General features: G+C 67.1%; 39 protein-coding genes. 22 read left to right on the forward strand and 17 right to left on the reverse strand.

Annotated elements, in window-relative coordinates:
* Positions 1 to 2,121, reverse strand: a 2,121-nt coding sequence (gene pbpC / locus IG178_RS16030; RefSeq protein ID WP_193213582.1) for a penicillin-binding protein 1C, incomplete at its 3' end; no start/stop codon positions are given.
* 73 nt (positions 2,122 to 2,194) lie between these two features.
* Positions 2,195 to 7,936 carry an alpha-2-macroglobulin family protein gene (locus tag IG178_RS16035; RefSeq protein ID WP_193213583.1) on the reverse strand — a complete coding sequence of 1,914 codons (5,742 nt, stop codon included), beginning with the start codon at positions 7,934 to 7,936 and terminating at the stop codon, positions 2,195 to 2,197.
* 12 nt (positions 7,937 to 7,948) lie between these two features.
* Between IG178_RS16035 and IG178_RS16040 the strand changes: the two genes are divergently transcribed.
* Positions 7,949 to 8,095, forward strand: coding sequence for a hypothetical protein (locus IG178_RS16040; protein ID WP_193213584.1), 147 nt, complete (start codon positions 7,949 to 7,951; stop codon positions 8,093 to 8,095).
* Positions 8,092 to 8,487, forward strand: a complete 396-nt coding sequence (locus IG178_RS16045) for a BUD32 family EKC/KEOPS complex subunit (protein ID WP_193213585.1) — start codon at positions 8,092 to 8,094, stop codon at positions 8,485 to 8,487. The genes IG178_RS16040 and IG178_RS16045 overlap by 4 nt, the downstream gene beginning before the upstream one ends.
* A gap of 71 nt (positions 8,488 to 8,558) precedes the next feature.
* On the opposite strand, the gene IG178_RS16050 is transcribed toward IG178_RS16045, so the two are convergent.
* Positions 8,559 to 9,128: a hypothetical protein gene (locus tag IG178_RS16050; RefSeq protein ID WP_193213586.1), complete on the reverse strand. Its 570-nt coding sequence runs from the start codon at positions 9,126 to 9,128 to the stop codon at positions 8,559 to 8,561.
* 197 nt (positions 9,129 to 9,325) lie between these two features.
* Between IG178_RS16050 and IG178_RS16055 the strand changes: the two genes are divergently transcribed.
* The 4 genes from IG178_RS16055 (at position 9,326) to IG178_RS16070 (ending at position 17,501) form a co-directional block, all read left to right on the forward strand.
* Positions 9,326 to 9,838: a P-loop NTPase family protein gene (locus tag IG178_RS16055; protein WP_193213587.1), complete on the forward strand. Its 513-nt coding sequence runs from the start codon at positions 9,326 to 9,328 to the stop codon at positions 9,836 to 9,838.
* A gap of 40 nt (positions 9,839 to 9,878) precedes the next feature.
* On the forward strand, positions 9,879 to 11,987 hold the full coding sequence (locus IG178_RS16060; protein WP_193213588.1) for an outer membrane protein assembly factor BamB family protein: 2,109 nt from the start codon (positions 9,879 to 9,881) through the stop codon (positions 11,985 to 11,987).
* A gap of 156 nt (positions 11,988 to 12,143) precedes the next feature.
* A complete protein-coding gene (locus IG178_RS16065; protein ID WP_226895501.1) occupies positions 12,144 to 14,252 on the forward strand; it encodes a discoidin domain-containing protein in 2,109 nt (702 codons plus the stop codon).
* Positions 14,253 to 14,462: 210 nt separating this feature from the next.
* Positions 14,463 to 17,501, forward strand: a complete 3,039-nt coding sequence (locus tag IG178_RS16070; RefSeq protein ID WP_193213589.1) for an FG-GAP-like repeat-containing protein — start codon at positions 14,463 to 14,465, stop codon at positions 17,499 to 17,501.
* Positions 17,502 to 17,623: 122 nt separating this feature from the next.
* Here IG178_RS16070 and IG178_RS16075 read toward each other — a convergent pair whose 3' ends face one another.
* Positions 17,624 to 18,517, reverse strand: coding sequence for a LysR substrate-binding domain-containing protein (locus tag IG178_RS16075; RefSeq protein WP_193213590.1), 894 nt, complete (start codon positions 18,515 to 18,517; stop codon positions 17,624 to 17,626).
* Positions 18,518 to 18,706: 189 nt separating this feature from the next.
* Between IG178_RS16075 and IG178_RS16080 the strand changes: the two genes are divergently transcribed.
* Together IG178_RS16080 and IG178_RS16085 are read left to right on the forward strand one after the other, a co-directional pair.
* Entirely contained in the window at positions 18,707 to 19,303 is a 597-nt protein-coding gene (locus IG178_RS16080) for a biliverdin-producing heme oxygenase (RefSeq protein ID WP_193213591.1), read from the forward strand.
* Positions 19,300 to 21,516, forward strand: coding sequence for an ATP-binding protein (locus IG178_RS16085; protein ID WP_193213592.1), 2,217 nt, complete (start codon positions 19,300 to 19,302; stop codon positions 21,514 to 21,516). The genes IG178_RS16080 and IG178_RS16085 overlap by 4 nt, the downstream gene beginning before the upstream one ends.
* A gap of 19 nt (positions 21,517 to 21,535) precedes the next feature.
* On the opposite strand, the gene IG178_RS16090 is transcribed toward IG178_RS16085, so the two are convergent.
* The gene (locus IG178_RS16090) at positions 21,536 to 22,426 is read right to left on the reverse strand and encodes a helix-turn-helix domain-containing protein (protein WP_193213593.1); all 891 of its coding nucleotides are present in this window, start codon (positions 22,424 to 22,426) and stop codon (positions 21,536 to 21,538) included.
* Positions 22,427 to 22,526: 100 nt separating this feature from the next.
* Between IG178_RS16090 and IG178_RS26040 the strand changes: the two genes are divergently transcribed.
* From IG178_RS26040 to IG178_RS16105, 3 genes are all read left to right on the forward strand, one after another.
* Positions 22,527 to 23,927 carry a DUF58 domain-containing protein gene (locus IG178_RS26040; RefSeq protein WP_193213594.1) on the forward strand — a complete coding sequence of 467 codons (1,401 nt, stop codon included), beginning with the start codon at positions 22,527 to 22,529 and terminating at the stop codon, positions 23,925 to 23,927.
* Between the two features lie 103 nt (positions 23,928 to 24,030).
* Positions 24,031 to 26,160, forward strand: coding sequence for a transglutaminase-like domain-containing protein (locus tag IG178_RS16100; RefSeq protein WP_193213595.1), 2,130 nt, complete (start codon positions 24,031 to 24,033; stop codon positions 26,158 to 26,160).
* 366 nt (positions 26,161 to 26,526) lie between these two features.
* Positions 26,527 to 30,618 (forward strand): LamG-like jellyroll fold domain-containing protein, encoded by a 4,092-nt coding sequence (locus IG178_RS16105; protein WP_193213596.1) that lies wholly within the window; start codon positions 26,527 to 26,529, stop codon positions 30,616 to 30,618.
* Between the two features lie 36 nt (positions 30,619 to 30,654).
* Here IG178_RS16105 and IG178_RS16110 read toward each other — a convergent pair whose 3' ends face one another.
* Positions 30,655 to 31,356 (reverse strand): hypothetical protein, encoded by a 702-nt coding sequence (locus IG178_RS16110; protein WP_193213597.1) that lies wholly within the window; start codon positions 31,354 to 31,356, stop codon positions 30,655 to 30,657.
* 227 nt (positions 31,357 to 31,583) lie between these two features.
* Between IG178_RS16110 and IG178_RS16115 the strand changes: the two genes are divergently transcribed.
* On the forward strand, positions 31,584 to 35,921 hold the full coding sequence (locus IG178_RS16115; protein WP_193213598.1) for a DUF7133 domain-containing protein: 4,338 nt from the start codon (positions 31,584 to 31,586) through the stop codon (positions 35,919 to 35,921).
* Between the two features lie 54 nt (positions 35,922 to 35,975).
* Here the strand turns inward: IG178_RS16115 and IG178_RS16120 are convergent, their stop codons facing one another.
* From IG178_RS16120 to IG178_RS16145, 6 genes are all read right to left on the reverse strand, one after another.
* Positions 35,976 to 36,785 (reverse strand): protein-disulfide reductase DsbD domain-containing protein, encoded by an 810-nt coding sequence (locus IG178_RS16120; RefSeq protein WP_193213599.1) that lies wholly within the window; start codon positions 36,783 to 36,785, stop codon positions 35,976 to 35,978.
* Between the two features lie 148 nt (positions 36,786 to 36,933).
* The gene (locus IG178_RS16125; protein ID WP_193213600.1) at positions 36,934 to 37,860 is read right to left on the reverse strand and encodes a PEP-CTERM sorting domain-containing protein; all 927 of its coding nucleotides are present in this window, start codon (positions 37,858 to 37,860) and stop codon (positions 36,934 to 36,936) included.
* 118 nt (positions 37,861 to 37,978) lie between these two features.
* Positions 37,979 to 39,337: a FecR domain-containing protein gene (locus IG178_RS16130; protein WP_193213601.1), complete on the reverse strand. Its 1,359-nt coding sequence runs from the start codon at positions 39,335 to 39,337 to the stop codon at positions 37,979 to 37,981.
* Complete coding sequence (locus tag IG178_RS16135; RefSeq protein WP_193213602.1) at positions 39,334 to 39,864, reverse strand: sigma-70 family RNA polymerase sigma factor; 531 nt, start codon at positions 39,862 to 39,864, stop codon at positions 39,334 to 39,336. The genes IG178_RS16130 and IG178_RS16135 overlap by 4 nt, the downstream gene beginning before the upstream one ends.
* A gap of 65 nt (positions 39,865 to 39,929) precedes the next feature.
* On the reverse strand, positions 39,930 to 40,295 hold the full coding sequence (locus IG178_RS16140) for a YkvA family protein (protein ID WP_193213603.1): 366 nt from the start codon (positions 40,293 to 40,295) through the stop codon (positions 39,930 to 39,932).
* Between the two features lie 31 nt (positions 40,296 to 40,326).
* Positions 40,327 to 41,076 (reverse strand): PspA/IM30 family protein, encoded by a 750-nt coding sequence (locus tag IG178_RS16145; protein ID WP_193213604.1) that lies wholly within the window; start codon positions 41,074 to 41,076, stop codon positions 40,327 to 40,329.
* A 145-nt stretch (positions 41,077 to 41,221) separates the two neighbouring features.
* On the opposite strand from IG178_RS16145, the gene IG178_RS25960 reads away from it, so the two are divergent.
* Together IG178_RS25960 and IG178_RS16155 are read left to right on the forward strand one after the other, a co-directional pair.
* The gene (locus IG178_RS25960; protein ID WP_193213605.1) at positions 41,222 to 42,091 is read left to right on the forward strand and encodes a uracil-DNA glycosylase family protein; all 870 of its coding nucleotides are present in this window, start codon (positions 41,222 to 41,224) and stop codon (positions 42,089 to 42,091) included.
* A 3-nt stretch (positions 42,092 to 42,094) separates the two neighbouring features.
* On the forward strand, positions 42,095 to 42,574 hold the full coding sequence (locus tag IG178_RS16155; protein WP_193213606.1) for an asparaginase domain-containing protein: 480 nt from the start codon (positions 42,095 to 42,097) through the stop codon (positions 42,572 to 42,574).
* Between the two features lie 23 nt (positions 42,575 to 42,597).
* On the opposite strand, the gene IG178_RS16160 is transcribed toward IG178_RS16155, so the two are convergent.
* The 3 genes from IG178_RS16160 to IG178_RS16170 form a co-directional block, all read right to left on the reverse strand.
* Complete coding sequence (locus tag IG178_RS16160; RefSeq protein WP_193213607.1) at positions 42,598 to 43,479, reverse strand: thioredoxin fold domain-containing protein; 882 nt, start codon at positions 43,477 to 43,479, stop codon at positions 42,598 to 42,600.
* The gene (locus tag IG178_RS16165) at positions 43,476 to 45,560 is read right to left on the reverse strand and encodes a hypothetical protein (RefSeq protein WP_193213608.1); all 2,085 of its coding nucleotides are present in this window, start codon (positions 45,558 to 45,560) and stop codon (positions 43,476 to 43,478) included. The genes IG178_RS16160 and IG178_RS16165 overlap by 4 nt, the downstream gene beginning before the upstream one ends.
* Positions 45,561 to 45,675: 115 nt before the next feature.
* Positions 45,676 to 46,554, reverse strand: coding sequence for a phosphotransferase (locus IG178_RS16170; RefSeq protein WP_193213609.1), 879 nt, complete (start codon positions 46,552 to 46,554; stop codon positions 45,676 to 45,678).
* Positions 46,555 to 46,651: 97 nt separating this feature from the next.
* Here IG178_RS16170 and IG178_RS16175 point away from each other — a divergent pair, with 97 nt between their 5' ends.
* The 5 genes from IG178_RS16175 (at position 46,652) to IG178_RS16195 (ending at position 51,934) form a co-directional block, all read left to right on the forward strand.
* The gene (locus IG178_RS16175) at positions 46,652 to 48,307 is read left to right on the forward strand and encodes an O-linked N-acetylglucosamine transferase family protein (RefSeq protein WP_193213610.1); all 1,656 of its coding nucleotides are present in this window, start codon (positions 46,652 to 46,654) and stop codon (positions 48,305 to 48,307) included.
* 81 nt (positions 48,308 to 48,388) lie between these two features.
* Entirely contained in the window at positions 48,389 to 48,934 is a 546-nt protein-coding gene (locus IG178_RS16180; RefSeq protein WP_193213611.1) for an Hcp family type VI secretion system effector, read from the forward strand.
* A gap of 41 nt (positions 48,935 to 48,975) precedes the next feature.
* Positions 48,976 to 49,995 carry a type VI secretion system tube protein Hcp gene (locus IG178_RS16185; protein ID WP_193213612.1) on the forward strand — a complete coding sequence of 340 codons (1,020 nt, stop codon included), beginning with the start codon at positions 48,976 to 48,978 and terminating at the stop codon, positions 49,993 to 49,995.
* Between the two features lie 50 nt (positions 49,996 to 50,045).
* Positions 50,046 to 50,921, forward strand: coding sequence for a hypothetical protein (locus IG178_RS16190; RefSeq protein ID WP_193213613.1), 876 nt, complete (start codon positions 50,046 to 50,048; stop codon positions 50,919 to 50,921).
* A 212-nt stretch (positions 50,922 to 51,133) separates the two neighbouring features.
* A complete protein-coding gene (locus IG178_RS16195; RefSeq protein WP_193213614.1) occupies positions 51,134 to 51,934 on the forward strand; it encodes a PEP-CTERM sorting domain-containing protein in 801 nt (266 codons plus the stop codon).
* 78 nt (positions 51,935 to 52,012) lie between these two features.
* On the opposite strand, the gene rnr is transcribed toward IG178_RS16195, so the two are convergent.
* On the reverse strand, positions 52,013 to 54,502 hold the full coding sequence (gene rnr / locus IG178_RS16200; protein ID WP_343225994.1) for a ribonuclease R: 2,490 nt from the start codon (positions 54,500 to 54,502) through the stop codon (positions 52,013 to 52,015).
* A gap of 134 nt (positions 54,503 to 54,636) precedes the next feature.
* On the opposite strand from rnr, the gene IG178_RS16205 reads away from it, so the two are divergent.
* The 3 genes from IG178_RS16205 (at position 54,637) to IG178_RS16215 (ending at position 56,597) form a co-directional block, all read left to right on the forward strand.
* Entirely contained in the window at positions 54,637 to 55,218 is a 582-nt protein-coding gene (locus IG178_RS16205) for a prepilin-type N-terminal cleavage/methylation domain-containing protein (RefSeq protein WP_193213616.1), read from the forward strand.
* 194 nt (positions 55,219 to 55,412) lie between these two features.
* Positions 55,413 to 55,991, forward strand: a complete 579-nt coding sequence (locus tag IG178_RS16210) for a prepilin-type N-terminal cleavage/methylation domain-containing protein (protein ID WP_193213617.1) — start codon at positions 55,413 to 55,415, stop codon at positions 55,989 to 55,991.
* Positions 55,992 to 56,090: 99 nt separating this feature from the next.
* Entirely contained in the window at positions 56,091 to 56,597 is a 507-nt protein-coding gene (locus tag IG178_RS16215) for a pyridoxamine 5'-phosphate oxidase family protein (RefSeq protein WP_193213618.1), read from the forward strand.
* A gap of 6 nt (positions 56,598 to 56,603) precedes the next feature.
* On the opposite strand, the gene IG178_RS16220 is transcribed toward IG178_RS16215, so the two are convergent.
* Entirely contained in the window at positions 56,604 to 57,359 is a 756-nt protein-coding gene (locus tag IG178_RS16220; protein WP_193213619.1) for an NYN domain-containing protein, read from the reverse strand.
* Positions 57,360 to 57,423 lie beyond the last annotated feature (64 nt).

Below are 57,423 nucleotides of genomic sequence, written 5' to 3' on the forward strand. Positions count from 1 at the left end.
GTCGAGGGTGTCGCAGGACCATTCGGCGGCACCGGGGAGATTGGTCGCCAGGTGCAGCACCCCGCCGTTGGGCAGTTCGGGATCGAGCAGATAGGTCATGCCGTCGCGCGGGGCGAGGATCCGCAGCGGAGTCTCGGCCGGCCGGCCGGTGGCGAGCACGAAGCGGGAGCGGCTGCGGTTGTGCTCCGAGCCGAGCCACTCGGTGTAGGAAGCGTCCAACACGACGCGGCCGGATTCATCGCGGTCGGCCGCGGACGAGAAAAAGGGCAGGCGGTCGGACGGGACGAGCTCGCGGTGGCCGCCGGCGGCGCGCTTGCCCGTCAGCGGGTCGAGGGCGACCTCGACCAGTCCCTCCGGCCGCGCCGGCCAGGCCGGGGGATGGTTCCGGTGGAGGCGTTCCATGGTGCGATGGAAGATGGGACCCGCGCCTGCGACGCCGGACAGGCCTTTCATCGGCGAGTTGTCGAAGTTTCCCGCCCACACCCCGACGGTGAAGTCCGCGGTGAAGCCGAGGCACCAGTTGTCGCGGAAGTCCGACGAGGTGCCGGTCTTGGCGGCACAGCGGAACGGCAGTTCCAGCGGGCCGCGGCGGCCGAACGACGGCGCACGCGCGTCCGGGTCGGCCAGGATGTCGGCGACGAGGTAGGCGAAGCGGGCGTCGAAGAGGCGGTGTCCGGGATCGGCGGTGGCAGGGAGGAACAGGCGCGGGCTGCGATGGAGGCCGCCCTGGGCGAGGGTCGCGTAGGCGTTGGTCAAGTCGAGCAAGCGCACCGGGGCGTTGCCGATGGTGAGGCCCAGGCCGTAGGGCGTGAAATCCGCGCCGATGGTGTCGAGCCCGAGGTCGAGCAGCAGCCGGTGCAAGGGCCGCGGGCCGCCGATGTCGTTGAGTGCCCGCATTGCCGGGACGTTCAGCGAGCAGGCGAGAGCCCGGCGGACGGTGACCGGACCGAGGAAGCTGCGGTCGTAGTTTTCCGGGGCGTCGAGGCCTTCCTTGGTGCGGAAGCGGGTGGGGATGTCGGCGACGATCGATCCGGGATGGAGGCCGCCCTTTTCAAAGGCCAGCAGCCAGGTGAAGGGCTTTAGCGCGGAGCCGGGTGAACGCGGAACCAGGGTGCCGTTGATCTGGCCCCCGTTCGGGTCGTTCCAGTCGCCGGACGTGACCAGGGCCAGCACCTCGCGCGTGGCATTGTTGAGGACGACCACCGCGGCGTGCTGGAGGTTGGACCCCTCGAGGGCCGCGAGCTCCTCGTGGACGATGGCCTCGACGTCGCTCTGGAGGCTGGCGTCGAGGGTGCTGCGGGTGTCGTCCGCCAGGTCATCGATGCCGGCGAGCCAGGGAGCGACGGTGTCCCCGGGCAGCGGATGGAGGCGAAGGGGTTCGGCACGGGCGGCGGCCAGGCGCGCGGGATCCTGTGATTCCGCGGCCGCGAGGCGGTCGAGCACGATCGTGCGCCGGGCGAGGGCACGATCGGGATGGCGGACGGGGTTCAGCCGGCTGGGTGCCTGCGGAAGCCCGGCGAGCAGGGCGCACTCGGCGAGCGAAAGGTCCGCGGGCGGCTTCTGGAAATAGAAGCGGGCGGCTTCCACCGGACCGGTGCGGTGATTGCCGTAGGGCAGCCGGTTGAGGTAGGCGGCGAGGATCTCGTCCTTGGTCCACGACATCTCGAGGCGCCGTGCGAGGAGCGCTTCGCGGCACTTGGTGCGCAGGTCGCGGCGGGCCGGAGGGGAGGAGAGCTTGATCAGTTGCTGGGTGATGGTCGAGGCGCCGGAGACCGTGCGGCGGTGGAGGACCGCGTCCTTGGCCGCGCGGGCGGTCGCGAGCAAGTCGACGCCGCCATGGGAGCGGAAGCGCTTGTCCTCGGCTGCCAGCGTGCAGGCGACGAGGTCGGCGGGGATTTCGTCCAGCGAAGCCGGAGCGCTGCGGGTGAAGTCGGGGAGGACGAGGTGATGGAGCGGCTGGCCGTGGCGGTCGAGCAGGACCGGCGAGGCCGCCGGGGACTTGGTGAGGCCATCGGGCAGGGCGAGGAAAAAGGGCGCGACGAACCACCCGAACAGGGCGCAGCCCAGCAGGGCAGCCGGAACGAGGAGGCGCTTGCGGCGCAGCTGGCGCGGGACTTTCACGGACGGGCGGGGGCGCCAGCTTCAGCCGGCAAGGAGGGACCGGCCGGTTTTCACCGGCGCGGTCCGGATCGAATCAGAATTCCCGCGAGGCGGAGAGCGCGGTGTTGTCCGGGTCGTACATCGATTCCACCTTGGCCGGCGGGGCGACGGCCTTGCCTGACATCGTGCAGCGGGCCAGGTAGCTGATCTCCTTGGTCCCGCGGTGCCACACGCGGTCGAAGAAGAACACCGCGCGGTCGCCGCGGATCTCGCTGTGGGAGACGGTCCAGTCGTTCTCGCTGGTCGGCCCGGCGTTGCCATGGGCCGCCTGGCTTTCGAAGTCGTTGTTGACCGCCTCGAAGATCGCCGGCAGCCGGTCCTCGACGACGAGGTAGCGGGTGTCATCGTCGGGCAACTCGAGCCGGAGGGTGACGCGGACGAGGTCGCCGACATGGGCGGCGGCCAGGGGCTCGGTGGTGCCGTCCGGCTTCAACCGGGCGTAGAAGCGGGTGATCTCCAGGCCGTTCTTCGCGACCGGTTTCTGCGGCACGAGATCGGGCTTCGAGGCCAGCTTCACACGCACATAGGCGGGCTTGTCGCTGGTGGCGCTCAGGGCGAGCGAGGGGCCCAACGGGTAGTCGAAGGTGGCCGGCGGCTGGTCCGGGGCGAGGGTGACCGGTTGGCTGCCGTCGGCGCTGGTCAGGGTGACCGCGGCGGGACCGGAGTCGTCGTGGTTTTCGGCGTAGGAAGCGAGCGCGAGCAACGACCAGCCGTTGGCCCAGGTGGTGTTCCAGTGGCCGTAGGGATTGCGCTCGCGGATCAGCTTTTCGAGGGCGGCGGTGGTCTCCGCACCCTCGGGGGCGACGGCCGACCAGGCCAGCAGGTCGAGCGACTGGCCGGCCCGCCAGCGCATCCAGCTGTCGTCGTTCAGCCGGAACTTCGTCTTGTCGCGGAGGATGGCCGCCGGGTCGCCGTTGCCGCTGGCCTTGGCGGCTAGCGCGAGCAGGCAACGGGCTCGGGGGTTGAGATCGGCCATGCGGTCCTTCAGCGTGTTGAGGTAGGCGTCCGGCTTGCGGTCGGCAAGGGCGAGGATCCACACCGCGCGGCAGGCGTTCTCGATGGCATAGGCGGAGTTGGTGGAAGAAATGCCGCGCAATCCGGCCTCCAGGTTGTTGCCGAGGGCCGCGATCGCCGCCGGCGGGACCGAGGCACCGGCCTTGTCGGCGAGGATCAGGCCGAGGCCGGCATAGGAGGTCGCCCAATCGACGGTCTCCTCACCGCCGGGCCAGTAGCTGAAGCCGCCGTCCCGGGTCTGCATGCTGAGCAAGCGGTCGACGCCCGCCTGCAGCGCGTCCTGCACCTTCTCCGGCGTGTATTTCGCGAAGGAAGGCACCACGTCGCGGAGCTGATCGACGGCGAACCAGGGCATCATCGACGATGTGGTCTGCTCGACGCAGCCGTACGGGTAGTGGAGCAGGTAGTCGACCGAACCGGCGGCTTCCATCAGCAGCGAGCGGGAGAATTCCAGCTCGAGCTGGCCGCGGCCGGCCAGCAGGTCGGGATCGAGGTTTTCGAGCAGGTTGGCCTGGCGATTGTCGAGCCGCACCAGCTTCGACTGGCGCAGCAACGGCACCGGGTAGGTGACGGGGAAGCGCGCCTCGACCTGGTCGCGCAGCTTGCCGGCGAGCACCGGCGTCAGCTCCTGATCGGCGAGCGAGACCGGCTCGGCCTTCCACGAGAAGACGGCCTCGCCGGTGTTGTGGAACTTCACCGGGAAGAGCACCGTGGCGGATGCGCCGGAATCGAGGGTCACCAACTGCTCCGTCCCGCTGCCGGTGAGCGCCGCCACGGGATCGGAGGCCGGCGGGTTGGCGGAGAAGGTGACTTTCCAGGTGCCGTTGAAGCCGGAGGCATTCTGGACCAGGGCGCGGATGCCGAGCTCGTCGCCTTCGCTGGCGAAGCGCGGGGCCTGCGGCTCGACCATCAGCGGCTTCTTCACCACCAGGTCGGCCTGGCCGCGGCCGAATTTCGCCACGTCGTGATGGGCGACCGCGATCACGCGGTAGCGGGTCAGCGTGTCGGGCATGGTGAAGGTCGCGGTGAACCGACCGTCGGCGCCGGTGGTCAGCGCGGGCTGCCAGCCGGCACAGGGATTGAAGTCGCGGCGCTCGCGGTCGCGCAGCGCGCCGAGCTCGCTGTCGCCACCACCGACGAAGAAGCCCTTGTTGAAGAACGACTGCTCGTCGGGCGACTCGGCGATGAAATGGTCGAGGGTGGTCCCACAGTTCACCCGCAGTTCGCGGGGGTCGTAAAACCAGGACATCGGGTCGGGCGTTTCGTAGCCCATCACCGCGAGCGTGCCCTCGTCCTCCGCGTAAAGGGTCACCTCGGCATTCGCCGCGGGGCTGCCGTCGGCCAGCAGCACGGTCCCCGCGATGTCGACCTGCTGTCCGGGCAGCACGCTGTCGGCCGGCACCTCGAGCTTCACCGCGAGGGTGTCGCGGACGTTTTCCACGGTCAGCTCGCAGTAGCCGAGCCGGAGCTGTGGCTCCTTGAAAACCCGGGCGCTTTCCTGCGCGCCCTTGATCACCAGCACGGAGACGAAGGCGTTCGGCGCGTCGTCGTCGCCAACCGGGATTTCGATCACCGGCTTGTCGGCCTTCAGCTCGACCTGGAAGCTGCGCAGGACCTTCTCGCGCTCGACGGTGACCAGCGCGGTGCCTTCGATGGGTGACAGCACCAGCACCCGGGCGGTTTCACCCGGCTTGTAGTGTTTTTTCTCCGCCACCAGCTTGATCCGGATGCCGTCCTCATAGGCCCATGGATACTGGTCGCCGCCGTAGACGTGAATCGACATCGCGGTGGCAAAGGCCCGGCCTTCGGGATCGGTGCCGCGCAGCTCGATCTGGTGCAGCCCGGCTTCGCGGGGCGAGAACAGGAGCTCGGTGCCCTGGCCGCCGGAGAGCTGGAGCGGGGTGGTCGAGAGCTCCTCGCGGCGGGCCTCGTTGCGCACGGCGGTGCCGCCGTGACCGTCCGATAGCCGGACCTGCTCGTTGATCTCGCGCGACATCCTCGCCTCGATGGAGAGCTCGCCTTGATACGGCTTGCCGTCCGGGGTGACGGCGACGATCGCCAGCGGCAGGTGGTCGCCGGCGCGGACCAGGCGGTCGAGCCGGGCGATGCCGACATAGACCGACGCCGGATGCACGGTGACTTCGCTGGTCTTGCTCAAGGTCTGGCGGTTGGCGTCGGTGACCTCGGTCGAGATCGAGACCTCGCGGGCCACCGGGAATTCCGCATCCGGCAGGCTGGCGGTGATCCTGACCGTGCCGTCATCGGCGAGCTCGGCCTCGGTGGACTCGTTGTCGGCGCGGCGCGACCCGTGGTCGTCGTCCCAGCGGTAGCCGAAGTAGTGGTACCAGTAGCCGAAGTCCGGGGTGCGGTGGTCGCCGAACAGGTAGTCGCGGTAGCGCTCGGGGTAGAAGTTGGTCTCCTCGATGTGGGTGAATTGCCCCACGGATCCCTTGGCGACCGGCTGGCCCTGGTAGTAGGCGGCCTTCAGCAGCAGCGACACCTCCTTGGCGCCCGGCGCCGGGTTTTCCACCGTGTGGGTGAGCTCGAAGGCGTTGCGCCGGAACTCCTCGACGCGCAGGCCGATGCTGAAGCTGGCATTCGACAGGATGCGGTTCCGCTCCGACCAGCTGTCCTCGCCTTCCAGCCCGGCGAGCTCGGCGGGGTATTCGAGCTTGGCGCGGTGATAGCCGGTCGTCCCGTCGGGCAGCTTGAAGGTCAGGTCGAAGCCGCCCGTCGGCGAGATCTCGGCGTCGCGGCGGAGAATCTCCTTGTTGCGGGGATCGGTCACCACCAGCTGGGCCGCCGCGGCCGGGGCGGCGGTGATGGCGTTGCCTTCCTGGCGGCGGACGATGCCCTTGAGGTGGACCGTTTCACCCGGCCGGTAGAGCGAGCGGTCGGTGAAGAGGAACACCTTGCGGAACTCCAGCGGCGTTTCGTTCCAAGAATAGCGAACCGGGAAGCGCCACAGGCCGACGGTCGGCAGGGTGGTGTCGTAGGCGATGCTGTATCGGTCCTCGCCGAGGGTCGCCTGAAGATGGCGGGCGGCGTCCTCGCGGGGCAGGACCGCCATGCCGTCCGGGCCGGTCTTCGACTGCTGCAGCGGCTTCGCATCCTCGCCGAAGGTGGCCAGGTCGACGTCCGGCAAGGGCTGGCCGGTCAGGCAGGAGAAGGCCAGTACGCGGGCCTCGCCATCGATGATCTTCCAGGCCAGGCCGATGTCGGTGAGCTGGACCAGCGCCTGGGCGACCGGGGACTTCTTCGCATTGGACTGTGCCTTCGGCGTGCCCGCGACCTCGACGAAGAAGGCCGCCGATGGATGAACCGCCGGCGTCGGGGCGGCCGGGTCTTTCGGGAAGCCGAGTTCCCAGGGCCGGGGATCCCCGGCCAGCACCTTGTCCCAATCGAGCAGGATCGGCTGGGTGGTATCGAGCGGGTTGGGCAGCTCGATTTCCAGGTCGGCGACGGTTTCGCCGTTCATCAGCTCGTAGGGGATCAGGTGGGTCGGCGAGAAGCTGTCGCCGTCCGGACCGACGCCGGTGTAGTGGCGGTAGCCCTGCTGCGCGCGGATCAGCTGCGGGCCGTCGAGGCGCTTCACCCGCAGGTGGACCTTTTCCAGGTTCACGGTCTGGATCCGGTACTGCCGGATCCCCGAGGCGAGCTGGCTTTCATCCTGGCTGGGCAGGGCGAGTTCCGGATCGACCGGCTTGAAGACGAGCTTTTTGGCAAAATCCCGCCCGAGGGCCCGGCCGTCCGCCGAGGCGAGGGCGGCGGACAGGGTGACATGCCATGCCGATTCGGTGGAAAAGTCGCCCATCAGGTGGAGCTCGTCATTGTGGACCTCGAGGCGGTAGCCGGCGGGCTGGGGCTCGATCTTCACCAGGCTGGCGGGCAGGTCCGAGGGCAGGCGGACGTTGAAGTCGGCGACGATCCGGCGCGGGCCGTCGGCGACCGAGCGGGCGTAGAGCTTCTGCACCGCGAGCGGATCGATGTCGCCGATGTGGCGGGTGCCGTCGGCGGTGAAGCTGGCCTTGCCGCTGGCGTCCGGCAGCCCGCTGAGCAGGGAAAGCCGCCAGTTCTTGCCTTCCGGCAGCGGCTGCAGCGGTGACACGACCAGTCCGTTCGGCAGTTCCAGCTCCGGCGTGAGCACGGGTTCGGCGGGTTCCTCGGCGCCGCGGCGGGCGAATCGCTCGCTCCACGAGGCGCCGAGGTAGCCGGGGCTCTTGAGACGGCCGAAGGTGGCGCGCTCGGTACGGGCGGCGACGCGTTTGCCACCGTCCGCTTCGAAGATCAGGAAGGGCGCCGCCTTTTCCGGGGTCACGTCGCCGTTGAAGCGCAGGAAGTAGGTCGCGGTCCGTGGCGACCAGTTGCGGTCGTAGCGTTCCAGCAAAGTGGCGTAGTCGACCTGGAAGCCGGCGCTGGCGACCTTGGCGACCTCGCCGGCGTCGATCTTGGAGCCATCGAGGTGGCGGTGACCGGGCTTCAGGGAGAAGACATAGGTGGTGCCGAGCGCGGGCGGCGCGGCCGGGCGGAATTCCGCGACGTTGGCCTCCTTCCAGAACAGGCGGCCTTGCCAGCTCGGCTTGATGGCCAGCCAGTCGTTGTCGGTTTCACGACCGATGAGGTCCTCGCCGGCGACCGCACGGTCGAGGACGAGGTCGATGTTGCTCTCCGGCGTCAGCGACGGCGTCGAGACATGGAGGCGGGGTGCGGCGGAGACCCCTTGGAGAAACAGGCCCGCCAGGAGAAAGGCAATGGGGCGCATGGGAGTTGAGGCTTGGTTGCAATCGAGAGATACGATGTCAGCATTGCCCAAGATGTCATCGTCTTCGATGAATTTTTGAATCCGCTGGCCGAAACGGGCATTCTCGCCGAGAATCGCGGCGGCCCCGCCGGCAAAGTGGCGGCCCGATTGCTGGCATGAAGGAACTGAAAGACGGCATCCGCGCCCACGTGCGGCTCGATTGGACGGGGCGGGTTCACAAACGTTTCCGCGGGACCGATGCGGACAAGCGCTACGCCACCGAGGTGGAGGTCCTGAAAGTGCTGGAGGAACGCGGCTGTCCCTATGTGCCGCGCTTGCTCGAGGAGTATCCGGAAGAGCTGTATTTCGTTTCGTCGAATTGCGGCCAACCGGCGAACACGATCAGCAAGGATCGGGCGGACGGCTTGTTCGCCGACCTGGAGCGGGACTACGGCATCCGCCACCTGGATCCCGAGGCGCGGAACATCACCTACGACGCCCACGCCGGGCGCTTCTGCATCATCGACTTCGAGCTGGCGGAGATCCTGCCCCGGCCGGCGCAGAACGCCTGACCACGGCCGCATCCCGCCGTCGGAACCGCCGCCGGGGGGAAGCCGCGGTTCCGGACGGTGCCGGGAATGAATCAGCCGACCGCGTGGAGCAACCCGGTTTCCGCCAGATGCGGTGGCTTGCCGTTGGAGCGGTCCTCGCACCAGCGCAGGAAGCGCTTGCCGATCACCGCGGCGAGCCCGCCATTGCTGAAGCCGTCGGGATCGAGTTTCAGCGAGGATTCCGGGCAGCAGTGGTCGCAATGCGAGAGGGCCACGCGGAACACGTTGTCGAGGTCCTTGGTCGAGTCGAGTGCCCACTGTCCGGGCAGCACCGCACCACCCAGGGCGGCCACGCTGCGGATCATGGTTTCAAAGTCACAGTGCGACTTCGCTTCCAGCCCCTTCTCGGCAACCGCCGCGATCACCGCGTGGCGCAGGCCGGGGTCGCCCGCGAGGTGGCGGAGTTCCGCCGTGTCGAAAGTCCGGCAATGGCCGCCGAAGGGCGACTCCGCACGGTTGAGGTAACGGCAGATGTCATCCCCGAGGCGGGAAATGTCACAGCCGCAGGTCGCTCCCAGGGCCAGGGAGTATCGGGGAGCGGAATGCTTGAGCCAATCGACCAGCCCGACCGCCCCCACGGTTCGGATGTTTGTCGTTTTCATGGCATGGTCCTTCTACGCCCAAGTCGACCGGCATGCCACCGAACTGATGCCATGTTAGTGCGCATATCCTCTGATTCGGTGCGTCTGCCGCGTCCGGTGGAGCCGGATCTGCCGCCGCAATGCGTCGCGGGGTTGCGGGAGCAGATCGATTTCGCCACGCTCGCCGCCATGCCTGCGGATCGTCCGGGGTTCCCGCCATGAAGCGCATCCTCGTCACTGGCAATGCGGGCTCCGGGAAATCGACGGCAGCGAGCCGGATCGCCGGGATGCTGGGGCTCCCGTGCCATGGCCTGGACCGGATCGTGTGGCAGTCCGGGTGGCGGAAGACGCCGGTGGAAGAACGCGAACGCCGGATCGGCGGCTTGGTGCGGCAAGAGGCGTGGGTGATCGACGGGGTGTCCGCCCAGTTGCAGTCGGTCGCCGACGTGGTCGTTTTTCTCGATCTGGGCCGGCGGGACTGCTTCCTCCGCGCATGGCGCCGCAACCGGCACTACTTGTTCCGCTCGCGTCCGAAACTGCCACCCGGTTGTCCCGAATGGCGGATCATCCCGACGCTGTGCCGGATCATCTGGAATTTCCCCGCCAAGGTCCGGCCGCGGATCCTCGCTCAGGCGGGATCGTCCCGGCGGTTCTTCCACGTCAAAAACGATGCCGAGCTGGAATCGTGCCTCGCGGAGCTCGGTGCCACCGCGGCGGCAGGGGAAAGATAAACCGGCGCTTCAACGACCGTTCCATGGGGGCTTGCAACCCATGATCCGAACCCTCGCCCTGTTCAGTTTACTCGCCGTGGCCCGCGCGGCGGATGTCGATTGGCCCGCCTACCTCGGCGACAAGGCGAGCAGCCAGTATTCGTCGCTTGGCCAGATCACCCCGGACAACGTCGCGCGGCTGGAGGTGGCCTGGACCTTCCGCGCCGGCGGTGCCGACGGCGAAAACCGGTCGCAGATCCAGTGCAACCCGCTGGTGGTGGACGGGGTGCTCTACGGAACTTCGCCGGACTTCCAGCTGTTCGCCCTGGATGCCGCGAGCGGGGAAGAGAAGTGGCGCTTCGACCCGGCCGGGGAGGGTCTGCCAAAGGGCGGGGTCAACCGCGGGCTGGTGCACTGGGGGCACGGCGACGAGGCGCGGATCTTTTATGCCAACGACCATTTCCTCCACGCCATCGATGCCCGGACCGGCAAGCGGATCGCGGGATTCGGCCAGGCAGGCAGCGTCGACCTGAAGGACGGCCTCGGCCGGGACGCGGGCAACCTCTACCTCGCGGCCAACACCCCCGGGGTGATTTTCCGCGACCTGCTGATCATGGGCATGCGCCTCGGCGAAGGCCCGGCACCCGCCGCCCCCGGCCATGTCCGCGCCTATGACGTGCGCACCGGCCAGCTCAGGTGGCGCTTCAACACCATCCCGCTGCCCGGCGAGGAGGGTCATGAAAGCTGGCCGCCCGAGGCCCACCGTTCGGTTGGCGGCGCGAACGTGTGGAGCGGTTTCGCCCTCGACGAGGCCCGCGGGCTGGTTTTTTGCCCGACCGGGTCCGCGGCCTTCGATTTCTGGGGCGGCGACCGGATCGGTGAGAACCTGTTCGCGAACTGCCTGATCGCCCTCGATGCGAACACCGGCAAACGGAAGTGGCACTTCCAGTTCGTCCATCACGACCTGTGGGACCGTGACCTGCCGGCACCGCCGAACCTGGTCACCGTGAAGCGGGACGGGAAAAGGATCGATGCGGTCGCGCAGGTGACGAAATCCGGCCACGTCTTCGTCTTCGACCGCGAGACCGGCGAGCCATTGTTCCCGGTCGAGGAGCGGCCGGTGCCGCCGTCCGCCCTGCAGGGCGAGTCCGCATGGCCGACCCAGCCCTTCCCGCTGAAGCCCGCCCCCTTCGCGCGGCAGGTGTTCGACGAGTCCCAGATCACCGATCTCTCGCCGGAGTCGCGGGCGCAGGTGAGCGAGCGTTTCCGGCAAGTGACCCCGCATGTTCCCTTCGCCCCGCCCAGCGAGCGGGGGACGATCATTTTTCCCGGATTCGACGGCGGCGGCGAGTGGGGCGGGGCGGCGGTCGACCCGGACGGCATCCTATACGTCAATGCCAACGAGATGGCGTGGATCCTGACCATGGTGCCGACCGCGACCGGCGGATCCGCGGCCAGCGGTGCCGCGCTGTTCACCCAGCTCTGCGCTGCCTGTCACGGGGTCGACCGCCGGGGCAATCCGGCGCAGAACGTCCCCTCGCTGGTCGATGTCGGCCAGCGCCTGAAGCAACCCGAGGTGCTCGCCTTGCTGAAAACCGGCAAGGGGGTGATGCCGTCCTTCGATTTCCTGAGCGGCGAGCAGAAGCAGAAGGTCGTCGATCACCTGTTCGGCGGGGCCCCGGCCGGGAACGAGGCCGGCCGCAAGGAGGAGCCCGGCGGCGAGGCGGGTGCGATGGGGAAAATTCCATACACCACCACCGGCTACAACCGCTGGCTCGACCCGGACGGCTATCCCGCGGTGAAGCCGCCGTGGGGCACGCTGCACGCGATCGACCTGAATCGCGGCGAGTTCCAATGGTCGGTCCCGCTCGGCGAGTATCCCGAGCTGAGTGCCCGCGGCATCCCCAAGACCGGCACCGAGAACTACGGCGGTCCGGTTGTCACGGCGGGCGGCTTGATCTTCATCGCCGCCAGCCGCGACGAGCACCTGCGGGCCTTCGACCGCCGGTCCGGCAAGGAGCTGTGGAAAGCGAGACTTCCCGCCGCCGGTTACGCCACGCCCGCCACCTATTCGGTGAACGGCCGGCAGTACGTCGTCATCGCCTGCGGCGGCGGCAAGATCGGCACCAGGAGCAGCGACGCCTACGTCGCCTTCGCGTTGCCGGAGTGATTGATTCCGCCATTCGCGCCGGCCGGCGGGGGTGGCTGTGATTCTCAAACAGGTTTGCAAGGATGGCGGGGCGGGTGCGTATTGGGGGCGCCCGTGGCGCCGGGGGTGCCGGGGGTGCCGGCGGGGGCGGAGATTTTCGACGAATCAGGACAGCGAATGAAGGAGATGTTGACCGGTGTGAACAGGGGTTATGCAGGCCTTTTCCTGCTGATGGCCAGCGGGTTGACAGAGGCGGGAAGGTGTGCGCTGGAGAACCTCCATGCTCCCTTCGAGGCTGTGAAGAACCGGGCGGAGGGGATCGTGTGGCCGGCGGGCCAGGCGCTGCCGACATTCGCCACTCCGGCGAAGCGGCTCGATGCCATCGAGGTGCAGGCCTTGTCGGCTGACGAGCAGCTGACGTTCTCCGCGCTGCAGGGTCAGGTGAACCGCAAGCAACCGCGGATCCTGTTGCTGGACGCACGGGCCGGCGAAGGGCGTGACACCTGGCCGAAGACGCTGGGACTGGAATTCGGCGAGCCGTACTGGATGAAGAACAAGTACGAGCTGCTCGCCAAGTACGCCGGCGAGGTCGAGGGCGTGGTGCTCTACGACCCCTCGCGCAGCCCGCACTACCGCAATCTGGCCGGCACGGTCGCCGGCCTCCGCCGGGCGCTGCCGGTGACCGCCAAGGTGCTCGAGCGGATGCGCGACGCCGGGGTCGGCTTGAAGGTGCTGGAAGACCTCACCCCTTTGGAACTCACCTCGCCGGTCGAGATCTACACGCACCTGTTGGAGCGCTACTGGAAGGACTGCGAAAAGCGGCTGATCCTCAGCGCGCGGCCGGACGACCGCGGCGGCGACCATCACCACACCCGCGACATCGCGGCGGCGGTGGGCGCGGCGGTGGTGTGGCTGGACAACCGCAAGCCGGAGGAACGGGACGTCATGCGGAAGTTCTTCGGCGACATGAAGGCGGGCGAGGCGATCGCGCTCGGGTGGTACACCTCGGAGCGCTCCGGGATCACCACCGCCTCGGAGTTCGGGATCGGCACCATGCCGGCGGACTTCTTCGTGAGTGGCAGCGTGTATGCGGGCACCGACCACCGCATCAACATCCCGCCGGTGCCGAAAATGCCGGAACTGGAAGACAAGGCCTACGTGGCGGTCTTCATCAGCGACGGCGACAACATCCAGTACACGCAGCACGCGATGCGCCAGGTCTGGGACCGCACCGAGCCGGTGCGCGGGAAGATCGCGCTGAACTGGACCATTGCGCCGGGGCTGGTCGACATCGCGCCGGGCATCCTGAACTACTACTATGGTCATGCGACTCCGAACGACTGCTTCGTCACCGGGCCGTCGGGCATGGGCTACATGATGCCGTCCAACACGCTGGACGAACCCGGCGCGCCGGTCGGCGAATACACCCGCGACCCGGCGCGGATGAGCGGCTACACTCGCCTGACCGAAAGCTACCTGCAGCGCTCCGGCCTGCGGGTGATTACCATCTGGGACGACGCTTCGGAGATGCAGCGGGCGGCCTATGAAAAGAACTGCCGCAGCCTCTACGGCGCGACGGTGCAGAACTTCAAGGATGTACCCTCGGTGAAAGGCAGCGTGGCGGGCGGCAGGGTCCGTTTTGACAAGCTGGTCATCCCCTACGCCGGATCCTACGAACACATCAGCGGCTCGCTGAAGCGGGAGATCGGGCGTTGGGATGGCAAGGCACCGCTGTTCCTGGGTTACCAGGCCGACATCTGGCACGAGCTGAAACCGCACCGCTTGGTCGAGCTGCACGACGAGCTGGCAAAGCGCTTCCCGGGCAAGGTCGAGTTCGTGCGGGCGGATCACTATTTCAACCTCTACAACGAGGCGAACGGCCTGCCCTACAACCTGTCCATGGCGCCGGAGACCACCGTGCGCGGCGGGCCGGGACAACCGGACCTGGCCGCCGACGGCACCCCGGCGACGCTGTGGACGGTTGCCGAGAAAACCGGGCAATGGCTGGGATTCGATTTCGGCGCCCGGCGCACGATCCACCGCTATGTCGTCCGCCATGCCGGTGTCGGCGGGCTGGATGGCGGACTCAACACCCGCGACTTCACCATCATGACCAGCGCCGACGGCAAGTCCTGGCAAACCGCCGATGTCCGCAAGGGCAACCGGGACGACGTCACCGACGTGGAAATCAAGCCGGTGGACGCGCGGTACTTGAAGGTGGTCATCGACGATCCCGGCGAGGACGGCACCGCGCGGATCGCCGAGGTTGAAGTCCACGGCAAGTAACCCGACGTTGCAAGCGGGGGGCAGTGCATCGCCGCGTCCCGGGGCAAATCGATGTGAAGCCAGGTCGGAATGGTTCCTTGACCCATGTTGTCGGGGCTGCCTCCTTCTGTTCATCGTTAGATGATCATGTTGAATATGCCATCCCGCCGCCTGTTGTGTTTTAGTTGGATCGGTCTTGGCGTCTTGTCCGGGTCGTGCAGCGGGGGCGCCATGGAGGTTCTTCCGGCAAGCCCCGAGGCCGCACCGTTCTGGCATTTTTCCCCCTCGGGCAATCAAGTCGGCAAGTCGGGCCTGTTTCTTCTCGAGACCGGAAATGGCAGCGAAATCTTCGCCACGGCGTCCGTGGATGATGTCAACGAAAGGGAGAACAGCTTCTGGCATGTGTCTGCCCACGACCCTGCGACGAACTCCTACGTCCAGCGCCATGTGCAAGCTCCTTACTTCGACGAAACGGCCGGCAACGGGACGCGGATCAGCGGGTTTTTCCCGGTGGACCGGAGTGCGCGGCCAAGGGTCGTGGTGGTCCTTTCGGATGGCAGGGTGATTTCCTACGACGCGACGTCCCGTGTGGAATCGGGCCGCTTCGAACACGGCTCGCCGATCCAGGCGGGCACCGCCGCCGATCTTGACGGAGACGGCCGCGACGAGTTGCTGCTCCAGGGGGATGACGGCTTGAGCTGTTGTGATCTGAGCGGAGCAGTGAGGTGGAGGCTGGCAGCCGCAAGCGGCGATGCCATCGCCTGTGGTCAACTGGACGGGGATGCGGCGCTCGAGGTGGTGACCTCCTCGGGGCACGTGATCGACGGGGCGAAGGGCAAGGTCCAGTGGAAGCGATCCGTGGAGGGCGGCTGGAGGCATGTTGCGGTGGGCGACATCGATGCCTACGGCGGGAGGCTGTGGATTGCCTGTGATGCCGCCGGGGCGGTTCACGGCATGGACGTGGAACGCAAGAAGACCCGGTGGGTGATCCCGTCGGATGGGACGGTTCACTGGATGTCGTTGGAGCCGCTCGACGGGGATGCGTATCCCGAACTCGTGCTTGTCGGGAATTCCGCAACTCCGCGGGTTTTCGAGATCATGGGGGAATTCGGGCCGGTTTCGGCATGGCGGGAGACGATCACCGGGTTCGGGCAGTTCGTGGTCGGGGATCCGGATTCGGACGGCGAGCTGGAAGTGATCGGCTCGAATTCTTCCGGCCTGGCCAGAAGACTGCGGGTCGCGAGCCTGATGGGCATGAGGACCGAGTGGGAAAGCAGTGAGGCGGGTGGACCGTTCCTATCGCCGGTGGTCGGGGACATGACCGGTGACGGGGTGCCAGAGATTGTCACGGCGGCGGCCGGGGGACTTGGCATCGATTCGGTCGGCGTGGTGGTTTTCGACGGGGCAAGCTTGCGACCGATCGCGTCGACTTCCTCGATCGGATCGTCCTCGCGGCCGAAGGATGGCTTCCTTTTGCGGCTGAGGGACATGAACGGGGACGGGAGGCTGGACTTGTTGATGCCCGGCACGTGGGACCGTCGGGATGGCGTCGAGTTCCGCACCCTGGGTGACGATGGCGAACTGGAACTCCTGGGCAGTGTCAGGGTCCCGTCGCCCTACGAGGCGATCAGTGCTGCGGACGTGATGGATGTGGATGGGGACGGCGATCTGGAATTGGTGGCAGGAAGCGCCATGTCGTCGAGTTTTGCGGACGGGGTTTACTTGCGGGTGTTCGATCTGGCGACCGGTAGTCTGGAATGGACGTCACCCCGGCTGTCGGATGTCCGGAGCGGGGTCGTCTCGCTCGAGCTGGGGGATGTCGATGGAGACCAGAGGATCGAGGCGGTCGTTGCGATCGCAGGAACCAGGATCGATGTGTTCGATCTCGGGAGCGGTGTCCACGAGGCCGGTCTTCCCGGTAAATTCACGTCGGTGGCGGTGCCGCGGGAAGGGGACGGCTTCGCCGCGGGGACGAGCGATGGGGCGGTCCGCTGGTTTGTCCCTGGCAATGGCACTTACGGAGAGGGCGAGACCTGGACGGTGTCGGAAGAGTCGGTGAAAGGGCTGACGCCGGGTGAAGGGCGGTCGATGTGGGTTGTCGCCGGCCGGCGGGTCCTGCTATGGCGCGACGGTGGCGGGCCGGTGTGGGCGGGCGAGCCGAGCGTCGCGGGGGAGATGGCACCCCAGGTCGGTCTTCTGGAAACCGCGGACGGCCTGGAGATGTTCACCGGATTCCGGTTCGGGATCGGCGCAAGTTATGTCGGTGGTCGCGCGGATGCGGGATCCCTGAGGCTTGATGCGGCGGGCTATGCCGCGGAAGCCCGGGAGGCGGAGGGTGTGTTCACGATATCCCGCGGCGGAGCGGTGGACGGGGAGCTGGCAGCGAGGCTGAAGATCGGAGGGGATGCGGTGTGGGGCGAGGATTTTCTGTTAGATGGCGCTGAACCGCTGGAGGACGGGACCTGGGTGGCGACGATTGCAGACGGTGCCAGCTCGGTGCAGGTGCGGGTGCGGGCTCTCGAAGATGACCTCGAAGAATCGACCGAGCAGGTGAGCCTGAGCCTGGTTCCCGCTGCGACTTATCTGTGTGAACCGGGTGGCGGGGCGATGGTGAAGGTTTTCGACGACCAAGCTGTCGTCGCCTTGTCTGGCGAGGTGCTGGAAGGGGCGGAAACCGCCGGGCCGGCGGACGGGGGAGCCTTGCGCTTCAAGTTCACCCGCAGCGGCGACCTCTCACGGCCACTGGCGGTCGAGATTGAAACCGGCGGCACGGCCAGTGCCGGCCGCGATTACCCGAAGGTCGGGAAGGTCGTGGCATTCCGGGCGGGAAGCGACGTGGCCGAACTGATCGTCCAACCGATCCACGACCGGATGACAGAAGACCGGGAAACACTTTCGATCCGGCTGCTGGAATCCGTTGGATATGGCGTCGTGAGCGACGTTCCGGTGACCGGAACAATTTCCGACGGCGAGCCGACGGTGCGCCTCAAGGCGGCGGTACCGGTTCCAGGAGGCTATCGGGTCATCCTGGAGAAGAGCGGCGGAGTGCCGGGGATCACGAAGGTGAAGCTCCGCGTTGCGACCCGCGCCTCCTCGAGGCCGAAGCCGAACCGGACGGTGAACGTCAGCGATGGTCCGGATGGCGGGGAGTTCTTCATTCGTAGCGGTCCCTTGGAAAGGGCGGTCACGATCGATCTGTGGCCGGATCGATCCTATTATCTAGGGAAGCCATCCGACTTCTCCATCACCCTTCCGGCCAAAGGTCGATAGGCATCGGGAGGTCCCGCGGCACCGTGTCTTTTTCGCGACCATCGCCTCGCGGCATTGGGAAAGGTGAAGGCGGACGATGAAAGGGACTGCCGCCGTCCCGGCGGGGCGCGGGTGCGCCCGCTTCAAGCGACGGGATCCTTGGTGGCCGGATCGGCCAGGATGTCGAGCGCGGCGATGATCTCCTCGGAGGGATCCTGGCAGTTGTAGAGCGCGAAGATGTCGAACTTGCGGGCCATGCTGCCGAGGATCCGGATTCCGTCCCGCTGCGGCGACTCGTCGAGGATCGCACGGGGGATGATGCCGGCGCCGATGCCGGCGGCGACCGCGTCGCGGATCACGTAGACGTCGTCGGCCTCGGCCACGATTCGCGGCTCGATCCGCTGGTCGCGGAAGTGCTGGTCGATCTCGAAGCGGTAGGAACTATGAGAAGTGTAGTGGATGAACGGCTGGTGGTGGAGGCCGCCGACCGTCGGGTCCTCGAGCTTCCCGGCGAAGTCGCTGGCGGCGACGGCGACAAACTCGGGCGAGGTGAGCTTGCGGCATTCGGTGCCGCGGTCGTTGCGGCGCTCCGGCAGGCTGTCGGTGATGAGCAGGTCGAGGCCGTTGCCGAGCAGCTCGTGGAAAAGGAACTCGTGGTCGCCCTGGCGGACCCGGGTCATCACGCGGCGGCTCTTGAACAACTCGACGAAGCGGGTGACGGCGAACGATCGGCCGACGGTGGTGGCGATCCCGATTTCCAACCGCACCTTGGCCGGCGGGCGGTGGCCGGGAAACATCTCCTCGAGCCGTTCGCCCAGGCGGAACATTTCCTGGGTGATCTCGAGCGCGCGCCGACCATTGGCATTGAGCCGGAGCGCGCCACCGGTGCGGTCGAAGAGCTTCGTTTCCAGGTAGTCCTCCAACAGCTTGAGCTGCCCGCTCAGGGTCGGCTGGCTGACATGGAGCCGCTTGGAGGCGCGAGAGAGGGTGCCCTCCTGGGCGATCACGTGGAAGTAGTGGAGATGGTTGTAGTTCACCGCACGCCAAGACAGATTCGATTGAAACGGCGCGGCAATGCAAAAAGCAAACGTCCCTGTCAGCGTGTTCGGGAAAACCAATGGGGGGCTTTGGAACGAGTGGGTTGCAAGGCGCGAGTTCCGAGGCTAGCTCCTTTGCCGGTACCATACCGCCGTCAAGGCACGGGTATTTTGTTAGATGGACGTTGCATGAGTTTCATATCCCGCCTCAGATCCGCAACCGGTGAACTTCACCGGCAGCTCGACGCTTCGCCGTGGGCGGAGGAGGCGGTCCGGTCACGCCGCGGCTACGCCGGCTACCTCGAGCGGTTTCACCGCGGGCTTGCCGGTTGCTGGCCGGAGGTGGACTGGCACCAGGCGGCGGAGCTGGGTCTTCCCGACCTGGAAATGAGGCAGGGCCGCTATCGTGCGCTGGAGTCGGACCTGGCCGCGCTGGGCCGGCGGATCGACCGGATGCCCGCGCGGACCTCCGCAGGTGCCGCGGCGCCCGGCACCACGGTGGGCTGCCTCTACGTGCTGGAGGGCAGCGTGCACGGCGGCCGCCAGTTGCTCGGCCTGCTGGAGTCGAACACCGGGCCGGTGGCGGAGGCCGAGTCGGCCTTTTTCCGCGGCTTCGGCGAGCGCACGGCCTCGAGCTGGCGGGAGTTCCTTGCCTGGCTCGAGTTGATGGATCCGCCGGCCGGTTTCCACGAGGCGGCGGAAGACTCCGCGCGGCGGAGCTTCGGACATTTCATCGCGGCGTTCGGCGGCGGCGCGACGGACCTCCAAACCCCAACTTATTCATGAGCGACCCCATTGATCTCGACGAGTGCGCGAACGAGCCGATCCACATCCCGGGATCGGTACAGCCGCACGGGATCCTGCTGGTGCTGGAACCGGGAGGGTTCCGCGTCGAGCAGGTGAGTGCGAACGCGGCGGGAATCCTCGGCATTGAACCGTCGGAATTACTTGGTGTCTCGTTTTTGGAGAGGGTGGATCCGGCGGCACGGGACGGCGTGGCGAAGCTGATCCGGGAAGCCGCTTCGACCTACGTGAATCCTTTCCGCGTGCCGGTGATGACCCCCGCAGGTCGCATCGTCTTCGACGGGATCGCCCACCTGCTCGACGACTCGGCGACGATCCTCGAACTGGAGCGGTGCCCGGCCGGGCAGGATGACGGGAGTCCGACCGACGGACTGGACAACTACCTGCAGTTGATCCAGCGCTCGCTGGGCAAGATTTCGGGCATCAGGGATATCGCCGGGATTTCCCAGCTGATGGCGGAGAAAGTCCGGGGATTCACCGGCTTCGACCGGGTGATGGTGTACCGATTCGCGCCGGACTTCCACGGCGAGGTCATCGCGGAATCGGCGGCCGAGGGGATGGAGTCCTTCCTGGGCCTCCACTATCCCGCCTCCGACATCCCGCCGCAGGCGCGGGCGCTTTATCTCAAGACGCAGGTCCGCCTGTTGCAGGACGTCGATGCCGAGCCGGCCGTGATGGTGCCGGCCGCCCGGCCGCGGACGGGCAAGGTCCTCGACATGAGCCGCGCGGTGCTCCGGAGCATGTCGCCGATCCACCTGCAGTACCTGCGCAACATGGAGGTCGGAGCTTCCCTGACGCTTTCGCTGGTGATCGACGGCGAGCTGTGGGGGCTGATCGCCTGCCATCACCGCACGCCGCGCTTCGTCAGCTACGGGATCCGTGCCACCGCGTGTCTCTATGCCACGGTGATGTCGGCCCAGCTCGGGGTGAAACAGCGCAGCCTGGAGGACCAGCAAGCCGCCGCGGCGCGTCGCACCGCCTTGCGCTTGCTGACCGGATTCAAGGACTATGCGGACCTCGAGGGGAGCTTCGCCGAAGCGCTGCCGGATTTCATCGAGCTTTTCTCCGCCGACGGGGCGGCCGTGGTTTCCGACCGTGAGGTGCTGGCCCGCGGGTCGGTCCCTCGCGACCAGGTGCTGGTGCAGGCGCTCGGCCAGCTGTCGTCGTGGCAGGAGGAGGGGCTTTTCCTGAGCCATCACACGGTACAGGATTTCCCCGCGCTTGCCGCGGATTTGCCAAAGGCCGCCGGGGTGGTGGCGATCAACCTGGGGGAGAGCGCCTGGCTGATGATCTTCCGCGACGAGGCGTTGCAAACCGTCACCTGGGCGGGCGATCCGGCGGGCGCGAAGTCGCGCGACGACCAGGGCCGCCTGGCACCGCGCCTCAGCTTTGCCGCGTGGCAGGAGACGGTCCGTCACCAGTCGCTGCCTTGGGGCCACGGGGTGGTAGCGCTGACCACCGAGATCCGTTCCGGGATCGTCGAGCTGGTGCGCAAGCGGAACCTGGTGCTCGAGCGCTCCAACCATGAGTTGCGGCGCTTCGCCGGGATCATGGCGCACGAGGTGAAGAACCAGCTGCAGGCTGCGACGATGGCGCTTGCGCTGGTCCGGGGTGAGCGTGGCCCGCAGCTCGACGGCGGCCTCGCCCAAATCGTCGACCTGGGCGTCGACTCGCTTTCCGGCCTTTCGAAGTTCATCGGCGAGATGCTCGATTTTGCCCGCGCGGACAGCATTTCGGACGCCGAGGACATCGAGTTCGCGGAACTCGCGTCGCAGGTGGTCGACCAGTTGACGGTCGGCGGCCGGGTCGAGGGGACCGCCATCCAGATCGAGACCCTGCCGAGGGTCCGCGGGCTCAAGACCCAGCTTTTCCATCTGATGTCGAACCTGGTCCGCAATGCCCTTGTGCATGCCCGGGTCGGCGCCCAGCCGCTGGAAATCCGGATCGGCTCCGAGGTCCGCGACCAGATCGGCACGGTGGTCTACGTGCAGGACAACGGGCGCGGCATCGACGCGTCGGACCAGCAGCGGATCTTCGACTACTTTTATCGTAGCGGCCAGAGCGGCACCGGCGGGTCGGGGATCGGGCTGGCTTTCTGCGCGCAGATCGCCCAGCGCCACGGCCACCGGCTGTGGGTCGAGCCCGGCCCGGCGGGCGGAGCCTCGTTTTGCTTCACCGTCACCCCGGCGGGTTGAGCGTCACGTCGTCGCTGTCTCACCGCGTCTTCTTCGCGTGCATCGCCTCGCGGAACCGCGAGGGCGGGACGCGGTGGACGGACTTGAAGACGCGGGAGAAATGGAAGGGGTCGGGGAAGCCGCTGGCGCGGGCGGCCTCCTTCACCGACATTCCTTCCTCCAGCAGCAGCGAGGCGGCGTGCTGCATCTTCAGCCGGGTGAGGAACTGGTAAGGGCTCTCGTCGTGGAAGCGGGCGAAGAGGCGGCACAGGTAGGGTGCGTCCAGGTCGCAGGCGGCGGCGACGGCATCGAGCGAGCCGAGCTCGTGGAAGCGTTCCTCGATGCACTCGCGGACGCGGCTGAAGGTGGCGAAAGCGCGGGTGTCGGTGCTGCCGGCGCTGACGGCGTCCTCGCGGCACATCAGGATGAGCTGCTGGATGATGGCCACGCAGAGCGGGCGCGAGTACTTGGAATTCCGCGAGCCGCGCTCGATCAAGGTGTCGAAGGCGCGGCGGATCGGCTCGGACTTCAGGCAGTGGGAAATGATGCCGGGCTGGAAGTCGTGGTGTTCCAGGAAGGCCGCCGCGGCCGGACCCGCGAAGCCGGCGAAGTACTTGAGCAGCGGCTTTTCGGGATCGCTGGCGATGTGGTGCTCGATGCCCGGGCCGTAGAGGAAGAACACGCCCGACTTCAGCGGCGTCTCGACGCCGTTGAGCGAGACCGTGCCGCGGCCGCCGTGGACGTATTCCAGCAGGAACCACGGGAAGTCCGGGCGGTCGATCCGGTAGTCCGGCCGGCAGCGCTCGAAGCCGCCGCCCTTGATCTCGAAATCGGTGCCGGCGGGCTCGTCGAAGAAGAACACGCGGGACGCCTCGACCTGCCGGGAGCGGAAGTCGGACGGGTGCGGCGCGGGATCGGGGCGACGGGGCACGCGCTTGTTCATCCCCCATGACCGCGGACGAGGGGAAGAACAAACGTGGCGGAGGCTTTCCGCTTGGCGGACGGGCGGGCGCGGCGAAACTTCCGGGGAGATGCCCAGTGCCCCGCCGACCCCATCCCCCGCCCGGACGACGGGGAAGGTGTGGCGTTTCCTGACCCGCGACCTGGCGTACCGGTTCTACCGCCACGGGATGGGGATGAACCACTACCTGAAGCGGCGCCTGGGACCGCCGGCGATCGGCCTGATGATCGTGATCGTGATCACGGCCGGGGCCGCGATGGGGAATGCCGACCAGGCGGTGTTCCAGGTCTTTTCCCTGGCCTGCTCGCTGGTCGGGGTGGCGCTGTTTTCGCTGCCGTTCCGGCGGGTGAAGCTGGAGGCGGTGCGCGACGTGCCCGCCCATGCCACCGCGGGGCAGCGCTTGACCTATCACGTCACGCTGCACAACCGCCGCAAGAAGCCGCTGCGGCGCTTCCAGTTGATGGAAACCCCGCCCGACCCGCGGCCGGGCCTGCAGCAGTTCCTCGACAGCCGGGAGCCGGGCGAGGAGCAGCGGAACATCTTCGACCGCTCGCTGGCGTGGTACCGGTGGAACTGGCTGTGCGAGACCCGCCTGCTGTTCGAGGGCGGCAAGAGCGCGCCGGTCGACCGCCTGAAGCCGGGGCCGGGCGGGTCCGTGGCGCTGACCCTGACACCGCGGCGCCGCGGCCTGATCCGGATGAACGACCTGCGGGTGCTGCTGCCGGATTCGCTGGGCATCTTCCGCCGCTGCGTGAAGGTGCCGGCGCCGCCGGCGATGCTGGCGGTGCTGCCGCGGCGCTACCCGCTGCCGCGCTTCGAGCTGCCGGGCAGCGCCCGCTTCCAGCCCGGCGGCGAGGCGACCGCGCGCCACTCCGGTTCGACCGGCGAGTTCACCGGCCTGCGCGACTACGAGCCGGGCGACCCGCTGCGGCTGATCCACTGGCCGACCTGGGCCCGCACCGGCAAGCCGGTGGTGAAGGAGCTGGAGGACACCTTTTTCCCGCGCCACGGGCTGATCCTCGACACTTTCCCGGCCGCCGGGGACGACGATCTGTTCGAGGACGCGGTGTCGGTCGCGGCGTCGTTCATCGTCGCGGTGGATGCCAGCGAGTCGCTGATCGACCTGATGTTCATCGCCGGCCACGAGCGGGTGGTCACCGCCGGGCAGGGGATCGCGCGGGCGGAGACGCTGCTCGAGGTGCTGGCGGGGGTGGAGAGCGCGGAGCACGAGGATTACGATTCGCTGGCGAAGCTGGTGATGCGGCACGCCGAGGACCTGGCCGGCTGCCTGTGCGTCTTCGCCAGCTGGTCGCCGAGCCGGGCCAAGCTGTTGCAGCGCTTGCAGCGGGCGGGGATCGAGACCGCCGCGCTGGTGATCTGCCGCGAAAGCCCGGGGGCGGTCCCGCGCACCCACTTCATCCGCAGTTCCGAGCTGGCGGGCGACCTGATGAAACTCCCGCGACGACTGTGACCATGAAGTTCCGGATGCCTTCGAAAGCAGGAGCGGCTAGGGTTCCCCTTGGCCGGGGCCAGCCACCGGCGCCCCTGACACCATTTCCTTCAGTCTTTTCCGAATGACCGGCCCGCCCCGCATGCTGCTCGGCGCCTCGCTCCTGTTCTGGGGCGGGATGACCGACCGTGCCCTGGTGGCGCTGGGATGCGCGGTCCTGATCGAGGGCGCCCACTGGACGCGGATCCGCTGGGATTTCGCCGACAAGGCGTCGTTGCTGGCGTGGCGGCTGTCGGTCCTGTTGCTGCTGATCGCGATGGTGCTGGTGCTCTTGCAAGGCGCGCGCCTCAACGCGATGGGGCTGGTCTTCACCTGGCTGCCGGTGATCTTGCTGCCGCTGCAGTTCGTGCAGTCCTACGGCAAGTCCGGCTCGATGGGGCTCGGCACCTTCTCCATGCTGATCCGGCGGCGCAAGGAGCACGCCTTGAAGTTCGGCCTGCCCTTCCAGGAGGTGCGCTTCAGCTTCGGCTACGTCTATTTCTGCGCGATCCTGCTGGCGTCTTGCCTGGGGCTCTATGCGGGGACGATCTACTTTTATCCGGTGATGGTGATCCTGGTCGGCTGGGCCTTCGCCACGGTTGCCGGGCGCGGCTGGCGCCAGCTGGGGGTGGCCAGCCTGGTCGCGCTGGTCCTGTCGGCGGCCGGCGGCTTGGCCGGGCAGCAGGGGCTGAGCGCCTTGTACCGCTACCTCACCGAGGGCCGCTTCGGAAGCAGCCTGAATTCGCGGCTGGATTACCGGCGCGAGATGCAGACCTCGATCGGCAACCTCGGGGCGCTCAAGCAGTCGCCGGAGATCAAGTGGCGGCTGATCCGCGAGGACGGACCCTTGCCGCGCCTGCTACGGGTGGCATCGTACAGCGAATACGCGTCGGCCGCCACCTGGTGGGGGGTGCCGCGGCGCGAGGCGTCGGCAACCCGCGAGGAGGTGTTCCAGTCGCCGGCGCAGATCGTCAATCCGGCGAACCCGGACGACCCGGAGGACGATTTCATCGTCCTGCCGCCGAACCTGCCGGACCCCAAGGTGGTGGCGGACCCCGGGCATCATCACTTCCGGTTGCGCGGGGCGACGCCCGACGCGGCCTTGTTCCCGCTGCCGGCGAACGCGGTGAGTTTGCACCGGTTCCCGTACGAGGAATTCGAGCGCAATTCTTTCGGTACTTTCCGCCTGAAGCCGTCGCAGCCGGTGGCCGACGCCGAGGTGCTGTGGAACGCGGGCTTTGCCACCGAGCTGAGCCCGGAGGAAGCCGCCATGGCCGGGATTCCCGAAGGCACCGCCCCGCCCGCGCTTTCCGAGCTGCAGATGCCCAAGGCGGAGGCCGCCCTGATGAAGCGCCTGGTGGACGAACTCGGGCTGCGCGAGGGCGGCCTGAAGGAGAAAGTCCACCGGCTGCAGGCCTATTTCGCCCGCGACTTCCGCTACACCCGCTACAACGCGGTGCCGCGCGGGCACGACCCGCGGTCGGGCGTCACCTTGCTTGGCAAGTTTCTCAACGAGACCAAGGCCGGGCACTGCGAGTTCTTTGCCACCGCAACCACCTTGCTGCTGCGCGAGGCGGGGATCCCGACCCGCTACGTCACCGGCTTCGCGGTGGTCGAGTTCGACCGGGATCTCGGCGAGGCGACGATCCGCGGCACCCACGCCCACGCCTGGACCCGCGGCTGGGATGCCGCGTCCGGCAGCTGGATGGACATCGATCTCACGCCGCAATCGTGGACCGAGCTTGAGACCCGGCCGTCGCGCTACCAGGCCTTGAGCGACTGGTTCCAGCGGCACCGCGAGGACTTCCTGGTGTGGCGCGACCAGCCCGGCCACATGACGATGGTGGTGGTGGTGCTTCTCCTCCCGATGCTCGCCGGGCTGGGCTTCATCGGCCGCAACCTGTGGCGGTCGCGCAGCCGCCTGGACCCCGCCAGGGCGCGGAGCCGCGGTCTGGCCGGGGTGTCGGCCACGCCGTTGTCGTCACTGGAAAAACCGGCAGGCCGGATTCTGGGCGAGCGTCCGCAGGGGACGCCGGTGGTGCCGTGGCTGAGGCAGCTGGAACCGCGGATCGAGCGGCCCGAGACGCTTCAAGAGGCGCTGGAACTGCATCAGCGGCTGCGCTTTGACCCCACCGCCGAGGCCCCCGAACTGGTGTCCCGCTTGCAGGTCCTGGTGGCGGAATTGCGCTTGGCGCTGGCGGACCTCAGGGGCTGATCCGGGGCCCCCCGACCGGGGCGCCGGTGGCACCCGAAATGCTTGGGAGAGGGTCGAATCGGGTGGATTTTTTCCGCAGGAAACCGGGCGATAAAAAACAACCGAGGACGCGTATTTTTCGCAGTGGAGAGCCGGTTTTTCCGGGTGGGGGGAGGTGTGGATTGGCGGTTCGTGCTGAAATGCTCCATCGAAAGCATTTATTGACGCGAAAACTGATCTTTGTTACTCGGCTATCGATGAGAAAAGTCGAGGTGGTTTTTTCGTTTCAACCCGTTCGCGGTCAAGGGCCGGCGGCGGGTCGGATTCCCCCGTGACGTTCTCAGCGAATCCGCGGATTCACCCGCCGCGGCGACAAAAAAAACAACCATGAAGCCATACAAACCAACGATCCAACGGGCGTCGGGAGCCCCGTGGGCATCGCTCACCATGCTCCTGACCTCCGTCCTGCCGGGCATCGTCCGGGCGGACTATGCCACCGAAGTGCTCAGCGAAAACCCGCTGGCTTACTACCGTTTCGACGACGGGGTGGTGACCGATGACCTGTCGACCCCCGAGGTCAACCTGGGGAGCCTGGGGGCCGCCGCCGACGGCCAGCTCAGCGCCACCTTCGTCCGCCAGGTAGCGGGTGCCCTGACCGGCAGCTCCGACGTGGCGGGACACACCGCCGGCAACGGTTTCACGGTGCCCTACACCGCAGGCTTGAACTTCCAGGGCTCGTTCAGCGCGGAGGTCTGGCTGAAACCGGACGCGATCCCGGCAGCCGGCGCGCTGGCCAGCCCGATTTCCTCGTGGCGGGAAAACACCGACACCTTCGGACGCGAAGGTTGGCTGATTTATCAGGGAGATGCCGGCACCGGGTTCAATTTCCGCACCTACAACAAGAACGGGGCCGCCACGGCGGTCAGCATCAATTCCGGGGCCGGCGTCACGGCCGGTGCCTGGCATCACGTGGTGGTGACCTGGGATCACGCCGCGGCGATCGGCAAGATCTACGTCAACGGCGTGCTCAAGGCCACCAGTCCGGTGATCACTCCCGGTGGCACCAACTCGCGGACCTTCGACGCGAACTCGGTCTCGGGCTTCACCCTGGGGTCGCGCTCCGACAATGCCTTCGGCTGGACCGGTGACGTCGACGAGGCGGCGTACTACGCCGACACCGTCCTCTCGGACACCCAGGTGCTGGCGCACTACAACAACGGCATCAACCCGACGCCGTCGCCGTCCTATGACTCATTGATTTTGGCCGACTCGCCCGCGGGCTACTGGCGGCTCAACAACAACTGGGTCCCGCGGACCCCGCCGGTGGCTGACAATGCCGGCAGCCTCGGCGACGGGGCCGACGGTTCCTACTACGCCGGTTCCAAGAACGCCGCGACCGGCCCGGCCCCGGGGTCCGGCTTCAACGGCTTCAGCGCCGGCAACTCGTCGCTCGCCCTGGCCACCGCCAGCGGCTACGTCGGGACCGGCCTCGGGCTGCTCAACAGCCGCAACGAGTACACCGTGATGGGCTGGGTCAAACGCGGCGCGACGGTCTCCACCCGCGGCGGCTATTTCGGCCAGAACGACGTGCTCGAGTTCGGCGATGCCGGCGGCGGCACCCAGATCGAGGCCTGGAACTCGACGGTCGGCGGCGTCAGCACCGATGCGCCCTACCCCTTCGCCGAGAACGAGTGGGGCTTCATCGCCTACACCGCGAACGCCTCGGGCGCGAAGCTGTATCTCAACGGCCAGGAGGTGAAGTCGGCGAATGGCACGGTCAGCGTCTACGGCTCCAGCGCCTTCAACTTCAACATCGGCGGGGGCGGGATCTTCAATGCCACCGGCGACTACTTCCGCGGGGAAATCGACGAGGTCGCGATGCTCGACCGCGCCGTGTCGGCGGGCCGCATCCAGCAGCTCTACGATGCCGCGCTCGGCAATGTTCCGCCCGGTCTGGTCGACACTTTCCCCGCCGTCTCGGTGGAGGGTGAGATCGCCGAAGGACAAAGCTACACGCTGTCCATCGACCCGACCGGCACCCCGCCGTTCACCTACCAGTGGAAGATCAACGGCGTGGACATCCCGGGGGCGACCTCGCAGGAGCTGGTGGTCACCGCCGAGGCGAACGACCCGCCGTTCGACCCCTTCATCTACACCGTGGAGGTTTCCAACGGCTTCGGCAGCCCGGTGCTGAGCGATGAGGTCGAGGTTTACGTCACGCCGACGCTCCGCTGGACCGGCAGCGACGGGACGAACCCGGCGTTCTGGGATCTGGGCACGACCCAGAACTGGGAAACCTTCACCGGTGCCACCGCGTCGACTTATTCCGACGACTACGCCGTCTACTTCGACGACAGCGCCACCAGCACCGACGTCGACCTGCAATCCGACCTCAATCCGGTCAGCGTGGTCATCGACAACACCACCGAGGACTATTCCTTCACCGGCGACTACCTGCTGGAAGTCTTCGGCGGGAACCTGGTCAAGACCGGCAGCGGCACCGCGGAATTCGCCAATTACGCCATCGACGCCTTCGAGATCGAGGTGAACGAAGGGACCTTCCGGGTCGGCGACGGCATCACCGGCGAGTTGTTGCCCCTGACCAAGGTTACCGTGGGCGGAGGGAATTTCGAGATCAACCAGGCCGGCGGCAGCACCTTCGAGTGCACGACCACCGTCGGCAGCGGGCAAATCTCCTTCGTTGGCAGCGGGGACCTTTCCTCGACGGCGAACATCAGCGGTGCGGGCAACGAATGGTTCGACCGGGACGGCACGGTGGTGATCGCCGGTCCCAACCAGATCGGCGGGACGGTGACCATCAACTCGGGCACGGTGGCCTTCGACGGCAGCCAGGAGGGCAACCGGCTCCCGGTCAACAAGGCGGTGACGGTCAATCCCGGCGCCACCATGGAGATCCGCGGTGTGAACGCCTTGCCCACCGGCGCGAACAGCGTCGATCCGACCCTGACCGGGGCGACCCTTAGCGTGGTGACCGGGGGCAGCGTGGCGACCGGCGCGGGCGGCACCAGCCATGCCCACATCCGCCACCTCACGCTGTCGTCGAGCGTTGTCGACTTCAGCTACTCCGGCAGCGGCGGCGTCTACAACGGCGAGAGCTTCCAGCTCAACGGCAACGTCACCGTGACCGGCTCCGGGGCATCGTCGATCGTCGCCGGCACCGGCGCCACGCTCGGCAACAGCGGCCTGGCCCTGTCGAACGGGGTGGTCCACACCTTCGCGATCGACAATGTCGCGGCCGGTCCCGACCTGATCGTCAGCGCCGAGATCGAGAGCGGTGACGCCGGTGGTGCGACCGCCTTCCTGACCAAGACCGGGACCGGAACCCTGCAGCTCACGGGCGGGATCAACCACTCCTACGCCGGCACCACCCAGATCAACGGGGGCACCCTGCTGGCCGACGGTTCGATCGCCGGCGCGCTGGAGATCGGGGTGGACGGGACGATTGCTCCCGGTGCCTCCGCCGGCACCTTCGGGGCGGGCTCCACCACGCTCTCGGGCACTTACGCCTGCGAGATCGACGGGGCCGTCTCGGACCGGATCGAGGTGAACGGGGACATCACCCTCGCCGCCACCGCCCAGATCGACTTCAGCGTCCTCAGCGGCGGTGCCACCGAGCCGTATTACGAGATCATGAGCTGCACCGGCACCCTTTCGGGGCCCTTGCCGGCCGCATCCGGGACACCGCCGGGCTATTCGTTGCTGGTGGTTTCCAGTTCGTCGCTGGTGCTCGCCCAGGAAGGAATCTCCGCGCAGCCGACGGTGGCCGCGGCGGTTTCCTCCGGCAGCGAGGACTTCAACACGAATGGCGGCGGCTTCTCGGTGAGCGCACCGGTCACGCCTGAAACCGACTGGACCTACACCACCGGCTCCTGGCGCAGCAACGGCCAGGCCTCCGGGTTCGGAGCCGACAACACCTCGTACCTGATCAGCCCGGTCTATACGCTGACCCAGGCCGGACCGGTGACGCTGACCTTCGGCCATCGCCACAGTTTCGAAATCGACTACGACGGCGGCGCGGTGGATGTGAGCTTCAATGGTGGCGAGTTCACCCGGGTCGCCTCGGGAGCGTTCAGCCAGAACGGCTACAACGGCAGCCTCGGCGCGGTGGGCCACTCGCTGCAAAACGGCGAGGCCTTCGTCGGCAACTCGGCGGGGCACCCGGCCTTCATCACCAGCATCTGCACGGTCGCCACCGGCGCGGTGGGTGACACGGTCCAGGTGCGCTTCATCTCGGCCTCCGACAACAACACCTCCGGCAACCTGTCGCCGCAGGGGTGGGAAATCGACTCCTTCGAGATCAGCGGCGGCAAGCCGAGCCTGATCACCCTGGAGTGGCCGTTCGGGACGATGCAGTACTCCGACACCCTGCTGCCGCCGTGGACCGACCTCAGCGGCAAGTCACCGCTGGTGATCGACACCGCGGCCTCGCCCAGGCGGTTCTTCCGTCTCAAACCCTGACGGCGGGAACGGAATCAAGCGACGGACGGGTGCGAGTCACCCGTCCGTTTTTTTGTCGGCAGGTGCCGCGGCGGGCGCGGCTTTCTTGATCTCCCGGGCCTCGCCCACCGGCTTCACGTCGAGCTTGGCGGCGCCGGTGGCCGGCTGGACCGGACCCTGGACGGGTGCTTCTTCCTTCTTGTCCTCGGGCCGCTCGGGCGCGAGGTCGGCCCGGGTGCGGATCGCCTGGAAGAGCAGATTGTAATTGTGGCGCACGGTGGCCGGGAAACTCACCCGTCCGGGCTCCACGATCTTTTCCCGCAGCAGCTTCGCGGAAAGGTCCGCGGTCAGGTCGGTGCCGACTTTCACCGCCGCCCCGACGCCCGGGACCGCGCCGCCGACGCTGCCGGTGGAACGGATCAGGTCGCTGGAAATCGTCCGGCCCTGGAGCGCGAGGTTCGATTGCGCGGACACCACCGAGCCGTTCTTGTCGATGGTCACCTCGAGCACGGCGTGATCGTCGCTGGCGAGCCACCCGCGGCGGTGGTCGATGCGGATCGAGGTGAAAATCCCGCCATCGGGGGTGGGTGTGATCTCCGGCTTGTAGGTGCGGTAGCCGGCGCCCGACAGCTCGTAGTCACAGGCGCTGCGGCCCTTCACCTTCCAGCCGCCGAGGCTGCTGCCGAAGGCGTCGATGTCGATGCTGACCCCGGCATGAAGCACCGAGGTCAGGGAAAGGAGAAGGGCGAAACGGATCATGGCGTGAGCGGCTGACGGGCGGAGAATACCACCCACCTGACGGATTCCTTCAGCGAAAATTCAGCGGAACCGATCTCGATTCTCGCGAAAGATCGCTTGCCCCGCTCCCCGTATCGGGCACAACTCTGCCCGGAATTGACCGGAAATGTCGTTTTTCTTGGGATTTCGTGATTTTAGTGAAACCTGTTTGATATTTGAAAAAGATGATCTTGCCACGCTTCGCTCGCATGGGCCTCGCCGTTGTCTGCCTGACTCCCTGTCTGTCCGCCGGGGAGCCGTTGGTGGCGTTGAAGAAAGGGGACCACGTCGCCATCGTCGGCAGCGGCCTGGCGGATCGCCAGCAGCACTTCGCCTGGCTCGAGGCCTTGATCCATCGTGCCCATCCGGATCTCGACCTGACCGTCCGCAACCTCGGCTTCGCGGCCGACGAGGTGAATGTCCACCCGCGGTCGGCGGACGTTCCGACCACCGAGTGGTTCCTTTCCATGAAGAAGGGCGACTCGACGAAGCCCGGCAATCCGGAGGTGATCTACAAGGCCGGCACCGACTTCGGCGCGGACGTGATCTTTGCCTACTGGGGTTTCAACGAGTCGTTCAACGGGCCTGAGGGCCTGGAGGCCTTCAAGCGGGAGCTCGGCAGCTACCTCGATGCGCAGCTCGCGGCGAAATACAACGGCGAATCGGCGCCGCGCCTCGTGCTCTTTTCCCCGATCGCCCAGGAGGACCTGAAGAACCCGTCGTTTTCCGATGGCAAGGCGAACAACGCCAACCTCGGCCTCTACACGCAGGCGATGGCCGAGGTGGCGAAGGCCAAGGGCGTGCCCTTCGTCGATCTGTTCACGCCGTCCCGGGAACTCTACGCCAAGGCGGGATCCCCGCTCACGATCAACGGCATCCACCTGACCGAGGAAGGCTACCGCGAGCTGGCACCGGTGCAGTACCGCGCGCTCTTCGGCAGTGAGCCGCCCTCGCTCGACGAGCCGATCGTCGGCAAGATCCGCGAGGCGGTGATCGACAAGAACACCCAGTGGCACCACCGCTACCGCACGGTCGACCAGTACAACATTTACGGCAACCGCTCGCGCATCGCCTACGAGGGCGTGACCAATGCCTCGACCCTCGGCGAGGAGATGGCGCAGCGAGACGTCAAGACCGCCAACCGCGACCGCAAGGTGTGGGCAGTGGCAAAGGGCGGCGACCTGGTGGTCAAGGACGACAACCTGCCGAAGGTCAACCTGGTCCCGCCGAACCGCGACCAGGAAGTGCCTTATTTGTCCGGTGAGGACGCCATCCAGCACCTCAAGCTGGCACCGGGCTGCAAGGTGGAACTCGTCGCGTCCGAGGAAACCTTCCCCGATCTGGTCAACCCGGTGCAGATGAACTTCGACACCAAGGGCCGGCTCTGGATCGCCGCCTGGCCGAACTACCCGGAAACTTCCCCGACCACGACCAACTTCGACAAGCTGCTGGTGATCGACCTCGACCCGAAGACCGGCAAGGCGGCCAAGGTCACCACCTTCCTCGACGGCTTGAACTGCCCGACCGGCTTCCAGTTCTACAAGGACGGCGTGCTGGTGATGGAGTCGCCCGACCTGTGGTTCGTCCGCGACACCGACGGCGACGGCAAGGCCGACTGGAAGGAGCGGGTGCTGCACGGGCTCGACGCCGCGGACTCGCACCACGAGACCAACTCGATGTGCCTCGAACCCGGCGGCGCGGTTTATCTCAGCGACGGCATCTTCCACCGCTCGAACGTCGAGACTTTTGACGGCCCGGTGCGCAACGTCGACGGTGCGATCTACCGCTACGAGCCGAACACCGGCAAGTTTATGCGCCACGTGCCGTACGGTTTCGCCAACCCGCACGGCCGGGTCTTCGACTACTGGGGCAATGACCTGATCACCGACGCCACCGGCAATGCCAACTACTTCGGGCCGGCCTTCAGCGGCCATCTCGACAAGGGCGCTCATCCGGGGATGAAGCAATTCTGGAACCGTCCGTCCCGCCCGTGCCCCGGCACCGCCATCTTGACCAGCCGGCATTTCCCCGACGACTGGCAGGGGATGTTCCTCAACACCAACGTGATCAGCGTCCAGGGCATCTTTCGCGCCAAGCTCACCGAGGAGGGATCCGGGATCAAGGGCGAGACCCTGCCGAACCTGATCGAGACCGACATTGCCAAGAACCCGAACTTCCGGCCTTCGGGGATCACCGTGGCCCCGGACGGATCGCTCTATTTCATGGACTGGTCGCAGATGCTGATCGGTCACCTCCAGCACCACCTGCGCGACCCGAACCGCGACCACCAGCACGGGCGGATCTACCGGATCACCTACGAGGGCCGGCCGCTGCTTGAACCGAAGAAGATCGACGGCGAGCCGGTGGCCGCGTTGCTCGAGCTGCTCAAGGAGCCGGAAAACGACGTCCGCATGCGGGCGAAGATGGAGCTCGGCAAGCGCGATTCGAAGGAAGTGATCCGCGGCGTCAACGACTGGACGAAGCAACTGGATGAGAAGGATCCCGACTTCGAGCACCACCTCCTCGAGGCGCTGTGGGTCCACCAGTGGCACGACACCGTCGACCTCGATCTGCTCGGACGGATCCTGAAATCCCCGGAGCCGCGGGCCCGCGCCCAGGCCGTGCGGGTGATGGGCTACTGGCGCGACCGCGTGCCGGACGCGCTGGCGCTGCTGAAGGTCGCCGCCGCCGACGAGGCCCCGCGGGTGCGCCTGGAAGCCGTGCGCGTCGCCAGCTTCTTCCGCCAATGGGAAGCAGCGGACGTCGCGCTGGTCGCGCTGAAGCAGCCGACCGACTACTACCTCGACTACTGCCTCAAGGAAACGATGCGCCAGCTGGAACCGTGGTGGAAGCCGGCGATCTCCGAAGGCAAACCGTTGGCGGCCGACAACCCGGCGGGCATCGAGTACGTGCTCGGCTCGGTCAGCAGCGGCGACCTCGCGAAGCTGCCGAAGTCGCCGGTCACCCTGACCGCGATGCTGACCCGTCCCGACGTGCCGGTCGCCCAGCGGCAACAGGCGCTCACCGACCTGGCCGGACTGAAGAACGAGAAGCCGCTCGCCACCTTGCTGGCCACCCTGACCTCGGTCGCGGGGAAGAATGGCGAGGCCTCGCGCGACCTTTCCCAGCTGCTGCTTCAGCAACCCCCGGCCGATCTCAAGGGCGTCCGCGCGGAACTCGGCAAGCTGGCCGCGGCGAGCCAATCCGGCGTCGTCGGTCAGAGCGCCCTCGCCGCAATGATTCTGGCGGACGGCGGTGTCGATGCCGTCTGGAAGGACGCGGTGAAAGCGCCCGGTTCGCTGGTGAGCTTGCTCGAGGCCCTGCCGCGGGTGGCCGACCTCGCCTTGCGGTCCTCCGCCTTCGATCAAGTCCTCGGCCTGCTTTCGGCCCTGCCGCCGGGCATCGAAGCGGCCGCCGACAAGGGCGGTGAGGTCCGCTACGTCCGCATCGAGTTGCCCCGGAAGGGCACCTTGACCCTCGCCGAGGTGGAAGTATTCGCCGGCGGCGAGAACGTCGCCCGGGGCGGCAAGGCCAGCCAGTCGAGCGTCGCCTCCGGTGGCACGCCGGAGCGGGCGATCGATGGCAACACCAATCCGGACTACAACTCCGGCACCCAGACCCATACCCGCGAGAACAGCGACAACCCGTGGTGGGAAGTGGACCTCAAGTCCGGTGCCACCGTTGAACGCGTCGCGGTCTGGAATCGCCAGGGCTTCGAGGACCGGCTCGACGGGTTCACGATCACGGTACTCGACGCCAGCCGCCACGAGCTGTTCAAGCAGGAGAGCATCCCCGCGCCGCGCTTGTCGACCACGATCGAGGTCCCGCACGACCCGGCCGGCGGCATCCGCGCCGCGGCGATCCGCGCGCTGGTCTCGATGAAGACGGATCCGCAGAAGCTGTTCGCCGGCCTGGCGGGCCTGATCCAGCGCAACCAGCAGGTGGCCGATGCGGCCAAGGCGATCTCGCAACTGCCGCAGGACGCCTGGTCGAAGGATCTCGCCGACCCGACCGCGGCCGCGCTGGTCAAGTGGGCGCGCGCCGTGCCGGTGGACGGCCGCACCACGCAGGACTTCAGCGAGGTCGTGCAGGTTGCCAACCAGCTGGCATCGCTGTTGCCCGCGGAGCGCGCGGCGGCCGCCCGCAAGGTCCTGGCCGACCTGAAGGTGAACGTGTTCGTGATCAAGGCGGTGCGCGAGCAACTCCGCTACGATCTCAAGGAGATCGAGGTCGAGGCCGGCAAGCCGTTCGAGGTGATCTTCGAGAATCCCGACCTGATGCCGCACAACCTGGTCTTCGTCCAGCCGGGCACCCTGCGTGCAGTATCGGAAGCGGTGCAGACACAGGCACCCGACAAGCTCGACAAGCTGGGTCGCGCCTACGTGCCCGAGAGCGATTCACGGGTGCTGGCGGCGACCAAGCTGCTCGAGGCCGGCGAGAAGGAAACCTTGCGCATGACCGCCCCGGAAAAGCCCGGCGAGTATGAGTTCGTCTGCACCTTCCCCGGTCACTGGGCGGTGATGCAGGGCAAACTGATCGTGAAGTAGGAAAGCGACGGCCGGAGGGGGCCCGCCAGGGCGGTGCTCCCTCCGTGGCGGTCCTTACCGCAATTCCAGCCCTTGCGGCCCGCCGGACTTCCGCCAGCCGCCGGTTGCCACCACGACGCCGGCGGGTGAGTCACCCGTCTGCTCGTTCTCCGAAACCGGAAGCTCGATGCGGATCACCTGTCCCGGGCCCCGGGTCACGGTTTGGGGGGTGTCCGAGTCGATCTGGCCGTCGGCGGTGAAGAAGCGGAGCTCCCCGAGTTCCCCGACGTCGCGGGTGACCGCCGGATCGGCGGGTTTCAGGGTGAGGACGAAGGTTTTCCCGCGGCGATCGAAGGCCGCCGACCAGGCGGGATCGGGTTGCGGGACCTGGTGCCGATACTTTTCGAAGACCGGCCGTGTCGCGGAATCTCTTTCCGTCGTCGCGGTGACCGGGAGCGTGATCGCGAACGGCACGTCGCTGGCGGGGTTGCATTGCTTGCCGCAGCACATCCAGGAGACCTTCGCGGTCAGCGTGACGGGGGCCTCCTTCAGGTTTGCCGGCGGGGTGACCGGAATCATCAGCAGGGTCTCATCGTGGTAGCCCTGCGCGGTGTAGCGGGCCATCTTGACGGCCTCCGGGGCGGGCCACTGGATTTCACCGGCCACGAATCCCGGCGGGAGTTCCCACTTCACGGAGGTGGCGACCCCGACGGCTCCCGGGTGCTTCCAGTAGGTGTGGTACCCTTCCGGATGGGTGAGATGGAGGCCGAGGGTGAAGGTCTTCCCGGCTTCGATCGACTTTGCTTCCGAGATCAGTTCCACCGCCAGCGGGTTTTCCGCGGCGACGGCGAGGTTCAGGGGCAGGATGGCCAGCAACCACTTCATGCCGGCACTCTACGTGGAAAGCCGGGCGCAGCCATCGCGGGCACGCGCTTTTTTCACGGCATCCGCTGCGCCGGTCGCATCCGCCGATGATACCCATAACATCAGGGGGATGCGCCGGCGTTCCGCGCGGAAAAGCCGTTGGACCGGGCTACCGGCGCCGCCGGAACAGGCCGGCGAAACCGAGCACCGCCAGCGCGGCGACGGAGGGCTCGGGGATCGTGGTGACGCTGAGGTTGTCGAAACCCACCGCGGTGTTGTCGCGGGCGTCGAGGCCGATGAAGTTCTCGTTGGTGCCGCTCCACAGGAACGATCCGCTGCCTTGCGAGATCGAATTGTAGAAGACCTCGTAGTTCACGGTGCTGCCCGCGTTGAAATCGGCCAGCGAGAAGCTCACGGAGACCGAGCCGGTCTTGGCCAGCCCGGTGACACCCATGACGTTGCCGCTGCTGCCACCCCAGACGAGCGTGCCGTTGCCGCGCAACGCGACCCAGAAGTCGGAGCTGATCCCGCCGGCGGGGCCGGGCACCGGATTGCCGATGCTGGCGCCGCCGTTGAAGGCGCCGGTCATGCTCGGGGCGAAGACGCCGGTCGGGTTCTCGATGGTTCCCGCGTTCCAGGCGTCCTTCGAGGCCATCGCCTCGGCGTACGACATGCCGAGCGCGAACCCTCCGCCTTGTTCGTAGGTGCTCTGGTTCACGCCGGTGATGTCGAAGGCGACCGAGAAGTTGCCGTTGGCGAGGATCGAGGCGTTGGTGAAGTTGTGGTTCACCACGGCGTTCGAGGTTCCGGCTCCGACCGCCAGCTGGAGGGTCGTTCCGGTGACCTGGGCGCCGCCGCCGTTGGTCGCGTTGCCATCCTGCGGACCGGGAATGTTCGCCGGGTCGACGTGGGCGTGGGTGTAGACACCGTCGATCGCCATGGCGCTGCCGGTGTTGTTGACGATGCCGGTGAGATCGGCGTCGATGTTGCGGTCGGCGCTCCGGTTGAAGTCGTCCGAGAACAGGACGGACACGGAGGCGGTGGCGGCCGCCGGGATCAGCGGCAGCGCGAACAGGAGGGATCGGATGGGTTTCATGGGTGGGTTTCCGGGGCGTCTCCTGGAAATGGAGAACGCGCAGGCTTCAACGGAGCGGTGTCGTCCGCTCCCCGGGTGTTCCCCGCCCGCGCGAAAAAAGCGCCGTGCCCGATCCCGCTCAGTTGTCCTCGAGGATGACCCGGATGTCGTCCGTGGACTGGCCCGCGTAGAAGACGACCTTCACCGTCCGGCGGTCTTCGGACAAGGTGACCTGGTCGGGCGGGTTGAGCTTTTGCTCCAGCTCGATGCCGCGGTAGATGCCCGGCCATTTGCCGGTGGTCGAGAAGGCGGCATCGCCGTGGGCGAGCTGCGGGCCCTGGCACGCGATCGCCAGCACCTTGCGGTCGAAGGTGACCTCGCCCTCGAAGCGGAGGAAGCGGTCCTCGAGGAAGCTGCCGACCGGATTGTAGCGCATCACGAAGCTGCTCAGGCGCTTGGTCGGGTCCGGCTTGAGGACATGCACCTTGCCGTCGATGTCGCCGGGCAGGGTGCCGGGGGCGATGATTTCGGCACGGAGCGGCCGGGTGAAGGCCCGCTCGCGGACTTCGGGAATGACCAACACGTGGTCGTCGTCTTCCTGTTTGAGCAGGTTTTCGGAAACATCGGGGTCGGCGGCGATGACCGCGCCGCGGACCGAGAGGATGCCGAGCGACAGCGGCCAGGTGGATTTGAACTCCGAGGGGTCGAAGGCGACGACTTTCAGGCGGTCGGAGACGCCGGACTTGATCGCCGCGCCCTCCGCCAGGTTGATCATTTCACGGCCCTTCTGGACTTCGACCAGGCCGTCGAGGACCATGAACTCCGAATGCCCGTCCTCGGTGGCCGTGATGCCGAACGAGGTGCCGCGGTCGGTGAGGGTGGCGGAGGCGGTGCGTACGGTGAAGCCGTGGGCCGCCTCCGGGCACCAACCGTTCATACGGCCGGACTCGAGGGTGATTTCCATCGGGGAGACCACCGTGAACTTCGCCGGGGCGCCGATCGCGACCACCGCACCGTTCTCGAAGTTGAGTCGAACGAGACCGCTGCTTGCCTCCAGCACCTCGCCGGCGTGCACCGCCACCGGGTCGAGGTAGCTGCCGTCGGCGGCCTTGCGGGTCAGCTCAGCGACCTTCGGCCCGAGCTCCGGCGCAGGATCGCGCAAGAAGGGCAAGAGGGCGAGGGCAACCACGGCCGCGGCCGCCAGTCCCTTGACGATGCGGCGGCGGATGATCCGGCGGGTGACCTTGCCGGCGAAGCCGAACTCACCTTCGGCGGCAACCTTGGCGATGTGGGCCGCGGTCCTGCCGGCGAAATTTGCGTCCGGGCGATCGAACTCGGAGAGGGCCCGCGAAACGGCGAAGTGCTCGGTGACTGCCGCCCGCAGCTCGGGCTGCTCGCGGATCATCTCGACAAGACGGGACCGGCCGGCCTCGTCGAGGTTGCCTTCCTCGAGTCCAACGATCAGGTCGATGAATTCGTCTGGAATGTCTCCGGTCATGCTCCTGCGTCGACGTAACGTTCCTTTAGGCAACTCGCGAGCGATTGGCGTGCATGAAAAAGCATTTTCCGCACCGCGGCCGGTTTCATGGCCATCTCGAGGGCGATCTCCGACGAGTTGCGATCCTTGTAATAGCGTGATTCGATTACCCCGCGGGCCCGTGACGACAACTTGCCGAGGCACTGGCGGAGCGCATCGCGGCGTTGCGAGAGGTCGGTGATCTCCCCGGCCGCCGGTTCGTTGGTCTCCGCCTCGAGCAGCAGCGTGGTGAGGTTTTCATCGAGCAGCCGCTGGCGGCGGTTCAGCTTCGCGGTCTCGTTCAGGATCAGGTTGCGGGCGATCGTCCGCAGCCAGGCCCCCGGGTTTTCCACGGCGTCGAACTCGTCCCACTTGCGGTAGGCCACCAGGAAGGTGTCCTGGGCCACGTCGTCCACCCACGACGCGTTCACCCCGAGACCCTGGATGAAGTACCGCAAGCTCGAGTGATGGTCGCTGATGACGCGGGTGAATTCCTTGAGATCAGGCATGTCCTCTCGGAAACAAGTGTCGCGAGGGGGCGGGGTGTTCCCGCGAATCTCCGGAACGCCGCCGTTCAGTGGCCCTTCAGGCCAAAAATCTTCTCGGTCTGCACCGAAGCCTTGAGCTTGTGGACGTCCTTCACGTAGGCGGCGACCGTGCCGAGGGCCGCCACCAGGGCCGCCCAGTCGTCGCCGTAGCCAGCACCGGGAATGATGTCCGGCACCAGGTCCGCCGGCAGGATGAGGTAGCCGAGCGCGCCGACGATCACGCCCTTCGCCCAGGTCGGGGTGTCGGCGTCGCGCAGGCAATGGTAGAGCGTCAGCGCGGTGAGTACCGTCTTGCGCCCGGCGACCAGCGCGTAGCGGGAAAGCTTCCGCCACAGGTTGTGGGCGGAGTACGAGCCGGGAGCGTGGTAGCGGGATGGAAGTTCGGGGTCCATGGCGGGATGTCCGGCGGCACCGGCGGTGCGGTCACTCGCTGATCGGACCCATGGTGCCCTGGGCGGGCGGGGTCTCGGCGGCCGCCGTGCCTTCCTTCGGCTGCAGTTCGATGCCTTCCTCGGCGGCGAAGTCGGCAAGCGCCATGTCGGCGAGGGCCTTCTGTTCGGCCTCCTTGATCGCGGTGCCGCTGAGATCGACGCTGTCGCGGGCGACGCGGGCGCGTCCGGCGGCCTTGCTGCGCTCGTCCTCGACCATTTCCTCGAGGCGGTTCAGCGTGTCGCCGGAGCCACCCAGGCTGCCGATCATGCCGGCGGCCATTTCGTTGAGTTCCGCCATCGCTTTCTGGACCTTCATGTCGTCGATACCGCGGCGCAAGGTCTCGATCTTGTCGCGGGCGGCCTTGATGGCGACGTCGCGGGCGCGGACCAGTTCCTTGTAGCGGGCATCGGCCTGCTCCAATTGGGCGGCGAGTTCGTCGTGCTGCTGGTCGGTGCTCTTGTAGCGCAGGGCCATCTCCGCGGCGGCCTCGCGCTGGCCGGCTTGCAGCAAGGCCTTGGTCTTGGCCTTCAGTTCGTTTTCCTGGGCGTTGAGCTTCTTCACCTGTCCCATCAGCCGCTCGACCAGCCCGGCGTGGGCGGCGAGGCCTTGGTTGAATTCGCTGATCTGCTTGCGAAGGTTTTCCTTCTCCACCTCGAGCAGGGCTTCCGGATTCTTCCTTTCGATGCCGCCGATGAAGAGGCCGAAGAATCCTTTGATGAGATTTGAAATGCGTCGGAACATGGGATGGAGGTGGCTTGATTCGCGGTGGCACCTTGGGTCAAAGGCCGGGGCCGCGGCAAGTATAACACTCGCGGCGGATCGGAATCGGCAGCTTCCCGGGCAAACCGGCATTGCGCCGTCCCGCCGGCTTGCCTAGCGTCCGCCCGTGAGCCGACCGGTCGATGCCTTGATTGATTTCCTCCGCGGGGAGGAAGCGCGCGGGGTCACCCACGTCCACCTCGACGACGAGGCCAAGGAGATCCTGCGGGAACTCCACCGGCGGGCCCGCGGCAAGCCCGGTCCCGCGCCGCGGCCGGAGGAACCGGTAGCCGCCGCGGTGGTTTCCGAAGCCCCCCCGGAGCCCGCGCCGGTGGTGGCGGCTCCTGCGGTGGTCGCTCCCGCGGCCGGCGGCGCGGCGGAAAAGATCGCCGCCCTCGCCGCCCAGGCCGAAACCTGGGCACCGGCACGCAAGCTCGGCACCCTGCGCGAGACGATGGTTTTTTCCACCGGCGATCCCGAGGCCGACCTGATGCTGGTCGGCGAGGCGCCCGGCTACCAGGAGGAGCGCCAGCGCGAGCCGTTCGTCGGGCCGGCCGGCCAGAAGCTGAACGAGATCCTCAAGGCGATGGGGCTCGCCCGCGAGAAGGCCTACATTTCCAACATCGTCAAATTCCGCCCCGGCATGCCGGGCCAGACGACCAACAACCGCAAGCCGACCGCGGAGGAAATGGCGGCCTGCCTGTCCTTCGTCCGCGCCGAGGTGGAGATCGTCAAACCGCGCTGCATCGTCGCCCTCGGCGGCACCGCCGCGGAAGGCCTGCTCGGCCTGACCGGCTCGGTGTCGGCGATGCGCGGCAGCTGGCACGAGTTCGCGGGCATCCCGGTGCGGGTGACCTATCATCCGGCCTACCTCCTCCACAGCAACTCCGGCAACCAGGACAAGCGGCGGGTCTGGGAGGATATGCTGGAGGTGATGGAAAAACTCGGTCTGCCGGTCTCCGACAAGCAGCGCTCGTATTTCAAGGCCAAGCCCTGATCCATGCTGCTCGTCCTCACCACCGGCGGGACCATCGACAAGGTCTACTTCGACGCATCGTCCGAGTACGAAGTCGGCGAGCCGACCGTCCCCCATGTCTTCCGCGAGTCGGGGGTCACGCTCGAGTGGCGCTTGCTGCCGCTGTTGCGCAAGGACAGCCTGGAGATCGATGCCGCCGACCGCGCCGCGATCCGCCGCGCCTGCGAGGAAGCCGCCGAGACGCGGATCCTGGTCACCCATGGCACCGACACCATGAGCGAGACGGCGGACGCGCTGACGGGGATTCCCGGCAAGACGATCGTCCTCACCGGCGCCCTCGCCCCCGCCCGCTTCCGGGTCACCGACGCGATCTTCAACCTCGGCCTCGCGCTCGGAGCGGTGCAGTCGCTGCCGCCCGGCGTTTTCCTGGCGATGAATGGCACCGTTTTCCCCGCTGGAACGGTCCGCAAGAACCGCGAGGCCGGGCGCTTCGAGTCGATCTGAAAACCGCCGTGCGGGTCGCCCGCTCAGCTGCCAAGCATCTTCAGATACTCCGCCGCGCCCTTGCCCAGTTCGGATTCCGGATCGGCCTTCTCCAGCTCGCGCAGGACGGACTTCACGTCGCCCTTGCGGGCGTCCCAGCGGTTGTAGAGCGCGAAGCGAGCGGAGAGCGCCTGCTGGCGTTGGTCCGGTAGCAGCGAGCGCTTCGACAGCCAGGCGGCGATCTCCTTGTCGGCGTCTTCGAACTTCTGTTCGCCGGCGAGTTTCATCGCCGATTCCACCAGCTTCATGCCGGGAAAGGTGTAGCGCGCGACATAGCCGGAGCGATCCTCGGGGTCCTCCTTGCGGATCCGCTCGAGCACCGGCTTGTAGACGTCCTTCGGGCCCAGGCCGAGGTTCATCATGTCGAGGCCCTTGCCCAGCAAGCGCGCGGCGGCGGGCCCGCTCTCCTTGGCGGCGCGTTGCCACAGCGCGTCGCGCTTGCGCCGCACCTCGACCGCCCGCAGCAGGGCCTGGCCCGGGGCGCCCATGGACTCGATCTCGGACATTCCCTCGCGCTTGGCGACCAGCCGGCCCTCGGCGTCGAACAAGGCGATCCCCGGGTAGCTGCGGACGCCGACCGGGCAGGCCTCGTTGCGCTTGGCGGTGGCCGCCTCGGCCTCGTCCGGCCGCTCCTTGCGGTCGATCGCCACCAGCACCACATCCTTGCCCATGCCCTTTTCAAAATCGTCGCGCCGCCACATCGCCGCGACCTTCTCGCCGGGTGCGCACCAGTCGGAGCCGTGGTAGAGCACGGCGATGTCCTGTCCCCCGGCCTTGGCCTTGTCGAGAGCCGCGGGGAAGTCCGCCGCCCGTTCGGCCGCGAACAGGGAGCCCGACAACAGCATCAAAGAAATGGTCCGGATCATTGCAGCCTCCTTCCGTATACCTGGATCGCGTTCATGTGGAAAACCTCGCTGCGGTCGTCATCGCGCTCGACCTTGACGTAGCCGACGCGCGGGGCCTTGCCCTCCAGCGGGATGCGCCACGGACCGCCCGGCTTCTCCGTGCGGAAGACCTCGGTCCACTGCTGGCCGTCCTCGGAGACCGAGACCTTCAGCGGCACCTCGCGGGTGCTGTTGTAGCCGCTGGCGGTGGAAGCGAGGACGATGCCCGACAGCTCGCCGAGCTTGGCCAGGCGGACCACCGCGTGGGGCTTCACCTCCTTGTCGGTGTGGAAGCGGCCGCCGCTCGCCTCGAGCACCGCCGCGTGCTGCGAAGGGTCGTCCCAGCGGGAGGTGGTGGAAATTTTCAACAGGCCCCCGGCCGACAGCAGCTCGCCAGGGAATGGCTCGCCCGTCGGGACCTTGGCCGGGGTGGTGCCGGCCAGCTTGGACAGCGCCTGGAACGCATCGACATTGCCGGTGTCCGCGGCCGCCAGGATGACCGGTGCCAGGACCTTGCCCAGACTTTCGGCCTGGCTGCTGCCGCCGCCCGCCGCCAGCCCGCGGGCCAGCACGTTGAAACACTCGGTCGCGCCGGCCGGGTCCTTGGCGAAGCGCTCGCGGCCCCAGGCCACGACCGGCGCCAGCCACGTTTCGGAGCGGACCTGCATCGCCACCACCTGCTCGAAGAACTCCAGCTCGGTGGCATGGTCTCCGCCGAGCATCTTCACCTGCTCGTCGAGCGCCTTGCCGAAGTCCCACATCACCGGCCCCTTGCGGGCGGCGATCGCATCGTGGAAGGCCAGCAGGAAGGGGATCCGTTCGTCCGCGGGAACCTGCGGCATCACCGACGGCTGGAACACCGCCAGCACTTCCCAGGCCGCTTCCGGGTAGTCGGCCAACGCTGCCAGCGCCTGGTCGTGGAATGCCTTCCAGTCGGCGGGGGACGGCTGGCGCCGCTCCTTCATCCAGCGCGCGATCTCCAGCCAGGCCTGCTGGTTCAACGGTTGGGCTTCCACCGCCATCCGGTAAGCCGAAGCGGCGAGGTCGGGATCCTCGTCGCGCAGCGAGCGGGCCTGCCACAGGTGGACGTCGCTACGATGCGAGGCGTACTTCTCCGCCAGCACCTTGTCCTGGAGGACCAGCTGGGTCCAGGTCCTGCCCCACAGGCTGGTGTGGAGGCCGCGCTTCCATGAGAGCGAGTAGGCCGGCGTCCATTCGCCGGGGCCGAGGCGGACCGCGTAGGCGCAGTGGCCGGGCTCGCCCATGGTGATCGCCGGGATGCCGTTCGAGCGGGCGGCGGTCGCGCCGTAGTGCGACAGCGAGCCGCAGACGCCGCCGACCTCGCGCACCCGCTCGGCGTGGATCATCTCCTTGAAGGGCGCGTAGTAATTCTTGCCGTGAATCGAGTCGCCGAAAACGTTGTTCAAGCGGTAGGGCGCTTGCCAACAGGCCTTGGTGTAGTCGGCGGCCGGCAGCTTGACGTGGTCCCGCAGCCATTCCATCGAGCGCTCGCCCCACCCGTCGTCGCCCGCCCAGCCGCCGTTGCTGCTGACCGAAACGACGTAGCGTTTCTCCCAGGTCTCGAGCGTGTCGAACATCGGGTGCAGCTGGCCGGCCTTGCGGGAATCACGATAGTACTCGTAGCGGGCGGCGGCCTGGTCTTCCGGCCACTTCCCGTCGCCGAAGGTCAGCGCCACGGCCGCGGCGGTGGTGAGTTCGCGGCGGTCGGCCATGGAGCGCGCGTCCGCCTTCCACAGTGACTCCGCCACGCGGATCATCTTCGCCGGATCGTCGGGCAGCGGGCCGGAAAACATCAGCTCGTCCAAAAGCCCATCGGGCTTCGCCAGCTCGCGGAAGAAGGCCGCACGAGGACCGCCGGTTGACAGCGATTTCCACTCCTTGTCGCCGAGCGCCCGCTCCAGTTCGGCCAGCGCCCAGGCGTGGCTGGCCGCCGGGTCGTCCGCGGCCTTGGCCAGCGATCCTGCGTCGACCGGTGGCCGGGCCGTTGCCGGCGCAAGCGCCAGCAGGGAAGGGGCGAGCAGGAGCATCCAGGTTGTTTTCATGATTTCCATCCGCGCGGAACCCGTGGCTTGGCCGGGATCCGTGCGGCAAGAAACTGCACGAAAATCAGGAATCTTTCCAGAAAATGATGATTTATCCCGAGCGGCGGGCAGCGGCTCACCCGGGATTTGCCTCGAGCCAATCGAGCCGGAACTGCAGTTTCCGGCGCCGCTCCGGGTCGGGGTCCGGGTAAAGGACGGGGTACCAGGCGCTCATCACCGCGGCACGGGCGACCATGCCAGCCTGCAGCGCGGTGGGGTCGATTTTGCCACCGGCGGCCCGGTAGGCATCGAGGATCCCGTCGGCGGTCGCGTGGTCGCCGTCGAGGTTCCGCGCGTTCCAGATGATCGAGCCGAGATCCCATTCGACCGGCCCGCTGAAGGTGTCTTCCCAATCGGTCCACAGCAGGCCGTCGCGGGTATTCATGAGGTTGCCCATGTGGGCGTCGCCGTGGAGCGGCTGGCGGGGGAAGTTTTCCAGGACCGCCAGCGAGGAGACCAGACGGTCGTTCAGGAGCTGCAGGGTGCTGCCGGGGAAGGCGCCCCGCGTCGCGAGGGTTTCCAGCAGCTGCAGGCTTTCGGTGAGGATGGCGAGCGCCGGCAGCGGCCCGGTGAAATCGCGGAGCAGCTGGTGGCATGCGTGCAGGGTCCGACCGATGGCCGCTGCCTCCGGTTCGGCGTCGATGCGGGTGACGAACTGCCAGAAGTTGAGCGTGTAGCCGAGGTGTTCGTGCGGTCCCGGCGGCAGCTCGGGGTGGACCGGGATGACCGGGGCGCCGCGGGTCGCGAGGTGGAGGGCGACGGCATTTTCGCGGGCGAACCACTCGCCGCCCTGGCGCGGCCCGTCGCGGTCGGTCACCACCCGGGCGACCAGCGATTCGGTGAGCCTCAGCACCAGTGTGTTGCCGTTTTGCAGGATCTCGCAGCGGTCCGGCACGATGCCGTGGGCGGCGGCGGTCTCGGTGGCGGCGCGGATGGGCAGGTCGAGGTCGGGCATCGGCGCAGCCGGTAGCGGCAGGCCGCCGCGGAAACAAGGCGGAACCGGCGGCGGTTTCTTCGCTGACGGGACCGCGGCCGGTCCGTTAGGGTGGGCCGTGGCGTCTCCCCAACCTCATCTCCGCGCAGGCCGCAAGGCGCTCGATGCCGGTCAGGCGAAGCGAGCGATCCTCCATTTCACGCGGGCGATCGCGGCGGATCCGCGCCAGGCCGAGGCCCTGCTCGGGATGGCGCGGGCCTGCCGGCTGGAGGGGCGTCGGATCGATGCCCTCAAGGCCCTCGACCGGATCATCGTGACCGGCCAGGCCAGCGCCGCGAGCTGGATCCTGACCGGCGACCTCTTGGCCGAGCTGCGGGAATGGGCGCAGGCGCTCGATGCCTACCGGCATGCGCTGGCCATGGACCGGGGAAACCCGATGGTGCATCACCAGCTCGCCGCCGCCGCCTATCGCCTCGGCGAGGCCGATCTGGCGGCGGGGCACTTGAAAGAAGCCGCGGCGGGTAATCCCGGCAGTGGTTCGCTGGCCAGCCTGGCCTCGATGATTCCCGGGGTGCCGGCGGCGTCGCAGCAGGAGATCCTCGACGTGCGGCGGCAGCTCGCGAAACGGCTGGCGGAGGGATCGGAATGCGCGGGCCGGGTCCGTCCGGGGCCCTACGCCAACCCGCGGCCGCGGGTCGGCTATCTTTCGGGACACTTCAACGGTGAAAACTACATGAAGCCGGTGTGGGCGCTCTTGAATCATCACGACCGCTCCCGTTTCGAAGTGCACCTGTTTTCCACCGCGGAGGATCCGTCGCTTGGTTTCGCCGGCTACCGGCCGGATCCGGCCGACCGGCTCCACGCGGTCGGCTCGCTGTCGAACGCCGAGCTGGCCGGCTTCATCGCGGAGCAGCAGATCGACCTGCTGGTCGACCTCGGTGCCTACTCGTCGGTGGAGCGGCTGGAGTTGTTCCTGTCGCCGGTGGCGCCGGTGGTGGCGACCTGGTTCAATGCCTTCGCCACCTCGGGCATGCCGGGGATCGATGTCATCATCGGCGACGACGAGAGCGTCCGCCCGGAGGAGGAGCGGTTCTACTCGGAATCGGTGCGGCGGTTGCCGCTGTCCTACCTCACCTTCCAGGTCACCCACGAAGTCCCGCCGGTGGCAGCGCCGCCGTGCCTGGTGAACAGGCATCTCACCTTCGGATCGCTGGTGACCGGCTACAAGATCGTGCCGGAGGTGCTGGACGCCTGGTGTGCCATCCTGCGCGGTGCCCCGGGGTCGCGGCTGGTGCTGGCGAACTCGCTGCTGGCTTCCCGGCAGAACGTCCACTGGTGGCAGCAGCGCTTCGCGGACCGGGGGATCGACCCGCAGCGGCTGGACCTGCTGCCGCCCGCCGGCCACCGCGAGTTCCTCGGCTATTACGACCGCATCGACGTGGCGCTCGACGCCTTTCCCTACAATGGCGGCACCACCACCATGGAGGCCATTTGGCAGGGGGTGCCGGTGTTGACCTTCGACGGCGACCGCTGGGCGTCGCGGACCTCGCAGACCTTGCTGCGCCGATCCCACCTGGCCGGCTTTGTCGCGGCCTCGGTGGACGGGATGATCGCGACGGCCACCTCGCTCGCCGCCGATCCCGGGTTCCCGGAACGGCTGGCGGTCCTGCGCCGGGAAATGCGGGACCGGCTGGCCACGGCGCCCGTGTGCGATGGTGCCGGCCTGGCCGCGGCGATGGAATCGCTGTACGCGGACCTGTTGGAGGGCTGCTGAGGGTGTCCGGAAAAAAGTTTCACGATTTTTGAGATCGTGATCCGCGGGCCGCGAATGGGGGGTGACGACAAGATCACCACCATGAAATTCAGCATCAAACATTACTTCCTGCGCTCCCTGCAGCCGCTCCTCGCCGCCACCGCGTTGATCGCCGCCACGCCTTCGGCCGATGCCGCCGCCTACATCAAGTTCGACGGCATCGACGGCGAATGCGCCGACAAGGAGCACAAGGATTGGATCATCATCCAAAGCTTCGGCACCGGCATGGGCAGCGAACCGTCGGCTACCGGCGGCCCGGCTGCCGTCAAGCCGCTGCAGTTCAAGGTGGAGGTGCCGACCGAGCGGTCGTCGCCGAAGCTCATGGAAGCGGTGTGCCGCGGCAAGGTCTTCCCCTCGGTCATCGTCGAGTTGACCCGCGATGCCGCCGACGGCCAGCAGACCTACTACCGCTACGAACTGAAGAACGTCCTGATCAGCAGCTACAGCGTGAGCGGGGCCGCGGATGCCAAGCCGATGGAGCAACTCGCGCTGAACTACACCGAGATCAAGGTGATCAGCGTCGATGCGGACGGCAGCAAGGGCGGCAACGTCGAGTTCGAATGGAAGGTCGAGGAAGGCGAGTCCTGATCCCGGTGTTCCGCTCAATCCATCCCCAACCCTTGCACACGATGAACCCTTCTTTCCGTCTCCGCGGCCTCGCCGCCGCCTTGTGGCTTCCCCTCGCCGTCCTCGCTTCCCCTGCCAACGCGACCCAGCAGTTCGTGGTCAAGATGGCGGGCGAGGACGGATCGATCCTGATTCCCGGCGAGTCCGCGGAGCCCGGCTACGAGGGTTGGATCGATGCTTGCGCCTTCGGGCAATCGATCGGCCGGCCGGTGGGCGAGGCCTTCGTCGGCAAGAGCGGGTTCACCTTCCAGAAGTCGCTGGACGCCGCCAGTCCCTACCTCGCCCTGGCGGCGATGAAGGGGCGGACGATCCCGTCCGTCATCATCAAGTGCCTCGGCGAGGACCGCAGCCTCGCGCCGGCTTGCGTCGAGTTGAATCACGTCCGGATCACCGGCTGCCAGACCGGCAGCGGGTGCTTCAGCCCGCTCGCCGGTGCCGGCGATGACCCGCTGGAAGAGGTCACGCTGGTGTGGAGCCAGGTGGTCCTGCGCTATCAGGGCGAGGGCCACGAAGAAACCCGCGGCGAATTCGTTGCCCATGAGAGCACCGCGGATCCCTCGTTCGACGATGACGGCGACGGCACCCCGAACGACCTCGATCCGGACGACGACAACGACGCGATCGACGACGATTACGAGACCGCCAACGGCTTGAATCCTTTCGCCGACGATGCCGGCGGTGATCTCGACGGCGACCGCCAGAACAACCTCGACGAAGCGGTTGCCGGTACCCGGGCCAACGACGGCAGCGACTTCTTCAAGATCGACTCACTGGTCTACCGCGACACGCCGGAGGGACCGCAGGCGGTGGTCACGCTGACCGCCAGGCCGGGCCGCGCCTACACCTTGAAAGCCACGGCCGACCTCGCCCAGCCGCGCGACGCGTGGTTCACGGTCAACCAATTCGAAGTGCCCGCCGGTGGCGAGGCGGGACCGGTCGAGATCGTCCTGTCCGGGCCGATGGTGGCGAACGCCGGCCGCCTGTTCTTTGCCGCGGAAGTGGACACCGCGGGTGCCCCTTGAGAGGGATCACGCCAAGGCGCAAGGAGGCGGGACAGGATCTGGCGCTGGCGATGGAATTCATCTTCGCCTTTGTCGGAATCCGGGGAAGAGTCGCCGTGATGATGCGCCTCCGGTGGTTTCCCTTTCTACTCTTCCTCGTGCTGTCAAAAGCCGGTGCACAGACCACCGCGTTCGAGTTTCTAAGCTTTGACCGCACCAAGAACGAGGGGATCGATTGCGAAATGATCTACGGGGTGGAAGTCACCACGTTTGATTTTCAGGGACCGAGGTTTCACTTCCACTCCACCACCTCGGTGGACGGCTTGAAGCAAGAGCGCGTCACCTTCACGACAGAGCAGTTTTCCGGAAATCTGCCGCGGGAGGAATGGGAGAAGTTTCTTTCGGACGTTCGCAAGCTACCCCTGAAGCCACTGACGGAAGGGAAGAAGGAAAATACACGGGGTCATGTGATTTTGGATGGGAAAGAATACCCCCTCATCGCCGGCCTCGGGACGGAAGCGAGAAAGGCGTGGCAGAAGTTCCTCGATGAATTCGTCCATCGCTTTCCAAGCGATTATTCGACGGGTAGGACCACCAGCACGCTGGAAGGTGAATCGGTGAAGCCCCTCGAGGTAACGGTGGATGAGGTGATCCGCGATCCCGGGAAGTTTGAAGGCAAGCGGATCCGTGTCACTGCCTTCTACCACACGGAGTTCGAGTGCAGCCATTTCGTTCAAAGGGCGGCGGACTCAAATGATATCCGCAAGGGGATCTGGTTCACCAGTGTCTCGTCGTTTGCAAAGCCCGGGGAGTTCGAATTGGAGAACGATCACAGGGTGGTGGTCGAAGGCACCTTCAGCTCCCGGCCGGGATCCCGCGGCCACATGGGAGCGTGGGTCGGTGGATTGATTTTGGTGACTTCCATCAAGTCGTCGCCAGCACCGTGATTTGAGCCGGGAAGTCGACACCGCGCCGTGAGCGGGCTTTCGCCCGGAGCTGGGGTGGCGCCGGGGGACCTGCCGAATCCGAGAACCCTTTTGCCGGAAACAGGGAATACCCGGGGGTCGCGCCGGCGGGGAATGCCGCCAAGGGTCGCGGGGTCGGCGGCCGGATCCGTGTCCGGAACCGCGCGGCCCACTCCGAACTCCCCGTTCCATCCATGAAAAAAACCACCCTTGCCCTGTCCGCCTTCGCGCTTCTCTCCGCCGCCAGCCAGGCGGCAATCACCACCATAGCGGCGACCGGCTGGTCCAGCGACATCGTGATCAACAACGGCGGCGGCCCGTACAATACCACGGTCAACGGCACCATGGACAACGGCCCGGGCGGCTTCGACAACTGGACCTTCGCGGAAGAAGGCACCTATCCGGTCGGTGGCGACAACACGCCGACCTTTGTCAGCGGCCTGACCACCGGCACCCACACCAGCGCCACCGGTTCGCAGTTCGTGTTCCAGAGCTTCGACTCCGACAATGCTTTGCTGCTGCCGGGTTCGGCATCGGGATTGCTGACCCTCGCGGCGGGCGGCAGCTACTCCACGCTCGCCTTGTTCGGCAGCACCTCCGGCGGGCCGACCTCGGCCTCGGTGACGGTCATGTTCAGCGACCTGACCAGCTCGGTCTACACCATCGCCAATCAGACCGGCATCGGCCGCGATTGGTTCAACTACACGCCCGCGGAACTCGGCTATGCGGTCGGTGCCCGCCTGTCCAACCGCGGCGAAGACGGCTACACCAACGTCCACTACCAGGAGAACTCCAACATCAGCATCCACGAGTCCCTGATCACCCTCAGCGCCGCGGACCAGGCGAAGACGATCACCGCGATTTCGATCACCAACACCGGCGGCGGAAACCTGGCGGTGATGGCGCTGAGCGGTCAGGCGGTGCCGGAGCCTTCTTCCATCTGCCTGCTCGGCGTGTTCGGTCTTCTCGGCATGGTTCGCCGGAAACGGGGTTGATCCAGCATTCGACTCCGGGCCCGGGGTCGCCTCCATCCCGGGGGCGGCTCCGGGCTTTTTTGTCGGGACGGCCGGACCTCATTTCCGGCGCTTGCCCTTTGCTTTCGGCGGCTTGGTCTTGGCGGACTTGCGGGGCGAAGGTTTCGACTTGGGAAAGCGGTTCGCCTTCGGGGACTTGCGGGCGGTGGTCTGGTGGAAGGGGATGCTCTCGGGTTCCTCCCGTCCGGCGGGAGCCTTGCGGGCGGTCTTCGCTGCCTTCTTCGCCGCCTTGCCGCGCGCCGGGATCCCGATCCGGTTCTCCGGACCCGCCGACGGGATTTCCCCGCCGGCGATGCGGAAGTCGATGAACTTGGCGAGGAAGTCGATCCGCGCGACCTGCATCCGGATCTTCTGGCCGAGCTGGAACTGTGCGCCGCCGCGCGAGACGAAGCGCATCTGCGATTGCTCGAAGCGCCAGTCGCCGCGCGGCAGGTCCTCGCGCTTGACCACGCCGCGGGCGCCGATCTCGGTCGCCTCGACCATCAGGCCCATCATGCGGACATCGGTGACCACGCCCTCGAACACCGGCGGCGGGTCCTGCTTGGTGCAGAAATCGAGGTACTCCAGCATCTTGAGCTGCTTCGTCTCGTTCTCCGCCTCGGCGGAAGTACGCTCGGTATCGGAGATGTGGCGGGCGAACTCGGCGAGGTCGTTCTGGCCGGGCACCTTGTCGAGCTTCGCCGGCGGGTTGCTGAGGAAGGCCTGCAGCGAGCGGTGCACGATGAGGTCGGCGTAGCGCCGGATCGGGCTGGTGAAGTGGCAGTAGTCCGCCTTGGCCAGACCGTAGTGGCCGAGCGGGTCGGCGGCGTAAGCGGCGCGCTTGAGGCTTTTGAGGAGGCCCAGCTTGATCAGGTGCTCGTCGGGCCTGCCCTTGGCGGCGTCCAACAGTTTCTGGATGTGGGCGCGGTTGGTCAGGTCGCCGGGCTGGTAGCCGTGGGTCTTGGCGATCTCGCCGTAGTCGAAGAGCCGCCCGAAATCCGGGTCCTCGTGGATCCGGTAGATTGTCGGCTTGTTGCGGATCTTGAGGATGCGGGCGACCGCCTCGTTGGCCAGCAGCATGCATTCCTCGATCAACTGGTGGCTCTCGGTGTGCTCGACCTGGTGGACCTCGGTGGCGTGGCCCTGGTCGTCGAGCTTCACCCGGATCTCCGGCATCTCGAGGTCGAGCGCGCCGTCGGCAAAGCGCTTCCTGCGCAGGATGGCGGCCATCTTCCAGGCCTCGAGCACCATCTCCTTCAGGCCCTTCGGCGAGTGCTTCGGTGCCGGCTTGCCGTCGAGAATGGCCTGCGCCATTTCGTAGGAAAGCTTCGACTGGCTGTTGATGACCGCGTCGCAGAAGCGGGTCTTGAGCACCTTGCCCTGCGGCGAGATCTCGATCACCGCGCACTTGGTCAGGCGGTTGACGTGCGGCTTGAGCGAGCAGATGCCGTTGCTGAGTTCCGGAGGCAGCATCGGCAGCACGCGGTCGACCAGATAGGTCGAGTTGCCGCGCTCGGAGGCTTCCTTGTCGAGGGCAGTCTTCGGTTTCACGTAGTGCGAGACGTCGGCGATGTGGACGGCGAGCGTCCAGCCCTTGGCGTGGCGCTCGACCCAGATCGCGTCGTCATGGTCCTTGGCGTCGGCCGGGTCGATGGTGATCACCAGCCGGTCGCGCCAGTCCTCGCGGCGGGCGATTTCCTTCTTGTCGACCTCTTCCGGTACCGCGCGCGTTTCGGCCAGGACCTCGTCGGGGAAGGTTGTGCGCAGGCCCTGGCGGTGGATCACGGCCTCGATGTCGACGCCGGCATCGCCGGGCCAGCCGAGCACCTCGATGACGTGGCCGCGCGGAGTGCGCTGCTGCTCCCAGTGCTCGAGCTCGACCACCACCATCTGTCCGGGCTGGGCGGTGGTTTCGCGGGTCAGGTCGATCTGGCCGTCCATCGCGGGGTCCTCGGTCTCGACCCAGCCGAACTTGCCCTTCTTCTTGTAGATCCCGACGATCCGGCCGCTGCGCCGCTCGAGGACTTTCACCACCTTGCCGCGGGCGTCGGGCTCTTCTTCCGGCTGCTGCCGCTTCGACGCGTGGCGGCGCCAGTTCTGCGCCTTTGGCTGGTGGAAGGAAACCAGCACCCGGTCGCCTTCGAGCGCCGTGCCGGTGTCGCGGCGCGGGACGTGGAGGCGTGAGTAGGCTTTCAAATCGATCCCTCCCGCGAGGTTGTCCGGGTCCGACTGGTCCGGGTAGAACCACGCGTGGCCGCGCGGCAGGAAGCGGATGGTCCCGCGCAGCTGGTCGCTGTCCTTCTTGCCGGCTTTCGGCAGTTCGAAGCGGCCCTTCTTGCCTTCGGCGATGACGCCCTCGCGGACCATCGCGTTGAGTTCGGAGCGGAGCAGGGGCCGGTCGTGGGTGGAAAGGGAGAGATCGCGGGAAATCTCGGATTTGTTCATCGGGCGGGATTTCTGCCCGCCCAGCAAGCGGAGCACTTCGCCCCGCAATTCTTTGCGATCCATATAGGGGCACCATGCACCGGGATGCTTGTGCTGGCAATGCATCAGCCAGAAAAGCGCTTGGCAGGGCGGAGCCGCGGACTAGCGTGGGGACAGACGATGGAAGCAAACGGGACATTGCCACCGCAGCCCGTTTCCGCTTTCTTTCAAGAAACCTGCAACCAACGCAACATCACGCCATGAAAACCCGTTCCCACCGCCGCGAGTCGCGAGGCTTCACGCTCGTCGAGCTCCTCGTTGTCATCTCCATCATCATCGTGCTCGCCGCGATGAGCTTCGGCGGCATCCAGATCGCCCAGAACAAGGTCAAGGGCGTCCAGACCAAGACCGCCGCCACCGCGCTCTACAACGCGATCGAGCAGTACTACTCGGAATACAGCAAGCTGCCGGACATCGGCATGCAGGGCGACGAGATGGTCACCGAGGGTGCTTCCGGCCAGGAACTCCTGACCATTTTGCTCGGCAAGGAAGAGAAGGGCAGCGAGATGGAAAACCCGCGCCAGATCCCGTTCCTCACCGCCCAGGTGACCCAGATCAAGAAGAAGGGCGGGCTCTTCTACGGCCGCAACACCGGCCAACCCGAAGGTCTCTACGATGCCTGGGGCAATCCCTTCTACGTCCGCTTCGACGACGACTACGACGACGAGATCCGCGACCCCTTCAAGCAGAGCAACGTCATCCGCAACAAGAAGGTCATCGTCTACAGCTACGGCAAGGACGGCAAGCTGGACGGCGGCGACGAGATCACTTCCTGGAAGTAAGCCTGCCACTGCTTTTCCCCGACCCCGCCCGGCTCCGGCCGCGCGGGGTTTTTCGTGTCCCGGCGGCGGGAACGGGTGCCGATTTGCCTCGCGCGCCGGTCGATGGAATGATATGTGGCAGATCCCGTGTTCCGATCCCGGCGAGCACGGGGTCGAACCCTGCCGGGCCACCTCATCCCCATTCCACACAGGTCATGAAAACCCATCTTCCTGCCGGCAAACCCCGCGGCTTCACCCTCATCGAACTTCTGGTCGTCATCGCCATCATCAGCGTGCTGGCGGCGATGGGATTCGGGGCCTTCCAGAAGGCGACGAATCGGGCCAAGGGAATGAAGACCCTGGCCGATGCCAACGCGCTCGTCGAGGCGGTCATGAGCTTCAACAACGACTATGGCCGGCTGCCCGACGTCGCGATGCAAGGCGATGACTTCATGACCGAGGGACCCGCCGGACAGGAGTTGCTGACCGTTCTAACCGCCAAGGAGGCGAAGGGTTCCGACATGCAGAATCCCCGCCAATCGGTTTATCTCAGCATCCGCGAGGCCCAGGTGAAGGCGAACGGGGGTCTCTACTTTGGCAAGGAGTCCGGGCTGCCGGAGGCGCTCTATGATGCCTGGGGCAATGCAATGCATGTCCGCTTTGACGACGATCTGGACGGGGAGGTCCCGGATCCTTTGAACCCCGGAAAGTTCGTCCGCAACCAGCCGGTCATCGTCTACAGCTACGGCGCGGACGAGAAGCCAGGTGGGGGCGATGACATCAAGACCTGGTAGTTCGCGGGACGGCGACGGCACGGGAATCCGGGTGCGGTCGCCGGACGTGGCCGAGGTTTCATTTGACCCCGCCGGCGACCGCGGGAGGGTGACGGTACCATGAACGACAAGAAGAACTTACTCGACGACGACGGGGTCAAGAAGCTGCGGGACATGGTCGACGCCGCGCCCACCTGCATGTTCGGGACGAAGTTGAGCGGGGTGCCGATGCACGTGTGCCCGATGCAGGTCCAACAGGTCGACCGGGACGGCGGCCTGTGGTTCTTCAGCGGCGGGGACAGCGCCCACAACAAGCACATCGAGGCCGACCCGCGGGTGCAGCTGATCTTTTGCAACGGCTCGGACTTCGAGTTCCTGACGGTCTACGGTCAGGCCGAGATCTCGCGCGACCCGGTGCGGATCGACGACCTGTGGAACAAGCTGGCCGCCACCTGGTTTCCCGGTGGCCAGGAGGATCCGAACCTGACCCTGATCCGGGTGGCGCCGTTCGTCGCCCACTACTGGGAAACCAAGGACGGCAAGCTGGTCACCATCGCCCGGCTGCTGACGTCGGCCGCGACCGGGCACGCCCCGGACATCGGGGTCGAGGGCGATATCCTCGTCTAGCGGAGGTCAGGACTTCTTCGGCTTCGGCCGGATCTGGACGTGCTTGTCCTTGCGGCTGAGCTCGAACAGGTCGAGCGCCTTGATCAGTTCGCTGAGCTTGGCGTAGCCGTAGTTGCGGGCGTCGAAGTCGGGCATCAGCTTGGACAAGTGGGACCCCACCTCGCCGAGCGACGCCCACTCGGCCTCTTCGCCGGTGGCGGTGTCGACCGCCTTGCGGATGCGGTGGAGCAGCTTGCCGTCCTTGCGGAGTTCCGGGCCGGACATCTGCTTGATCGGCTTGCTGTCCTCGTTGCTGTCATGCTCGTCCGGTGAGTTGAGGACCTCGGTGTAGATGAACTTGTCGCAGGCCCTGACGAAGGGTTCGGGTGTCTTCTTCTCGCCGAAGCCATAAACGGTCAGGCCCTGCTCGCGGATGCGGGCGGCCAGCGGGGTGAAGTCGCTGTCGCTGGTGACCAGGCAGAAGCCGGAGAAGCGCCCGGTGTAGAGCAGGTCCATGGCGTCGATGATCATCGCGATGTCGGTCGCGTTCTTGCCCTTGGTGTAGGCGAATTGCTGGATCGGCTGGATCGAGTGGGCCAGCAGCTGGTCCCGCCAGCCGCCGAGGTTCCTGCTACTCCAGTCGCCGTAGATCCGCTTCACGCTGGCGATCCCGTAGGTGGCGATTTCCGCGAGGACTTGCGGCAGGACGTTGAGCGAGGCGTTGTCGGCGTCGATCAACACGGCCAGGGTCTTGGCTTCGCTTGCGGGGGAGATCTCAGACATGGGGCCAGATGTCCCTCATCCCGGGCGCTTCGGCAAAGAAAAAGGGCCCGGGGCGTCTGCCCCG

It is taken from the genome of Neoluteolibacter marinus (assembly GCF_014904755.1).
Classification (GTDB): domain Bacteria; phylum Verrucomicrobiota; class Verrucomicrobiia; order Verrucomicrobiales; family Akkermansiaceae; genus Haloferula; species Haloferula marina.

Excerpts from the sequence above, each read along its gene's own strand:
- IG178_RS16035 (WP_193213583.1), bottom strand. The coding sequence starts at position 7,936 with ATGCGCCCCATTGCCTTTCTCCTGGCGGGCCTGTTTCTCCAAGGGGTC.
- IG178_RS16045 (WP_193213585.1), top strand. The coding sequence starts at position 8,092 with ATGAAGGAACTGAAAGACGGCATCCGCGCCCACGTGCGGCTCGATTGG.
- IG178_RS16050 (WP_193213586.1), bottom strand. The coding sequence starts at position 9,128 with ATGAAAACGACAAACATCCGAACCGTGGGGGCGGTCGGGCTGGTCGAT.
- IG178_RS16055 (WP_193213587.1), top strand. The coding sequence starts at position 9,326 with ATGAAGCGCATCCTCGTCACTGGCAATGCGGGCTCCGGGAAATCGACG.
- IG178_RS16060 (WP_193213588.1), top strand. The coding sequence starts at position 9,879 with ATGATCCGAACCCTCGCCCTGTTCAGTTTACTCGCCGTGGCCCGCGCG.
- IG178_RS16065 (WP_226895501.1), top strand. The coding sequence starts at position 12,144 with ATGAAGGAGATGTTGACCGGTGTGAACAGGGGTTATGCAGGCCTTTTC.
- IG178_RS16070 (WP_193213589.1), top strand. The coding sequence starts at position 14,463 with ATGGAGGTTCTTCCGGCAAGCCCCGAGGCCGCACCGTTCTGGCATTTT.
- IG178_RS16080 (WP_193213591.1), top strand. The coding sequence starts at position 18,707 with ATGAGTTTCATATCCCGCCTCAGATCCGCAACCGGTGAACTTCACCGG.
- IG178_RS16085 (WP_193213592.1), top strand. The coding sequence starts at position 19,300 with ATGAGCGACCCCATTGATCTCGACGAGTGCGCGAACGAGCCGATCCAC.
- IG178_RS26040 (WP_193213594.1), top strand. The coding sequence starts at position 22,527 with ATGCCCAGTGCCCCGCCGACCCCATCCCCCGCCCGGACGACGGGGAAG.
- IG178_RS16100 (WP_193213595.1), top strand. The coding sequence starts at position 24,031 with ATGACCGGCCCGCCCCGCATGCTGCTCGGCGCCTCGCTCCTGTTCTGG.
- IG178_RS16105 (WP_193213596.1), top strand. The coding sequence starts at position 26,527 with ATGAAGCCATACAAACCAACGATCCAACGGGCGTCGGGAGCCCCGTGG.
- IG178_RS16110 (WP_193213597.1), bottom strand. The coding sequence starts at position 31,356 with ATGATCCGTTTCGCCCTTCTCCTTTCCCTGACCTCGGTGCTTCATGCC.
- IG178_RS16115 (WP_193213598.1), top strand. The coding sequence starts at position 31,584 with ATGGGCCTCGCCGTTGTCTGCCTGACTCCCTGTCTGTCCGCCGGGGAG.
- IG178_RS16120 (WP_193213599.1), bottom strand. The coding sequence starts at position 36,785 with ATGAAGTGGTTGCTGGCCATCCTGCCCCTGAACCTCGCCGTCGCCGCG.
- IG178_RS16125 (WP_193213600.1), bottom strand. The coding sequence starts at position 37,860 with ATGAAACCCATCCGATCCCTCCTGTTCGCGCTGCCGCTGATCCCGGCG.
- IG178_RS16130 (WP_193213601.1), bottom strand. The coding sequence starts at position 39,337 with ATGACCGGAGACATTCCAGACGAATTCATCGACCTGATCGTTGGACTC.
- IG178_RS16135 (WP_193213602.1), bottom strand. The coding sequence starts at position 39,864 with ATGCCTGATCTCAAGGAATTCACCCGCGTCATCAGCGACCATCACTCG.
- IG178_RS16140 (WP_193213603.1), bottom strand. The coding sequence starts at position 40,295 with ATGGACCCCGAACTTCCATCCCGCTACCACGCTCCCGGCTCGTACTCC.
- IG178_RS16145 (WP_193213604.1), bottom strand. The coding sequence starts at position 41,076 with ATGTTCCGACGCATTTCAAATCTCATCAAAGGATTCTTCGGCCTCTTC.
- IG178_RS16155 (WP_193213606.1), top strand. The coding sequence starts at position 42,095 with ATGCTGCTCGTCCTCACCACCGGCGGGACCATCGACAAGGTCTACTTC.
- IG178_RS16160 (WP_193213607.1), bottom strand. The coding sequence starts at position 43,479 with ATGATCCGGACCATTTCTTTGATGCTGTTGTCGGGCTCCCTGTTCGCG.
- IG178_RS16165 (WP_193213608.1), bottom strand. The coding sequence starts at position 45,560 with ATGAAAACAACCTGGATGCTCCTGCTCGCCCCTTCCCTGCTGGCGCTT.
- IG178_RS16170 (WP_193213609.1), bottom strand. The coding sequence starts at position 46,554 with ATGCCCGACCTCGACCTGCCCATCCGCGCCGCCACCGAGACCGCCGCC.
- IG178_RS16180 (WP_193213611.1), top strand. The coding sequence starts at position 48,389 with ATGAAATTCAGCATCAAACATTACTTCCTGCGCTCCCTGCAGCCGCTC.
- IG178_RS16185 (WP_193213612.1), top strand. The coding sequence starts at position 48,976 with ATGAACCCTTCTTTCCGTCTCCGCGGCCTCGCCGCCGCCTTGTGGCTT.
- IG178_RS16190 (WP_193213613.1), top strand. The coding sequence starts at position 50,046 with ATGGAATTCATCTTCGCCTTTGTCGGAATCCGGGGAAGAGTCGCCGTG.
- IG178_RS16195 (WP_193213614.1), top strand. The coding sequence starts at position 51,134 with ATGAAAAAAACCACCCTTGCCCTGTCCGCCTTCGCGCTTCTCTCCGCC.
- rnr (WP_343225994.1), bottom strand. The coding sequence starts at position 54,502 with ATGCATTGCCAGCACAAGCATCCCGGTGCATGGTGCCCCTATATGGAT.
- IG178_RS16205 (WP_193213616.1), top strand. The coding sequence starts at position 54,637 with ATGAAAACCCGTTCCCACCGCCGCGAGTCGCGAGGCTTCACGCTCGTC.
- IG178_RS16210 (WP_193213617.1), top strand. The coding sequence starts at position 55,413 with ATGAAAACCCATCTTCCTGCCGGCAAACCCCGCGGCTTCACCCTCATC.
- IG178_RS16215 (WP_193213618.1), top strand. The coding sequence starts at position 56,091 with ATGAACGACAAGAAGAACTTACTCGACGACGACGGGGTCAAGAAGCTG.
- IG178_RS16220 (WP_193213619.1), bottom strand. The coding sequence starts at position 57,359 with ATGTCTGAGATCTCCCCCGCAAGCGAAGCCAAGACCCTGGCCGTGTTG.